Source organism: Asanoa ishikariensis (assembly GCF_900107455.1).
GTDB lineage: Bacteria > Actinomycetota > Actinomycetes > Mycobacteriales > Micromonosporaceae > Asanoa > Asanoa ishikariensis.
In genome coordinates, this window is the sequence record NZ_FNQB01000002.1 from 675,849 (window position 1) to 730,948 (window position 55,100).

Here is a 55,100-nt window from a genome sequence, read left to right on the forward strand (position 1 = left end):
GTTCGTGGTGCACATCCCGCTGGTCTGCTTCGGCATCGCGTTCCCGGCACTAGTGCTCTTCGTCGAATGGCGTTACCTGCGCACGGGCGACGAGCTCTACCGGACGCTGGCGCGTCGCTGGTCGAAGGTGCTGGTCGCGCTGTTCGCCGCCGGGGTGGTGACCGGCACGATCCTCAGCTTCGAGCTCGGCCTGCTCTGGCCGAACTTCACCGCGACCTTCGGCGAGGTGTTCGGCCTCGGCTTCGCGATCGAGGGCTTCTCCTTCTTCCTGGAAGCCATCTTCATCGGGATCTACGTGTACGGGTGGGATCGGCTCTCGCCCCGCGCGCACTTCCTGTCGGGCCTGCCGATCGCGGTCGCGGGCGTGGTCGGCTCGTTCATGGTGATCGCGGTGAACGGGTGGATGAACCATCCGGAGGGCTTCACCTTCGAGAACGGCCGGGTGACCTCGTCCAACGCCGCCCGGGCGCTGTTCGGCAACTCCTACTTCTGGCACGAGTTCATCCACATGTACGTCGCGGGCTTCATCGTCACCGGCTTCGTGATCGCCGCTGCCTACGCGGTCTACGCGCTGCGCGGCCGATGGGGCCGGTACGAGCGGACCGCCTTCGCCGTGCCGATGACCGCCGCCGCCGTCGCCTCGCCCGTGCAGTTGCTGGTCGGCGACTGGGCCGCCCGCGAGGTGGCGAAGAACCAGCCGGTCAAGCTGGCCGCGATGGAAGGGCTGGGCCAGACCACCAAGGGCGCGGCGCTGCATGTCGTCGGCTGGTACCAGAACGGCGAGGTGGTCTGGGGCCTGGGCATACCCAAGCTGCTCTCGCTGCTGGCCTTCCACGACATCAACTCCACCGTGCAGGGCCTGGACACCGTGCCGCTGGAGGACCAGCCGCCCGTCAACGTGGTCCGCTACGCGTTCCAGAGCATGGTCGGCGCCGGGACCATCATGGCGCTGGTCGCGGTGCTCTTCCTCTATCTGCGCTGGCGCAAGGGGACCCTGCCGGCCAGCCCGTGGTTCTACCGGGCGGTGGTGCTCTGCGGCCCGCTCTCGATCGTCGCGCTGCTGGCCGGCTGGATCACCACCGAGGTCGGCCGGCAACCCTGGGTCGTGTACGGCTTCATGCGCACCGAGCAGGCGGTCACCGGGGCCTCCGGCATCCCCGTCGGCTACGGCGCGCTGGCCGCCGTCTACCTCGGGCTGGTGATCGCGGTCGGCTGGGTCCTGGTGCGGTTGTCGCGGGTGCCGATGGCCGAGCCGCCCGACGACCGGATCGACACCGTGCACCCACTCAGCCACGTCGAGTGACGGCATGGCCCTCCAGACCATCCCCGCGGCCGTCGTCGTCATCGGCCTGATCCTCTACACGCTGCTGGCCGGTGCGGACTTCGGCGCCGGCGTCTGGCAACTCTCGGCGGGCGGCGGGGAACACGGGCGGCGGATCCGGGACCACGCGCACCACGCGAACGCGCCGGTGTGGGAGGCCAACCACGTCTGGCTGATCCTGGTGATCACGGTGCTCTGGACGGCGTACCCGTCGGTGTTCGGGGCGATCTTCTCCACGCTGGCGATCCCGATCTTCCTCGCGGCGCTCGGCATCATCGGGCGGGGGACGTCCTACGCCCTGCAGAACGCGGCCAACGCCCGCCAGCGCCGCTACATCGACCTGTCCTTCGCGGCCGCGTCGATCGTGACGCCGTACATGCTCGGCAGCGTGATCGGTGCGATCGCCAGCGGTCGGGTGCCGCCGGGCAACGCGCTCGGCGCGGAGGTGGGTAGCTGGACCAGCGCGACCTCGATCCTGGCCGGCCTGCTGGCGGTGGCCACCGGCGCGTTCCTGGCCGCGGTGTTCCTGGCCGCCGACGCGGAGCGGCTGCGCGAGCCCGACCTGGTCGAGTCGTTCCGTGGCCGGGCGCTGCTCGCGGGCGTGGTGGCCGGCGGGCTCGCGGTGGGCGGCCTGTTCGTCGTGCGGGCCGACGCGCCCCGGCTGTTCGACGGGCTGACCTCCGGTTGGGGACTGGTCCCGGTGGTGGTCAGCGGAGTGGCCGGGCTCGTGTCGATGGCCCTGGTCGTGCTGCGCCGGTTCACGCAGGCCCGGCTGAGCGCGGCGCTGGCGGTGGCCGCGGTCATCATCGGCTGGGCGGTGGCGCAGCGGCCCTACCTGCTGCCGACCACGGTCACCATCGAGGACGCGGCGGCCAACGACACCACGATGATCGCGCTGATCGTCTCGCTCGCGGTCGGTGCTGTGGTGCTCTTCCCGAGCCTCGTGCTGCTGTTCCGGCTCACCCTGGCCGGCCGCTTCGACCCGACCTCCCAGGGTCCGGCGCCGGTGCCGGGTGGACCGGTCACTCGGGAGCGGCGCAAGCACGCGGCACAGACCGGCATCGGATTCCTGATCACCGGGGTCGTGCTGCTGACGATCGCGGAGCCGGCCGTCGCGCACATCTTCGGCCTGATCTTCCTCGGCATCGCGATGTTCGCGGGCTTCCGGGCGGTCGGCCCGGTGGAGCTCGCGTCCCGCCCGGCGCCGGAGGTCGCGGGCCGGTCGTTGCGGGAGCTCCTGCGCCGTCCCCGCTAACACTTCGGATTTATCGGACTTGGGCGGTCTGTGCCTGGGGCGGAAGTCCGGCTCCTGCCAGCGAATTCCCAGCTCAAAGCCTTGTATTCTGCCCGTCATGGACATTGGCAAGGAGACGCACGAATACGAGTTCGCGCCCCTGCACAGCGACCCGTTCGCGCCCCCGGTCGAACCCGCCATCCCCGCCCCGGTCGAACCGGCGCCCGTCAAGGAGCCAGCAACCACGTGACGCGGTCGCCTTTCCAGGACCAGTTCAGCGCGGACCGACCGGCGACCCTCGTCGCGGGTGCGCTTCGCGGCTACCGCCAGTGGGAGGTCACTCTCGACATGCGGCTCAAGGCGGTGACCCAGAACCACATCTGGCACTCGCCGATGCGCGCGATCTGCCGCCACCCCGAGACCGACCACGCCGCACCGCATGCCGACTGTGCCTGCGGCATCTATGCCTGCCACCGCCCGGACGACGACCAGTTGGCGACCCGTTCGGTGCTGCACCCCGGCTGCGTCGTCACCGGCGTGGTCGAGGCCTGGGGCCGGGTCGAGGTCGGCGCGCGGGGCTTCCGTGCGCAGCACAGCCAGATCGTCGCGCTGGAGTACGCCATGCCGACCCAGGCCAACCTGGTCCGGGCGCTGGGTGAGTCGCGCTACATCTTCGACGAGCGCCGCCGCACCGCGCTTCCGGACGGCCGCGTGGTGAAGACGGTGGAGCTCGTGCTCTATCTCGGGCACCCGCGCAAGTGGCAGGACCGGCTGAGCGAGAGCTATCCGTCGGTCCGGGTGTTCGGCGACCGTGCCTCGATGATCTCGGCCTACCCCCCGGTCGACGTCTCCGGCCTGCTACCCCGCTAGAGCGGCGCGCCGCCGCTCCAGGAAACGGCGTTCGGCCGCGTTGTCCGTGCGGGCGATCGCCTCGTCGTACGCGGTGGCCGCCTCGGCGGTGCGACCCAACCGGCGGAGCAGGTCGGCGCGGACCGACTGGTAGAGGTGGTACCGGTCGAGGTCCAGCGCCGCCACGATGGCCAGCGCCGGCTCGGGACCGTCCACCTCCGCGACGGCGACCGCTCGGTGCAGTTCCGCGACCGGGCTCGGCGCGACCGCCAGCAGTTGGTCGTACAGCAGCACGATCTGCCGCCAGTCGGTGTCGCCGTCGTCGGTGTGCACCGCGTTGATCGCGGCCTGGATCTGGTACGGACCCGGCCGGCCCCGCGCCAGGCAGGACCGGACGATCGCCCGGCCCTCGTGGATCAGCGACGCGTCCCAGCGGCTCCGGTCCTGGTCGGCGAGCAGCACCAGGTCGCCGTCGGCCGTGGTCGGGCGGCCCGGCGGGCGTCGGTGAGCAGCATGAGCGCGAGCAGCCCGGCCACCTCGGGCTCGTCCGGCAGCAGGCCCGCCAGGAGCCGGCCGAGCCGGATCGCCTCGGCGGTCAGCGGCTCGCGGGTGAGATCCTCGCCGGACGTCGCGGTGTAGCCCTCGTTGAAGATGAGGTAGACCACCGCGAGCACCGCCCGCAGGCGCTCGGGCAGGTCGGCCGCGGCCGGCACGCGGTAGGGGATCCCGGCGTCACGGATCTTGCCCTTGGCCCGGACCAGGCGCTGCGCCATGGTCGGCTCCGGCACGAGGAACGCGCGGGCGATCTCGGTGGTGGTCAGCCCGCCCAGCAGCCGCAGCGTGAGCGCCACCCGGGCCGGCAGGGCCAGCGCCGGGTGGCAACAGGTGAAGATCAGCCGCAGCGTGTCGTCACCGACCGGGTCCGGCTCGGCCGGCTCGGGCGTCGCGAACAGCCGTGCGGCCTCGGCCTGGCGGGAGTCGCGGGTCGACTCCCGGCGGGCGTGGTCGATGGCGCGGTTGCGGGCCGCGGTGATGATCCAGCCGGCGGGGCTGGGCGGCAGGCCGGTCTCCGGCCAGCGCCGGACCGCGGTGGCGAAGGCGTCCTGGACCGCGTCCTCGGCGGCGTCGATGTCGCCAAGGACGCGCACTAGGACCGCTACGGCACGACCGTACTCAGTGCGGAAGACCTGTGCGATCTCGGCAGCGGACGTGGCGGTCACACCGAGAACGTTAGGCCAGATGCTCGTCCGGCTCGCCTTGGAAGGGGCGGACCTCGATCGGCAGCCGGGTGGCGCGGGCGAGCTTGCGGCCCCACGCGAGCGCCTCGTCGAGGTCGGCGGCGGCCAGCACGGTGAGCCCGCCGACGTGCTCCTTGCCCTCCACGTACGGCCCGTCGGTGATGACCACCTCGGCGCCGCCCGGCCGGAGCACGGTCGCGGTGCTCGGCGGGTGCAGCCCGCCCGCGAAGACCCACACGCCGGCCGCCCGCATCTCCTCGTTGACCACCGAGACGTCCTTGATGATCGGTGCGAGCTGCTCGGGCGGCAGTGGGCTGCCGTCGCCGGGCTGCTGGACCGTCAACAGGTAGTGCCTCATCAGGGTTGCCCTCCGTCTCGGGCCGGCGTGGCTGCCGGCTCGTCGACCCCTACACGAACGGGGGTCCGACGGATCGACACCGCGCGGTACAGCAACACGATGCCGATGATCTGGGCCAGGTGGTAGAGGGAGTCACCGTCCAGGTAGACGGCGCCGGTGAGGTTATCGGAGATCGCCTTGGTGCCGGCCGCGGCCGCGCTCGCCACGATCGCGACCAGGACTGGCAACGCCAGCGGGTTGCGGCGGCGGGCCGCCCAGGCCCACAGCCCGATGATGCAGGCGAAGGTGATCGACTCGCAGAGGATCAGGGCGCCGATGCCGGCCCCGGTGGTGACGACCAGGCCGAGGTACGCACCGAGTCCGGCCGCCCGGAGCACCCAGAACACCCGTCGGTGGCCCGGGCCCAACACCTCCTCCACCGTGGCGGCCAGCAGGTAGGAGATGCCGAGCACGACCAGGACGCTGATCACGGTCCAGCTCACCGTCGCCACCGCCGGCCACCGGACGAGGAAACCGTGATGGACGAAACCGGCCAGCGCGGACACAGCCAGACAGCCGAGGGCGAACTCCCAGTAACGGTGGTTCGGTGCCACCGCGCGGCGCAGCAGGGCGATTGCCAGCCCGCACACGACCAGACCGAGCAACAGGTCGGTCAGGGCTTGCGCGGGCTGCGCCAACATCACTCCACGCTACGCGTGCCCTACTGGCCGCTGCCCCGCCACCTGGACTTCACCTTCCCGTTGGCCGGCGTCGATAGCTTCCGCTCCATGTCGGCCATCCCGGAAGTCAGCGTCGTCATCCCCACCCGTTCGCGGCCGGCCCTGGTCACCCGCGCGGTGCGGAGCGTGCTGGCGCAGACCTTCGACAACATCGAGGTCATCGTGGTGGTCGACGGCCCCGACGACGAGACCGTCGCGACGCTGCAGGCCATCGACGACCCCCGCCTGCGGACCGTCGTGCTGCCCCGACGCGGCGGCGCGCCGAACGCCCGCAACGCCGGCGTCGGCGCGGCGCAGGCGCCCTGGACCGCGATGCTCGACGACGACGACGAGTGGCTGCCGGACAAGTTGGCCGTCCAACTCGACGAGGCCAAGGCCGCGAACGTCCCGCTGCCGATCGTCACCTGCCGGTTGATCAACCGCACGCCGCGGGCCGACATCGTGATGCCCCGCCGGCTGCCCGACCACGGCGAGCCGCGCAGCGAATACCTCACGGTCCGGCGCGGCCTGACCCACGGCGACGGCTTCGTGCAGACCTCGATGATCCTGGCCCCGACCGAGCTGTTCCGGAAGGTGCCGTTCACCGTCGGGCTGCCCCGGCTCCAGGAGCTGGACTGGACCCTGCGCGCGCTCGCGCAGGACGGTGTCGACCTGTTCGTCGCACCCGAGCCGCTGCTCGTCTGGCACACCGACGAGAACCGGCCGAGGCTGAGCCTGGTGTCGCCGTGGGAGAAGATGTTCGTCTGGTCCCGCGCCAACCGCTCGTTGTTCACCCCGCGGGCGTACGCGGCGGTCACGCTGAGCGTGATCAGCTCGATGGCCGTGGCCAGCGGCAGCTTCACGGTGTTCCGTGCGGTCCTGAGCGAAGCCCGCCGGCACGGCCGGCCCGGTGTGCTCGACTACGTGACGTTCCTGCAGATCTGGCTGCTGCCACCGGGGCTGCGGGCGAAGCTGCGCGACCTGGTGCTGCGCCGCCGGCCGGCGGCTAGCCCCGGCGGATCAGTCGCGCCCTGAGCTGGCGGCCGGTGAGCCGGCCGACCATCACCGTGGCCCGGGCCAGCGAGCGCACGCCGCCGACCTCGAGGGTGGACGGCATGGGCCGCTTGCGGCGGCCTGACGCCTCTTCTCCGTTCGCGGTGATGCCGACGGCGGCGGGCTCCTCCGCCCGGCTGCCGTGCACGGCGGTCACGGCGTCGCGCAAAGACTCGCCGGGCGCGCGCACCTGCTCCGCCCGCCGGACCGCGGCGGTCCGCCACAGCAGCGCCTCGCCGGCCTGGACGAGGCCGACCTGATGGTGGTCGGCCAGCTCGACGAGGTGGCGCAGGGTGTCCGCCGCGAGGAGGTGGGACGGCGGCAGTTCGAGCAGGTAGGGCGCCGGGAACGCGGCCACCGGCTCGGTGACCAGCCGGACCCGCGGCTCACCACGGTAGGTGGCGGCGATCAGCCGCAGGTCGAGGTGCGGGTCGGCGAGCGGCGCCACCCGGGCGTCGTCCACCTTGTCCCAGGAGCCGAGCAGGTTGACCCGCACGTCGAGGTCGGTGCCGTGGAGCACCGAGTCGGTCACCGCCCGGACCCGCTCCAACAGCTCGTCGCCGACCGGGATGACCACCTCGGCCAGGGGCACGGTCCACATCGTGCCGCCGGCCCGCCGGGTGTGCCGGGGGTAGGGGATCCGGTCGGCGAAGAACGCCTGGTTGTAGCGGGCCACCTGCGCCCGGGCCTTCATCACCTGGGTCCGGCCGAGGTGCCACGCGCGGGCCGCCGGCTCGGGCACGAACACGGCGCCGGCCTGCGCGAGCCGGTAGCCGAACTCGGTGTCCTCGCCGAGCCGCAGGTCGGTGTCGAACCCGCCGGCCGCCTCGTAGAGCTCCCGGCGCAGCGCGGCGGTGGCGCCGACGTGGATCCGGAACGCCAGATGGTCGGCGGTGCGGAGCTGGTCGGTCTGCGTGATGTAGCGCTCGACGTAGCTGTGTGGCTCGCCGGCCGCGCCACCGAACAGGCCGTCCGGCGTGCCCCGGCGCCAGGCGTCGTCGACGACGTCGGCGGCCGGCCACGGGCCGTGCGTCTCCGGGTCGACGAACCGCTTGTAGCCCAGCGTCACGGCGTACGGCAGGACGTGCTGCCAGCGGGCCTGCGCCGCGACGTGCTCCGGGTAGACCACCATGTCGGCGTCCAGCCAGTGCAGGATCTCGCCGGTGCTGTGCCGGACGCCCCACGCCAGCGCGTTGGCCCGGCCCCAGCCGCTCTCGACCCGCACCAGCGTGGTCCGCGCCGGCCGGATCGGCGGCAGCGTCAGCGCCGGCTCCGAACCGTCGTCGACGACGACCACCTCGAGCAGGTCCGCCGGGTAAGTCTGCCGGCTCAGGGAGGCCAGCGTGAGGTCGAGCGTCGCCTGGGCCCGGTAGGCCGGGATGATCACGCTGACCGACCGGGTCGGTTGCCAGCCGGCAAGCTCCGGCACCGCGACCGTCGACCAGTCGTTGCGGAGCACCCGCGGAATGGCGTCCATGACCAACCCTTCCGCGCCGCGAACATCTGGCCGGGAGGATAGTCCGCCCGCGTTACGCCCTGGTGGACGCGAGGTGGACCGTTTGGGCTCGGCCGCATCGGGTAGGCGCCAACGTGGGTCCCCCCTGTCCGTGTTCTGTCCGCGAACAAGGAGGAGTCGCGTGTTGTTGCTGCGAGATCTCGCCCACCAGGCGCCGCTGAGGTTGGCCACGGGTGCCTTCGTGCTCAACTCCGGTCTGTCCAAACGGGGTGCCGACTCGGACGCGGCGGCCGGCATGCACGGCTTCGCCACGACGGCGTACCCGTTCCTGGGCCGGATGGAGCCCCGCAAGTTCGCCAAGCTCCTGTCGACGGCGGAGATCACGGTGGGCGCGGTGCTGCTGTTCCCACTGGTGCCGGAGGGGCTGGCGGGCCTCACGTTGACCGGGTTCGCGGCCGGGCTGTTGGGTCTGTACCTCAAGACGCCCGGCATGCGCCTCGACGGCAGCCTGCGGCCCACCGAGGCGGGCACGGTGCTGGCCAAGGACACCTGGCTGCTCGGCATCGGCCTGTCCCTGCTGACCGACGACCTCGTCCGGACGTTCTACCGGGTGCGTGGCTGACGGCAGGCTGCGGGCTCGCCTGCGGGCCACCTGGATCGACCGCTGGGTGGTTCTGGAACTCGGTGTGGCCGCCGGGCTGGCCTGGTTCATCGCCGGGATGGTCCTGGGGCAGACCAACGCCTTTTTCGCGCCGGCGGCCGCCGTGCTGGTGGTCGGCGGCTCGATCGGCCGGCAGTTGCGGCAGACCGTCGAGCTGATCGCCGGCGTGACGGTCGGGCTCATCCTCGCCGACGGGCTGGTGCACCTGATCGGCCGCGGCCCGATCCAGCTCGCGGTGGTGGTGGTCCTGGCCGCCGGCCTGGCGCTGCTCGTCAGCGGCGGAAAGATGCTCCTGAACCAGGCGACGACGACCGCGGTTCTGATCGTCGCGCTGTATCCCTCGGCCAACGCCGGGATCTTCTACGAACGCTGGCTGGACGCCCTGATCGGCGCCGGGGTGGCGCTCGGGGTCCGGGCGGTGGTCGTGCCGTTCCTGCCGCTCGCGCTCCGCCGGGCGACCGGCGTCCTGCGCGCTTCGTTGGCCGATGCGTTCGACGGCGCGAACGCCGGGCTGCGTGCCGCCGACCAGCCGGTCACGCGGGACGCCGCGGCCCGCCTCGAGTCGGCCCAGACGGTGCTGCGGGACCTGGCCGAAGAGACCGGGCGGCTCGCGAAGGTGGTCTCGATAGCGGTCGCGCGGCACCGGACCAGGCAGATCCTGGCCGGGGTCGAGGCCAAGCTGCCACACCTCGGATCCGCGCTCACCCATGCCCATCTCGCCCTGCGGGCCGAAGCGGACGAGTTGCCGGCGAAGGTGCCGGACGACCTGGTCGACGCGGTCTCGGCCCTGGCCCACGCCAGCGACGAACTGGTGGAGTCGCTGTTGCGCCCGGCCGGGTCCGCGAAAGAGAGCCCCGGCCCGCCGCCCGAGCACCGTCTGGCGGGCGTGTCGCCACCGGTCGCCGAGCACGTCCGCTCCGCGGCCGGCGAGCTTGCCCGCGCCGCCGCCCCGTCCGGTGTTTGAGGAAACCGACCCGACCGGGTTCGGGGCTGGCTGTAATGGCTGTAGATGCGGACCCGGGTCCGTGTGCCTGCTGCGGTGAGGTGGTTGATGCGGGTTTCGGCAGTGGCCAGTGGGAGCCGAGTGGTCAGCGTCGGCGCCTACCGGCCCGCGCGGGTGGTGACCAACGCCGAGATCTGCGAACGGATCGACTCGACCGACGAGTGGATCCGGCGACGGTCCGGCATCGTCAGCCGCCGGTTCAGCGCCGAGACCGAGACCGTGACCAGCATGGCGGCGGCCGCCGGGCGCCAGGCGGTGCAGCGCGCGGGCCTCGAACCGGCCGACATCGACATGGTCCTGCTGGCCACCATGTCGCGGGTCCAGCAGACGCCGCCGGCCGCTCCGCAGGTGGCGCACGAGATCGGTGCGACCACCGCCGCGGCGCTCGACCTGGGCGTGGCCTGCGCCGGTTTCTGCCACGGCATCGCGATCGCCGACGGGCTGATCTGGGCCGGCAGTGCCCGCCACGTGCTGGTGATCGGCTCGGAGAAGATGACCGACATCATCGACCCCACCGACCGATCGCTGGCGTTCCTGTTCGCCGACGGCGCCGGCGCGGTGGTCGTCGGCCCGGCGTCCGAGCCCGGCGTCGGCCCGGTGGTCTGGGGCTCCGACGGCGCCCGGGCCGGCCTGATCGGGCACCCGGAGCCGTACACCAGCATGCTCGAGAAGCCCGACTTCTGGCCGACAATGGCGATGGCCGGGCCGGAGGTCTTCCGCTGGGCGGTGCAGGAGGTCACCGCGACCGCCCGCGCGGCGGTGTCCATGGCCGGGCTGGTGACGGCGGAGGTGGCCGCGTTCGTGCCGCACCAGGCCAACGCCCGGATCACCGACCGGATGGTCGCCGGGCTGGACCTGACGGAGTCGTGTGTGGTCGCCCGTGACATCGAGACGGCCGGCAACACCTCGGCCGCCTCGATCCCGTTGGCGCTGGACGCGTTGCTCGCCTCCGCCGACGCCCCGCGCGGCCCGGCCCTGTTGGTGGGCTTCGGCGCGGGGCTGTCCTACTCGGCCTTGGTGGTGGATCTGCCTTAGGCCGCTGCGCCGCGGTGCTCGAAGGCCGTCAGGCCGAAGTCCGCCGGGTGCACGTGGTCGAGGTCGAGCTCCGGGTAGAGCACGTGCTGGGCGAGCAACGCGTGCACGCGCTTGCCGGCCTCGCCGACCGCGTCGGGCGTGGTGCTGAACTTGGCCTTGCTGGCCGGCTTGCCACCCTCGCCGGACGCCGGCGTGGTGGCGCCCAACACCCGGGCGACGATGTCGGCGATCTCGTCCATCTCGGCGGCGCCCATGCCGAGCGTGGTCAGCGCCGGCGTGCCCAGCCGCAGCCCGCTGGTGTACCAGGCGCCGTTCGGGTCACCGGGCAGGCTGTTGCGGTTGAGCGTCATGCCGCAGTCGCGCAGCGCCTGCTCGGCCTGCCGGCCGGTGAGGCCGAAGCCCTCCTCGACGTCGACCAGCAGCAGGTGGTTGTCCGTGCCGCCGGTGAGCACCGGGACGCCGCGGCGCAGCAGGCCCTCGGCCAGGGCCTGGGAGTTGACGACGATCCGCTGCGCGTAGTCCGCGAACTCCGGCCGGGACGCCTCGCGCAGCGCGACCGCCTTCGCGGCCATCACGTGTGACAGCGGGCCGCCGAGGATCGCCGGGCAGCCCTTGTCCATGGCCTCCGCGTATTCACCCGTCGAGAGCACCATGCCGCCGCGCGGGCCGCGCAGGGTCTTGTGCGTGGTCGTGGTGACCACGTGCGCGTGCGCGACCGGGTCGAAGTCGCCCGTGAACACCTTGCCGGCGACCAGACCGGCGAAGTGCGCCATGTCGACCATCAGCGTCGCGCCGACCTCGTCGGCGATCGAGCGCAGCTCCGCGAAGTTGATTTTCCGGGAGTACGCGGAATAGCCGGCCAGCAGGATCAGCGGGCGCACCTCGCGCGCCTTGCGCCGCACCTCGGCCAGGTCGAGCAGCTTGGTCTCCGGGTCGACGGAGTACGAGTGCGCCTCGAACATCCGGCTGGAGATGTTGAACCGGTAGCCGTGCGTCAGGTGCCCGCCGGAGTAGTAGTCCATCGCGAGCAGCCGCTGGTTGTTGAGCTCCGTGCGAAGCTCGGCGAACTGCTCGGCCGTGATCTGCGGCAGCCGGGCCGGCGCGTCGGCGGTGCCGAACCGGGTGAGCACGTCGGCCTCGACCCGGGTGGCCAGGATGGCCAGGAACGCGACCAGGTTGGCGTCGGCACCCGAGTGCGGCTGCACGTACGCGTGCGCGGCGCCGAACAGGTCGGTGGCCAGCTTCGCCGCGGTCGCCTCGATGCTGTCCACGTTGTCGCAGCCGGCGTAGAACCGGTGGCCCGGGTAGCCCTCCGCGTACTTGTCGGTCAGCAGCGAGCCCTGGGCGGCCTGCACGGCCAGCGAGCTGAAGTTCTCGCTCGCGATGAGCTTGAGGTGCGACCGCTGGTCGAGCAGCTCCTGCACGGTCGACGCGGCGATGCCGGGGTCGACCGCCCGCACCGCGTCGAGCATCGCGTAGAACCCGATGGCGGACGGATCGAGCCGCCCGTGGCCAACCGCACCGAGATACCTGCCGACGATCGTCTCCATGGCCTCATTCTCAACCAACCGCCAGGTGCGGCGGTCAGCGGGTGTCCGAAACACGGGCACTTGATCGCCGTTACCCGCCGCCTTAAGTTGATCTTCGCCAACCACTTTCGCGTTACGGGGGAACCTTCATGCGGAGTTCCGCGCGCCTGTCATTCTTCATATCCGTGTTGACCGTGGCCGGGATCGCCGGCGCCGGGCCGGCGTCCGCCGAGGAGCGGCCGCGACCGTCCGTGGCCATGTGGGGCCTGGAGACATCGCCGCCGATTTCGGTCGACACGGCGCTCGCCGATCGGCAAGGCCGGGCCGGATCGTTGACCACCACCGGATTGAAATGGCTCTCTGACGCCCGATTGCTCGGCGCGCGGACGGCGAGTTTCAACGGGACGACCACCGTGTTGACCGCGGGCGGCGACGCGCTCGACACCGCTGGAGCGTACGGGGTGACTGCCTGGGTCCAGGCCGACGCCTGCGTCGGTGAGCGGACCGCGGTGTCCGCCGACGGCCAGCACACCAGCGCCTTCCGGCTCGTCTTCGACTGTGCCACCCGGCTCTGGAGCTTCGAGGTGGCCGACCGGGACGTCGCGGCGGCGTCGGGCGCTTCGGTCGCGGCGACCACGCCCGTCGCCGTCGGGCAGTGGACGCACGTCGCGGGCAGCTTCGACCCGGCCACCTCGAAACTGGTGCTGTACGTCGACGGGACGCTGACCGCCGACGCGACCGCACCGGCGGACTGGGTAGCCGCGCGCGGCGCCGGCTGGGACGCCGGCCGGATCGTGGTCGGCCGTGACCGGCAGTCCGATGTGGATGGTGACTGGTTCGACGGGCAGCTGGCCGACCTCCGACTGTACGACCGGCCGCTGCTCCAGGAGGATCTGACCGGCGGCTTCGGCGAGCCGGGCATCGTTGAGCCGGTGCAGGTCGCCTGGTTCGGCTTCGCCGAGGGCTACTGCTACGACCCAGAGGTCGTCGACTGCGGCGTCACCGAGATGACCGGGCAGTGGAATCGCCGGTTGCAGCTGACCACCGGCACCTCACAGACCGACGGCCCCAACGTCGGCGGCGCGCTTGTCCTGGACACCACACACTGGATCGAGGACCCGGAGGACCCGCATTACGGCATGACCACCCAGGAATACGGGCGGTCGCAGCTCAACACGAACCCGGCCGGTGAGCCGAACTGGGTGGACAGCCCGGTGCTGCGTACCGACGAGTCGTTCACGATCTCGACCTGGGTGCGGCTGGACGACGTCTCCGTGCCGCAGACGGTGCTGGCCCAGGATTCCGCGGTGGGCGGCTACAGCGGCTTCACGATCGGCTACACGCCGGGGCAGTGGCAGTTCGCGGTGCGCCGGGCCAAGACCATCGACACCGACCGGTCCGTCGCCTCGGCGCCGGCCACCGACCCGACCGGGTGGCATCACCTGGTCGCCGTGCTTGACCAGGGGAAGCGTCAGGTGAGGCTCTACGTCGACGGCGGACTCGCCGACGCGCAGCCGCTGCACGCGCGCTACAAGCCATGGCAGGCCAACGGGCCGTTCCTGGTCGGCCGCGGCACGACGCCCGCCGGGCCGGCCGGCTGGCTGCACGGCGCGGTCGCCGAGATCAAGGTCTACCAGGGCGTGTACACCGATGCGTGGGTGAACGGCCTTTAACGAGCGAAGGGGGCCCTTGTCGACAAGGGCCCCCTTCGGTTCAGGCTCAGCCCAGGAAGGCCTGGAACTCGGCGGCGCGGACGAAGTCGTCCTGGATGCTGCCGGCCGCGCAGTCGGTGGTGAACTGCGGGTCCTGGTCCTGCTCACCGGCGTAGTCGGGCGCGCCGGTGCACTGGTTGGTGACCACCTCGAAGCGCAGGTGAGTGGCCAGGGTGAGCGGGATCCGGAAGCTCTCGAAGATCAGCTCCGGGGCCCTCGGCCGGGGTGCGACCGACGGGAACGCGTCCTTCGGGCTGATGTAGACGGACCGGAAGTCGGCCGCGTCCGCACAGGTCACCGTGCCGCGAGCCGTGCAGGCCGAGACCTTGAACTGGCGCAGCGCGCTGAACCTGTTCTGGCCTCCCGCGTCCGGATCGCCGGCGATCGCCGGTCGGAGCATGGCGCTGACCTGCACCCGGCTGACCAACTGCGGGCCGCCGGCCAGGTCGACCGTGACCTGCTTGCCGGCGACCGGGCTGTTCAGCGACGCCCAGTTGGTGGCCTCGTCCTCGTCGACCAGCCTGGCCTGGTTGACGCCGTCGCCGGTGGCGGTGGCGCCGGCCGCGGCCGATGCGACGTTCGGAAGCATGATCACCGGCAGTGGCACGGTCTGCCCGGCCTTGACGGTGATCGGGCCGACCCGGGCCAGACCCCGGCCGGGCGCCTGCACGACGAACTCGTAGCTGCCCGGCACCAGGCGGACCTCGCTGCCCAGCGGTGTCGCGGCGTCGGTGTCGGCCACCGGCACCGCGCGGGCCTGGTAGCGGCCCACGAACAGCTTGGCGTTCTCCAGCGCGCCGGTGCCGCCGCCGAGGGCGATCGGCTTGAAGAGCACCCGGGCCTCGTTCGCCAGTGGCGACTCGAAGCTGGGCACCGGGTTGACGTCGGCCGGACCGGTGCTGGTGGCACTTTCGCCCAGGCCGCGCTTGGCGAAGGCGTTCCAGAGCAGGTCCTGGTTGGCCCCGCCGAAGCGGATCCGGTCGGCGGCCAGCATGGCATCGCGGGAGTCGACCATGCTGACCCCGCTGACGGCCATCAACAGGTACGAGTCGAAGACGAGCTGGATCCAGCGCCGGTTGCCGGGGCACGCCGTGACGGCCCGCGTGCCGTTGGCGCACGCCTTCTGGATCGTCGCGTTGCCGGACCCGTACCGCTTCATCATCGCGGCCCGGATGTCGAAGTTGGTCGCCGTCCACACCTCGCCCGAGGCGTGTACCTGCAGGCCGACGAAGTCGTAGTCGACCGAGCTGTAGTTGAGCGGGCTCTGGCTCATGTTGTAGTTGCGGATGCCGGCGATCGGGTCCGAGGTGACGTACTGGCCGATCGTGTAGCCACGGAGGCCCGCGGGCGCGTAGCCGTATTCGTACGCGTATTCCATCGCGAGTTGGTCGGACCAGCTCTCGCTCATGCCCTGCGGGCTGCTCACGCCCGCGTTCGGGCCGGCGATCATGCGGCCCGTGACGGCGTGGCCGTATTCGTGCGCGATCACGGACATGTCGTAGTCGCCGTCGACGCACGGTGCGTAGAAGGTGCCCGGGATCGCCTGCCACAGGTACATGTTGGTGATCGGGGCGGTGCCTTCCGGCGGCGTGATCTGGTTGGCGTTGTCGCGGGCGGCGAAGCCGGGGAACCCGCCGGCGATGCCACCGGCCTGGGCGTTGCCCTGCTCGACGTCGTTGCCCAGCCCGCCCTTGCCGAAGTTGTCGCCCTGCATGTTCCAGGTTTCCTCGGTGAAGCCAAGGTGGTAGGTCCAGTCGTGCATCCGGTTGTGCATCCCGAACAGGTTGGCCCGGGCGGCGTCGATGTCGTTGCGCTCCGGCGAGGTGAACACGGCCGGGTCGCAACCCCGCTCGTACCACTGGTTGGTCCAGGGGTAGTTGTAGTCGCGGTCGGCCCGCGGCGTCGCGGTCTCCGTGCCGACGGTGAACGGGTCGGCGCTGTTCCAGTTGTGCACCGCGATCGCGTTGTTGCCGCGGGTGGTGTTGGTGGACAGGCCGGTGGCCGGGTCGACGTCCCAGGGCAGCGGCGAGGCCGAGGTGCCGACCGTCTCGTCGCAGCCCTTGGCGCGGGCCCAGCACCAGTCGACGCGGGTGTCGGCGGAGCTGTAGTCGACCCGCGGCGCGTGCGGGAATACCTGCCACCGCGGGTTGTCGTCGGCCGAGTCGTGGTGGTCGACGAGGTCCTCGCGGACCAGCACCCCGCCGTCCCGAGCATCCACATAGGTGGAATAGCCGACCGGCTCGGCGCCGTTGGCCACGACCACCACCTGGTACGCCGCGCGGGCGCCCCGGTCGGCGGTGGGCACGGCAACCAGGTCGGTGCGCATGACCCGGGCACCGGATGCCGCGGCGTCGGCCAGCGCGATCCGTTCCGCGTCGGCGGCGGACAGCGTCGCCGGCGCCGGCGCCGCACCGTCGCGGGCCAGGGAGGAACTGACGTGCCAGACGGAGCCCGCCCGGACGCCGACGCTCAGGATGCCGTCGTGGCCGGCCGGCAGGTCGCCGAACCGTTGCCGCATGACGACCACGGCGCCCTCGCCCATCGGCCGCACGGTCAGCGGCTCGAGCGCGGCGGCGCCGGACTCGGACAGGCCCAGCAGGTCGCGGTTCGCGGCTACGTATTCGCGGACCGCTCGCACCGGGTCGGCGGACAGCCCCGTGGCCAGCGCCTTGTCGGTGGGGGAGAGCACCGCGGTGGTGCCGAGGTTGTTGAAGGTCGCCCGCGCCTGTGCGCGGCTGGCCCGGTCGCGCTGAGCGCTGGTCGGCGCGATCGCGCCGCGGCGGTTGTCCTTGTCGCGGGTGCCGACGTGGTCACCCTGCACCACCACGCCGCCGTCAACCGGTCCACGTTGCTGCGGTGCCTGACGCGCGGCACCGCCTGCCGCACCGGACGCGAGGACCAGCACCGCTGCGGTCAGCAGCACGGTGGATCCTCGCGAGCCAAGAAGTCGTCTTTGCACGGCCCCTCCTCTCCGGACGGCCGCGTTGCCGTCGGAGAGGAATTTACGTGTGTCACTGACTTCGGCACATCCCCTGTATGGATGTGAGTCGATTAGACCGCGACGGCTTTCGCGCGATGCCGGGCGTACGCCTTTCCGGGACTCGCCAGGACGGTGTCGTAGGTCCACGGGTACTCGGTGACGCGGTCGCCGAGTGCGGCGAAACAGGCAGCCGCCGCCTGGCGATCACCGGTCATCGAGAACGCGTACGCGAACAGGTTCATCGCCCAGACCGAGCCCGCCCGCGGCCGGTAGTCGGCGTGGAAGACCGAGCGGGCGGCCGCGGCGTGCAGTTCGTCGCGCACCTCCGACGTGGTCCAGTAGTCGCCGCGGTCGTCCATGGAACGTTCGACGTGCGCGTCCGGTACGAGTGCGCCGAGCAGGCTGCCGTCCGGAGCGGCCGCGAAGGAGGCGCGGGCGAAGCCGAACATCTCGTCGTCGCTGCCGAACCACTTCCGGCACAGGTACTGGAGCCGGTGCTGGTGCGCGAAGCAGTGGTGCGGGTGGCGGTCGACCACGGCCGCGAACCGCTCGGCGGCCTCGTCCGGCTCGACCTGGCGGCCGCGAGCGGAGAGGACCAGGAAGGCGCGCGCGGTGACCTCGCCGGCGTCGAGCGCGATCGCCTGGTCCAGGTCGTCCTCGGCCAGCCGCAGCCGGCGGAAGAACTCCTGGAACTGCTCCTTGGTGACGTACTTGGCCCGGGCCGCGGTGCGCGCCTGCCAGGCCCAGCCGATCGCGTACGCGCCGCGCACGGTCAGCGGCAACGGGTCGCCGGCCGCGTCGGCCACCCACGAGCCCAGGGCCGGCCACAGGTCCGGAAGCTCGCTGATCCGGCTCAGGTGGTGCGCCCGGTCGTCGGCGTCCGGCACGCCGTGCAGCACGGCCTCGGCGGCTGCCCAGTCGTTGCTGGTCAGCGCGTCGTGCAGGGCCCGCGTGGTCGGGTCGCCCTCGGCCGGGTCGAGCGGCGGGGCAGGTGTTCGGGTGAACGGCCACATGGCCGCCGATCGTAAAGGGTGGTGATCTTCGATCGGAAGGGTCTTGCCGAAGGAAGATCAACGTCGTACGTTCCCCTGCGCCCGGTCGCGCGGCGGCTGGCAGGAGGAAACAATGATCGCCGCCGTGCGCGCACTCGTCTCGGTCGTCATGCTGGCGGGCTTCTACGTCGTGGCGCTGGTCCAGGTCGACCAGCTCCGCGCGGTGATCGCGCACGAGCTCGGCCACTACTCCGGCCTGCACACGCAACTCGCCGGCGGCGCCTACCGGGGCCGGCTCACCATCGCCGAGACGATCGGCGGGCTCTCCACGTACAACCCACTGCGTTGGGTCTTCGGGGGTTATGCCCACCTCTATCGGCTGGTCGACAACGTCGTCTCGCGCCGGCAGGAGTTGGAGGCCGACCGCGCCTCCGCGCGGGTCGCCGGTCGGGCCGCCGCCATTTCCGCGCTGCGCGAGGTGCGCGGCCTGTCCGTCGAGCCGGGCTGGACCGCCCGCTTCGCGCCAGACGACCTGTTCGGCGGGTTCGGCGCGCTGCTCGACGCCCGGACCGACGCGCTCGCGACGCTGCGTGAGCGCGAGCCCGAGGTGAGCGGCTCGGCGTGGGACACCCACCCGCCGATCGGTGCGCGGGTGGCGGCGATGGCGGACGCACCCGAGATCGACCGCGCACCGGACACCCGCAAGGCCCGCGCTGTTGCCGGACCTGCGTGCCGGCCCGAAAGCGGCTCGCGGACCTGGGCATCGACCCGGCCGCGGCGGCGATCGTGGAGGAGCGGACGGCGCGCGGTGCCCAGTTCATCGCCGCGCTGGCCAACGTCAAGATTGACGGCGTGGGGCACGACCTGCTGCTGCTGAACAACGGCTTCGTCTTCGTGCCGGACCCGGGCGACGTCGACAAGGGCCGGGAGCGGCTGCGCACGCTGATCGGTTCCGCGCCGGCCGAGAAGCTGGCGGAACGGCACCTCTTCCTCCCGTACGAGGAGGTCGCGTCGACGAAGATCGAGAAGCGTGCGCCGATCCGGGCGACGCTCACCCTGCACGACGGGCGCCGGATCACGCTCCGCGAGAAGTGGGACGGCGAGGACCTGGAGCTCACGGACCTCAAGGGCTAGGCTTTTGCGGATAATCCGTTACGGACCGAAATGGGTATGCTGGACGGCATGACCGCCATGGCACCCCGGCGCGACAGCCCGGACCTGTCGTTCCTGCTCGACCACACCAGCCACGTGCTGCGTTCGCGGCTTGCCGCGGCGCTGGCCGAGATCGGCCTCACCGCGCGGATGCACTGTGTGCTGGTGCACGCCCTGGAGGAGGAGCGCACCCAGATTCAGCTCGCCGAGCTCGGTGACATGGACAAGACCACGATGGTGGTGACGGTGGACGCGCTGGAGGAGGCCGGGCTGGCCGAGCGCCGGCCGTCCAGCACCGACCGGCGGGCCCGGATCATCGCGGTCACGCCCGAGGGCGCCAAGGTGGCCCGGCGCAGCCAGCAGATCGTCGACGGAGTGCACGCCGACGCCCTGGGCGCCCTGCCGGCCACCGAGCGCAAGGCCTTCCTGCGCGCCCTGGAGCGCCTGGTCGGCGACCACCTCGCCACCCCCGTGGAGAACCCCCGTCCGGTCCGCCGGGCCCGGGAGCGCGCCAACTAGATCCTTCAGAGATTGTCTGCAACGAAACTATCCGCTACGGTCCTTCGCATGGACCGTACCCGTTGGACTGCCCTTGGCGTGCTCGCCACCGGCTCGTTGATGACCATCCTCGACGGCAGCATCGTCACCGTCGCGATGCCAGCCATCCAGGCCGACCTCGGCTTCTCGTCGGCCGAGCTGAGCTGGGTCGTCAACGCCTACCTGATCGCCTTCGGCAGCCTGCTCCTGCTCGCCGGCCGGCTCGGCGACCTGATCGGCCGCAAGCGGATGTTCCTGACCGGCACCGCGGTGTTCACCGCGGCATCGCTGCTGGCGGGTGCCGCCACCAGCCCGGCGCTGTTGATCGCCGCCCGCTTCCTCCAGGGAGTGGGCAGCGCGATGGCCATGGCGGTCAGCCTCGGCATCCTGGTCACGCTGTTCACCGTGCCGGCCGATCGGTCGCGCGCGATCGCGGTGTTCAGCTTCACCGGGGCGGCCGGCGCGGCGATCGGCCAGGTGGTCGGCGGCGTGCTCACCGACGCGCTGAGCTGGCACTGGATCTTCTTCATCAACCTGCCGATCGGCCTGGCCACCCTGTTCCTGGGCCGCCGCACGCTGCCGGGGGAGCGCGGGCTCGGGCTGGGCTCCGGGGCCGACCTCGCCGGCGCACTGCTGGTCACCGCCGGCCTGGTGACCGGCATCTACGCGGTCGTCGAGCTCGAGAAGTCGGGTCCGATCCGCACCGCCGGCCTGTTCGCGCTCGCCGTCGCCCTGCTGGCCGGCTTCGTGGTGCGCCAGACCACGGCCCGCGACCCGCTGGTGCCGGTGCGAGTGCTGCGCACGCCCGGCGTCGCCGTGGCCAACCTGGTGCAGGTGCTGACGCTCGCCGCCTGCTTCGCGTTCCAGGTGCTGGTGACGCTCTACCTACAGAACGTCCTCGGGTACGACGCGCTGCGCACCGGCCTGGCCATGCTGCCGGCGGCGGTGGCGATCGGCGCCGTCTCGCTGGGCCTCTCGGCCCGACTCAACGCGCGGTTCGGCGAGCGCCGGATGCTGCTGGTCGGCCTGGCGATGCTGTTCGGCGTGCTCGCGCTGCTCGTTCGGGTGCCGGTGCACGCCAACTACGCCGTCGACGTGCTGCCGGTGATGCTGCTCGTGGCCGGCTTCGGCCTGGTGCTCCCGGCCCTGGCGACGCTGGCCATGTCGGGTGCGCGGGCCGACGACGCGGGCCTGGTCTCCGGGTTGTTCAACACGACGCAGCAGATCGGGATGGCGCTGGGTGTCGCGGTGCTGGCCACCCTGGCAGCGGCCCGCACCGACACGCTGCGGGCCGCCGGCCAGGGTGCGGCCGAGGCGCTGACCGGCGGCTACCGGCTCGCCTTCGCGGTCGGCGCCGGGCTGGTCGTGGTCGCGTTCGTGACCGCGGCGCTACTGCTCCGGCCCGCGCCGGCTCAGATCGTCACGGAGTCGCCGACGGCGATCCGCTTGTAGGTGGTTTGGCCCTTCTCTTCCAGCCAGCCGTCGAAGTTCGCGTTGCCGACCGCCGAGAGGAGCTCGTCGTGGATCGGGAAGGCCCGGGCCGGCGCGACCGCGCGGGTGAAGTCCAGCGACTCACCGAGCTTGGCCCACGGCCCGCTGGTCGGCACCAGCAGGGTCTCCACCTGCTCGGTCGGCACGAAGTACGAGTCGCCCGGGTGGTAGACGCCATCGACGATGAAGCCCACGTTGGCGCAGCCGGGCAGGCCGTCGTAGATCTCCGCGTGCGCGCCGCCTACGGCGACGACCTCGAAGCCCGCCACGGTGAACCGGTCACCCACTGCGACCGGCTGGATCGCGGCCGCCACCCGCTCGTTCTCGGCCGCCGCCCGCAGCGAGGCGTGGCCGTGAATGCGCAGCTCCCGCGTTTCCAGCAGGGCCGCGATCTGCTCGACCGCGAAGTGGTCGGCGTGCTCGTGGGTGACCAGGATGTCGGTGATGCCCTCGTAGGCCGCCGGCTCGGTCCAGATGCCCGGATCGACCAGCAACCGCCGGTCGCCGTCCTCGAACCGGACACAGGCGTGCTTGTACTTGGTGAGCAACATGATCACACCCTACTTGCGGTGTGGCCGCACAATCTTGGCATGGTGTGGTGGGGTCGGGCCGCCTGTCCGGTGCGGCCGGTCGAAGCGGAGTGGGTCGACGCGTCGCTCGACTGGCTGCTGGCCGAGTTCGGCGACGAACGGTTGCGGGGCACGGTCGTGCTGCCCAACGACGAGTTCTTTCCCGGTGTCTACCGCGGCACCCGTGGCGACGTCGAGGCAGTGCTGCGCCGGCTCTGTGTCCACATGGGAATTCCCGGGACCGGGTCGACCTCGAGCACTACGAGAACGACGACGTCTCCGAGCTGTCGGACCATGTGCCGCTCACCTCGTCGTCGTCGGGCGCCGCCGGGCATCATCGGCTGCGCGCCGGCCGTTCGGTGATCGGGATCCGCGACGACCGGGCGGCGGCCCCGATGGCCCTGGTGGCGACCATCAGTCACGAGCTCGGCCACGTCCTGCTGATCGGCGACGGGCGGGTCTCCGCGCACCGCGAAGACCACGAGCCGCTCACCGACCTGCTCACCGTCTTCTTCGGCCTGGGCATCTTCGGTGCCAACGCGGCGTTCGAGTACAGCCGCGACGCCGGCTACGCGCGCACCGCGCGCCTGGGCTACCTGACCGAGCCGATGTTCGGCTACGCGCTGGCCCGTTACGCCTGGCTGCGCGGAGAGCGGAACCCGGGCTGGGCCGGGCACCTGGACACCAACCCCCGCACCTTCCTCAAGCGGGGTCTGCGTTTCCTCGAACGGGTGCGTCTGTAATCCACCTGACGGCGCCGGAGCGCGGCCGGCGCGAGACTGCCGGGGTGACCACCATCGCGACACCACGCCGGCGGTTGACCGCCATCCGGGCCGCCCGGCTGTTCGACGGGACCGGCGACGCCCTGACCCCGCACCCGGTGGTGACCGTCGACTCCGACTCCGGCCGGATCGTCTCGGTCGGCACGGCCGGCCCGGTCGAGGCGGAGGTGGTCGACCTCGGCGCCGCCACGCTGCTGCCCGGTCTGGTCGACGGGCACGTGCACCTGGCCTTCGACGCCTCTCCCGACCCGGTCGGTGCCCTGGCCGCCCGGGACAACCCGGCCGCGTACGCCGCGATGCTGGTGGCCGCCCGGCGCACCGCGGCCGGTGGCGTGACCACCGTGCGCGACCTGGGAGACCGGAACTACCTGGCGTTGCGGGTGCGCGACGCCGCCGGCGGCGACCGCACGCTGCCGACGATCGTCGCGTCCGGCCCGCCGATCACCACGCCCGGCGGACACTGCCACTATCTGGGCGCCCCGGCGTCCGGTGCCGACGGGATCCGCGCCGCCGTCCGCGCGCACGCCGACCGCGGCGTCGACGTCATCAAGATCATGGCGAGCGGCGGCAACCTGACCCAGGGCAGCCGGCCGGAGCTCTCCCAGTTCACGGCCGACGAGCTGCGGGTCGCGGTCGACGAGGCACACGCGTGCGGGCTCCCGATCACCGCGCACGTGCACGGCCTGCGGGCCGTCCGCGACGCGCTCGCCGCCGGCGTCGACGGTCTCGAGCACGTCACCCTGATGACCGCCGACGGTGTCGACGAGATGCCCGCCGACCTGGTCGCCGCGCTCGCCGCCGCCCCCGTCACGATCGGGCTCACGCTCGGCGTGATCCTCGCGCCGGGCGCGGAGATCATGCCCGCCATGGCCTCGCGCCTGCCGACGATCTCGGCCAACGTGCGCAAGCTGCACGCCGGTGGCGTCGACCTGATCGCCGGCACCGACGCCGGCATCGGGCCGATCAAGCCGCCGGACGTGCTGCGCTCGGCGATCGGCATGCTGTCCACCGCGGTCGGCATGACCCCGGCCGAGGCGCTGCGCGCCAACACGGCGCGCGCGGCCGTCGTGCTGGGCCTCGGCGACCGCAAGGGCCGGATCGCGCCCGGGTACGACGCCGACCTGCTCGCCGTGGACGGCGACCCGCTCACCGATCCGGCCGCCCTGGACGCGATCCAGGCCGTCTACGTGCGCGGCGCACGGCTCTGACGGCCGGGCACGACCAGGCCCGACTCGTACGCGAGGACGACCGCCTGGACCCGGTCGCGCAGGCCGAGCTTCGCCAGCAGGTTGCTGACGTGCGTCTTGACCGTGTGTTCTGTAACGAAGAGCTGCCCGGCGATCTCCGCGTTGGACAGGCCGCGGGCCAGCAGGTGCAGCGTGTCGGTCTCTCGGCCGGTGAGCAGGTCCAGCCGGGCTGGTGCGCTGGGCGGCTCGCGACCCCGCTCCACCATCTGGGCGATCAGCCGCCGGGTCACGGTCGGCGCCAGCAGCGCGTCGCCGGCCGCCACCGTGCGGACGGCCGCGACCAGATCGGCCCGCCTGGTGTTCTTGAGCAGGAAGCCGCTGGCGCCGGCGTGCAGGGCGGCGTACACGTACTCGTCGAGGTCGAAGGTGGTCAGCACGAGCACGCGGGCGTCGGTGCCGGCACAGATCCGGGTCGTCGCCTGGATGCCGTCCAGCTTCGGCATGCGGATGTCCATCAGCACGACGTCGGGCCGCAGGGCCTGCGCCGCCCGGACGGCCTGCTCGCCGTCGCCCGCCTCGCCCACGACCGTGATGTCGGGCTGCGCCTCGAGGATGACGGCGATGCCGTCGCGGATCAGCGCCTCGTCGTCGACGACCAGCACTCCCAGCGGGTCAGTCATCGATCGCCTCCAGCGGCAGCAGCGCGGTCACCCGGAACCCGGCGCCGTCGGTGCGCGGACCGGCGTGCAGGGTGCCGCCGATCGCCGTCATCCGCTCCCGCATGCCGATCAGCCCGTGGCAGGGTGTCGTGGGACCGGGCGAGCCGTCGTCGGACACGTCGATGCGCAGCCCTTCGCGGGACCAGTCGAGGCCGACCTCGACCTGTGTCGCCTTGGCGTGGCGGACCACATTGGTCAGTGACTCCTGGACGACGCGGTACGCGGCCGTGCCCAGCAACGGCGGCAGCGACCGCGCGGCACCGTGCTGGGCGACCGTGACCCGCAGCCCGGTCGCGCCGGCTCGCTCGACCAATGTGGACAGCTCGGCCAATTGCGGCTGTGGCGCCAGGTCGTCGGCGGGCCCGCGTACCGTGCCGAGGGTCTGCCGCAGTTGGGCCAGGGCCTCGCGAGCGGTGTCGCCGATGACGTCGAAGGCCCGCTCCGCCCGGGCCGGATCGGGCCGCACCAGCACGGGTCCGGCCTCGGCCTGCACGGCGATGAGGCTGAACGAGTGGGCCAGGATGTCGTGCATGTCGCGGGCGATCGCCTCGCGCTCCCGGGCCGCGACCGCGACCTGCTCCTCGGCATGCCGGCGGCCGCGTTCCTCGAGCAGCGCGATCCGGTCCCGGCGGGCGCGGGCGCTGGTGCCGAGGGCGTACGCGACCGCGAAGACGAGACCCACGAACGAGACACCGCGTACGGACCCGCCGGGCACCAGGATGGAGATCGTGACACCCGCCGCCGTGCCCACCACACCGACCACGCGACCGACCGGCCCACACAGCGCGGCGAACGTGTAGGTCGCGACAAGCTGCCCAACCGGCTGATCGTCGATGGCGTCGAGCATGCTGAGCCAGACGGTGCCGATGCCGCAGAACGTGGTGACCAGCAGCGGATGCCGCCGGCGCCAGACGAGCGGGAGACTGGCCAGCGCGCAGACCAGCAGGACCAGGGTGTCGTGGTCGAGTTCTAAGATCCACTTCACGATGACATTTCTCAAGAAGCTCCGGGTACTCGCCGGTGTGGGCGCGGTCGCCGTCTACGCCTGGGGGCTGTTGCACGTCGGCTACGCGGTGATGCGGGCCGAGGACGGTGGCACCGGGGCGTCGCCGATCGAGCCCTGCCGGGCGGCCGGGCCGGGGTTGGCGAGCCAGGTCGACGGGTACGCCGTCGGCTTCCTGCCGCTCCGCTTCGAATGCCGGCTCAGCGGCGGCGGCGCGTTCACCGCCCCGTCCGTTCCCGGTTATGTCAACCCGGCCGCGGCCGTGCTGGCGCTGACCGCTGCCGGGTCCGCGATCGTCGCGTACACGTTCGGTCGCGGGAAGTAAGGGATGTGTCCCCGCGCCTGAGTGACTACATTGGTCACTGTTGTCCGATGATGGGGAGGCGCGTCGATGTCGCAGGAATCGGCGGAGTCGGAGTGGGCGCCACCGGGGATCGACGTCACGATGCCGCACTCCGCCCGCATGTACGACTGGTGGATCGGCGGCAAGGACAACTTCGCGGCTGACCGGGCCATGGGCGCCGCGTTCGTCGAGGCCATTCCGAGCATTCGCACGATGGCCCGGGCCAACCGGGCGTTCATGCACCGGGTCGTGCGCTATCTCTCGGCCGAGGCCGGCGTCCACCAGTTCCTCGACATCGGCACCGGCATCCCGACCCGGCCCAACGTGCACGAGATCGCCGAGGCGAGCGGTGCCGAGACCCGGGTCGTCTATCTCGACAACGACCCGATCGTGCTGGCGCACGCCCGCGCGCTCCAGGTCAGCGGCGAGCACGGGCGCACCGCCTACATCGACGCCGACGTCCGCGAGCCCGAGAAGATCCTCGCCCACCCGGAGCTACGCGAGACCCTCGACCTCGATCGGCCGGTCGGGCTGTTGCTGATCGCGATCCTGATGCTGCTCAAGGACGAGGACGACCCGTACGGCGCCGTCGGCACGCTGCTCGAAGCCCTGCCGTCCGGCAGCTATGTCGCGATCAGCCACCCGGGCCAGGACTTCGACCCGGCGGCGATGGCCGCTGTGGTCGGCGCGGCCACCCAGGGCGGCGTCACCCTCGTGCCACGCGAGCACGACCAGGTCAGCCGGTTCTTCTCCGGCTGGGACCTGGTCGAGCCCGGCGTGGTGCCCGTGCTGTCCTGGCGGCCCGACGGCCCACCTCCCGAGGACCCGCGCGCCGCCTACTACTGGGCCGGCCTAGCCCGAAAGCCTTAATCCCGCGCGAGGTGGTCGCGGTGGTCGCGGGCGAACTCGGCCAGGCTGCGCGGCGGGCGACCGACGACGCTGGCGACGTGGTCGTTGGCGAAGTCGCCCCAGCCGGAGCCGTACGCGACGCGGTACTCGGCCAGCACCTCGGACATCCACCGGTCGATGCCGTACGCCAGAAAGCGGGCGAGGGCCTCTTCCGCGCTGTCCGACACGTACCGCACCGGACGGTCGAGCGTGCGCCCGAACTCCTCCGCCACCTCGTGCAGCGAGAGGCTCTCGGGGCCGGTCAGCGTGTAGATCTTGCCCGCGTGTGGCTCCGGACGTTGGAGGATCTCGGCCGCCACAGCCGCGATGTCGCGGATGTCGACGAAGCCGACCTTGCTCTCGCCGATGAGGCCGTTCAGCTCGCCGCCGCCGACCGAGCCGAAGAGGTTCTGCATGAAGTGGCTGGGGCGCAGGATGGTCCAGGGGATACCCGAGTTCTGCAGCTCGACGTCGGAGAGCGCGTGCAGCCGGCCGTTGCGGGTGGGCGCGTCGAAGGCGGCGCCGATCGCGGACATCCGGACGATGTGCTCGACACCGGCCTGCTTGGCGGCCCAGACCGCGTTCATGCTCTGGCTCGGCGCCATCGGGCCCATCGCGTTGAGCAGCCACACCGTGCGTATACCGGCGAAGGCCGGACCCAGCGTGTCGGGTTGGTCGAGGTCGCCGACGACGTACTCGACGCCGTCGAGGTCGGTTGCCTGGGACTTGTCACGCACGAGGGCCCGCAGGGGCGCCTTGCCGGCCAGCTCCCGGATTACCTCCCGGGACACGGCACCGTTCGCTCCGGTGATCAGAATGGTCATGGCGAAGACGATATAGTCCAAACCTGTGACCGTCCAACGATTGGACCAAAGTATGAACCGCAGCACACGCAAGGAGCGGGAACCCGACCTCGGGATCCTGGCCGTCCAACTGTCGGCCCGGGTCCAGCGGCAGATCTTCGCCCGCGCGGCGGAGCAGGGTTTCGCGGACGCCCGCCCCCGGCACGGCGCTGTGCTCGCCTACCTCGACGCCAACGGGACCCGGCCGGGTGAACTGGCGCGGTTGGCCGGGCGCAACAAGCAGACGATGGGCGCGATCGTGGACGAGCTCGAACGGCTGGGCTACGTCCGTCGCACCCCCGACCCGGCCGACCGCCGGGCGAAGCTGATCGTGCCGACGGAGCGTGGCCTGCGGTTCATGGAGGTCACCGACAACCTGGTGGGCGACATCGAGCGCGACCTGTCCGCGACGCTCGGAGCGGACACCTATCGCGCGTTCCGGGCCGCCCTGCACGACGGTGTCGCCAGCCTCCCCGCGGGCGGCCAGGACACCGACGCCTGACGGCGTGACTCAGGACTTACCCTTGCGGTCCCCGTACCTCCGGCGGAACTTCTCGATCTGGCCCGCGCTGTCCAGGACCCGCTGGCGGCCGGTCCAGAAGGGGTGGCTCGCGGAGGAGATCTCGACATCGATCACCGGGTACGTCTTCCCGTCGGTCCACTCGACCGTCTTGTCGCTCGTCTCGGTGGACCGGGTCAGGATCGCGAAGTCCGCGCCACGATCGCGGAAGACCACCTGCTGGTACTTCGGGTGAGTATTGGGCTTCATGTCGCTCCTTGGGCGATTTCGACCTCTCGACCGCCCCTCATCTACCCGCAACCGCCGGAATCCCACGTGCGATGGTGTGCCGATGACCGAACCCACCGTCCGGCTCGTGCCGTGGTCCGCCGCCGACCTGCCCCTGCTGCGCCGGATCAACACGCCGGAGATGCGCGCGCACGTCGGCGGCGCGGAGAGCGAGGAGCAGGTGCTGGTGCGCCACCAGCGCTACCTCGCCCTCGACAACGGCTGGATGTTCCGGGTGGAACTGCCCAGCGGCGAGCCGGCCGGCAGCGTCGCGTTCTGGAGCCGGGTCTGGCACGACGAGCCCGTATACGAGTCGGGCTGGGACGTCCTGCCGGAGTTCCAGGGCCAGGGCATCGCCAGCGCGGCCGTGCGGGCCGTCCTCGTGGCTGCCCGCGAGGACGGCCGGCACCGGTGGCTCCACGCCTTCCCGAGCGTGGCGAACGCGCCCTCGAACGCGGTCTGCCGCAAGACGGGCTTCACCCTCGTCGGCGAGACCGAGTTCGAGTACCCGCGCGGCCGCTTCATGCGCAGCAACGACTGGCGCTACGACCTCACCGCTTGACCACACTGGACAGTGCTCAGAGGTGCATTCCGCCGGAGACCTCGATGCGCTGGCCGCTGACCCAGCGGTTGTCGGCGCGCAGCAGGGCGGCGATCGCGCCGCCGGCGTCGTCCGCGACGGCGATGCGGCCGAGTGCGGTCAGCCCGGCGATGTGCTCCTGGACCTGCGGGTTGTCGCGCAGCAGGCCGCCGCTGAAGTCGGTGGCGACGGCGCCAGGTGCGACGGTGTTGACGCGGATGCCGCGGCGGCCGAGGTCCTGGGCGAGGTAGCGGGTGAGCACCTCGACCGCACCCTTGGCCGCGCTGTAGACGATGCGCTCCGGCACGTAGAACCGGGTCATCGCGGACGACACGTTGACGATGGCGCCGTTGTCGGCCAGCAGGCCGGAGAGCTTCTGGGTCAGGAAATAGACGCCCTTGAAGTAGACGTTCACGACCCGGTCGAAGTTCTCCTCGGTCACCTCGCCGAAGGACATCGGGATCTGCATGCCGGCGTTGTTGACCAGGTAGTCGAAGGTGTCCCGGTCCCACGTCCGCCGCAACACGTCGGTCACGGAGGCCACGAAGCCGTCGAACGACTCGACCGCGCCGGCGTCGAGCTCCAGAGCCACAGCGGTCGCACCGAGCTCAGCGATCTCCTGGACCACTTGGGCCGCCTCTTCGGGGTGCGACCGGTAGGTCAGGATGACGTCGACCCCCTCGCGGGCCAGGTGCAGGGCGGCGCTGCGCCCGATGCCCCGGTTGGCGCCGGTGATGAGTGCGATGTGCGATGAAGTAGTCATGGCTTCCACTCTCCGCGTGGCGGAGAGGGGAGCCAGTGTGGGCTCTTCCTGGGAGTGGCGGGACCAGTCATGGTTGACAGGCAAGTGCTCGCTTGCATAACGTGCGGGTCGTGGGTGACGTCTTCAAGGCCTTGGCCGATCCCACGCGTCGCACGATCCTCGACGAGCTGACCGACCGCGACGGCCAGACGCTCTTCGAGATCTGCGCGCGTCTGGCGACCAAGCACGGGCTCGGCTCGTCGCGGCAGGCCATCTCGCAGCACCTCGACACTCTCGAGGCCGCGGGTCTGGTCGAGACCCGCCGCGAGGGCCGCTACAAGTTCCACTACATCAACACCACGCCGCTCGAACCGATCGTGCAGCGGTGGCTGAGGAAGGGATCGAGATGAGGATTCACCTGGCCAGCGTGCTGGTCGACGACCAGCAGAAGGCGTTGCGGTTCTACACCGAGGTCCTCGGTTTCAAGGAGAAGACCAACGTGCCGCTCGGCGAGCACGCGTGGATCACCGTGGTGTCCCCGGAAGACCCGGACGGCACGGAGCTCGTCCTCGAACCCGACGAGCACCCGGCGGTCAAGCCGTTCAAGACCGCTCTGGTCGCGGACGGCATCCCGTTCACGTCCTTCGCGGTCACCGACGTCCAGGCGGAGTACGAGCGGCTGCGCGCGCTGGGGGTGCACTTCACCCAGGAGCCCACGGAGATGGGGCCGGTGATCACGGCGGTCCTGGACGACACCTGCGGCAACCTGATCCAGATCGCTCACCTGGCGGGCTGAGGCTCCACGGGAAAGGCCCCGCCCCGGGCGAACCCGGGACGGGGCCTTTCTCGTGTGTGGAAAACCGTCAGCGAGTGCTCTTGGCGACCCGGCCGGACACTGCCGGCAGGCTCGCCGCACGCGCGGTGTCCGACGGGAAGTACTCGAACAGGCCGCCCAGGTCGGCGACGACGTTGAGCGAACCGCCGTTGTTGTAGATGAAGAAATTGTTGTCCGGCAGGATCTCGACGTTCGTGCCGTTGGACACCGTCTCACCCTTGAGGGGGTTGAGGGTGCTCACGGTCGGACGCGGGCCGCCGTTGTTCGGGTAGACCGTCAGGTAGGTGTTCGCCGTCGGGTTCACCGCCGTGACGTTGAGCGAGAGGGCCTCGGTCTCGGGGGTGATCGACGACGGCGCGCTGACCAGACGGTTGCCCACGCCGACCGGGGCACCCGTGCGGGTGTCCAGGATCCGCTGCGGCGCCACCGGCTTGAACTTCAGCGAGACGAACGTGTCGTTGAAGTAGACGCCGATCACGTCGACGAGCCAGTGGGTGGTGGTGCTGGTGTAGACGCCGAACATCGGCAGGGAGGGATCCCCGCAGAAGTCGCACGGCGAGGTCGGCACGACGCCGCTGTTGGGCCAGATGCCGCCCTTGGCGTAGTTGACCGCCGAGACGCCGGCCGGCGGGTCGCCGGCACCGTTCCAGGTGGTCAGGTAGCCGCTGCTGGCCGGGTTGACCGCGGTGACGTTGACGGCGACCGCGGTGATTGCCGCGTCCACCGTCGGGTCGTCGAACGTGATCGCGTACTGGATCCAGCTCTGCGACGGAACCGGCGGGAGCGAGGCTCCGGTCTGCGGGTCCTTGCGGGTGTCGTCGACCCGGAACGCGTTCACCGGGAAGTAGGTGCTGCCCGGGGTCGCGTTCTCGTCACCGCTGTAGTAGCCGGCGACGTCGGCGATGACGTGCGCGCCGAGGCTGCTCTGGAAGATCTTGACGACACCGCTGGCGCCGACGGCGACGGTGACCGAGTTGGCCCGCGTCACCCCCTTGGCGAAGCTGATGGAGGCAGCGGTCGGCCGTGCGGTGCCGTCGGGGTAAGCGGTCAGGTAACCGTTGCCCTGGGCGCCGGTGACCGTCAGATTGAGCACGACGGCCGAGACGTTGGCCCCCGGGACCCCGGCGCGGCCGTTGACCTGGAGGTTGACGGTGCCGCCCGCGGGGACGATGCCCTGAGGAGCGCCGTTGCCGCTGCGGGTGTCGAGGATGCGGCTCGGAGCGAGCGGCGTGAAGGTGCCGACCGCCCCGACCGGCGCCGCGGAAGCGGCCGACGCCATGACGAAGACGGAACCGGTGACAGCGAGAGCAGCCGCTGCCGTGCCGGCGAGGACTGTGCGCAATACGCGCATTGATCACCCCGTGTGACTGGAGATAGAGATGGGTTTGGGAGGACATCGATACCAGACCACTCCGCGGGCGGTGGCGCAAGGCCGCGGGCCAAGGTTTGGACCGAACTGTTGTGATCATCGGCCAAACGGATAGCCGTGGCAACGGTTTTGTCGACGAAATCGGTGTCCGTCGTGATGTTGACCACTGTGGACACGCCCGGTTGGTTCTCGCCAAGGCCTTCGTCGGCATTGCCCGTTTCGGTTGACCACGAGGCGATCCGGGATGACGATCGAGGTGCCCGCTCAAATCCGCTCGACGTGGCGGCTACCCGGCGCGGATATCCCAGTTACCGACGGTGCTGCGGGTGGGGGAGGTGGCGACGTGAAGGTCGTCGCGGCACAGCTCGACGCACTGCACGCGGCCGCCGAAGATCTGGCCGGTGAGTTGGGGTTGCGCCCGTTGCTGGAGCGAATCCTGCGCCGCTGCACGGATTTGCTCGACTGCGACGCCGGATCTGTTTCGAGCGTCGACGAATCGGCCGGCACCTATCGCAAAGAGGCCGACATCGGCGTCAAATGCCAGTCCGGCCGCGTGTTTTCGTTGTCGGAGGGGATGACCGGCGAGGTGGTCCGCCGCCGCGGGCCGGTCTGGTTCGACCGGTACGAAGACGTGGCGGGCGGCCACATCAGCGACACCGACCGGGCGAGCCTGCGCGGCGTGATCGGAGTGCCGATCGAGTGGCGGGGCCGGATCATCGGCGCCTGCGTGGTGTTCAGCCGCGACGAGCACCGGGTCTTCACCGAGGCCGACGCCGATCTGCTGCGGCTGTTCGCCCGGCACGCAGCCGTGGCACTGGTCAACGCCAACTCGCACGAGGCCGCCGAGGAACGGGCCCGCCTTCAGGCCGCCGGCGCGGAACGCGAACGACTCCTCGTCGAGGTGCAGGGCCTGCTGGCCAAGGGACTTGTCGATCTGACTGCGGAGCTCGACCAGGCCGAGCGGTACGCGCCGGCCACGGTGACCGGACATCTGCGTCGCGCCCGCGCCGAAGCGGAGAACACGATGACCGCGGTGCGCCTGTCGCTCGGCGCCGCCGGCCACTCGCAGTTGGAGGACCGGACCCTCGAGGACGCGCTGCGGGCGGAGCTCGGTTGGGCCCGACGGGCGCGGGATGCCGACGTGCGCCTGGTGGTCGCCGGAGCGCCGGTGCCGCTGGACCGGGCGTTGGCCGAACATGTGTTGAGCGTGGCGCAGGAAGCCGTGTCCAACATCGTGCGGCACTCGGGCGCGTCGACGATCCGGCTCGGGCTGGTCTACAACTCGGCCGCGCTGGCGCTGCTCGTGCAGGACGACGGGCACGGTTTCGTGCTCGACTCGGACGACCAGCGCGCCGGGGTCGGCCTGCGCCGGATGGTCGAGCTCACCGGCAGTGTCGGCGGTTCGGCCACGATCGAGTCGGTGCCCGGCTGGGGCACGAGTGTGCGGGCCACTTTCCCTTACCAGCGCACTGCCGGCGGTGACGACCAGGAGCGCATCGACGTGCTCGTCGTGGCGGCCCGTCCGCTGCTGCGGGCCGGGATATCGCGCCTGTTGGCCTGGTCCGGCCCGAGCCTGGCCGTGATCGGTGAGGCCGCGACCGAAGCCGACGCGCTCTCGGCGATCGACTCCGCGCGCCCGGCTGTGGTCGTGGTGGGTCCGGACCTCGACGGCCAGGACGAGCTGATCAGAAAGGTGGTGGCCGGGGGTGTCTCCGTCGTCGCGATGTGCGCGGCGGGCGACCATCACGCGGTCGCCGAGGCGCTGCTCGCCGGCACGCACTGCTGTGTCGAGACCACCGCGGACGGGCCGACGCTGGCCCGGGCGGTCGTGGCCGCCTCCCGCGGCGAGTCCCTGGTGTCGGACAGCGGTGTCTGGGCCGGGCGGCTGTCCAGCGAGCCCAACCCGGCCGGTCTGACCGCCCGGGAGTTGGAGGTGTACGCCCTGGTCAGTCAGGGTCTCTCCGACAAGATGATCGCCACCCGGCTGGGCATCGCGGTGAAGACCGTGGGAAAGCACGTAGGCGCCGTGCTCCGCAAGACCCGTTCGCGAGGCCGCGCCGAGTTGATCGCCCGCGGGCTGCCTCAACGGTAGGGACGTTACCCATGCCGTGCGGGTACTTTCCCTGATGCTGCCCGCACCGTGGCGCTTCTAGCGTTCGCCGTATGGGTGTGGTGCCGCTCAAGGAGATCGTCGACCGGGCGATGCGCGACCGCTACGGCGTTGCCGCGATCAACATCGTCAACGACCTGACGCTGGAAAGCGTACTCGCGGCCGCGGTGGAGCGGCGTTCACCGATCATCGTCCAGACCTCGGTGAAGACGGTGAAGTCCATCGGATCCGATGTGCTGATGGCGATGTGGCGCGCGATGACGGCCGGCATCGAGGTGCCGTGCTGCCTCCACCTAGACCATTGCCCCGAGCGGGCAGTGATCACCGAGTGCCTCGACAAGGGCTGGAACTCGGTGCTGTTCGACGCCTCGACCATGCCGGTCGAGGAGAACCTGCGCCAGACGATCGAGGTGGTCGCCGAGGCCCGGGCGCACGGCGCCCACGTCGAGGGCGAGATCGAGGCGATCAAAGGCGTCGAGGACGACGTCGGCAGCGACGAGGTCTCCAAGCGGCAGTCGTTGGAGGTCTCGGTGCACTTCGTCGAGACGTCCGGTGTCGACGTGTTCGCGCCGTCGATCGGCAACGCACACGGCGTCTACTCGGCCACGCCGCACCTTGACGACCAGCGCGTCACCGACCTCGTCGCGGCGACCGGCGTGCCGATCGCGCTGCACGGCGGCACCGGCCTGAGCGACGAGCAGTTCACCGACCTGATCGCCCGTGGCTGCGCGAAGGTCAACGTGTCCACCGCGCTGAAGGTGACCTACATGCAGTCGAACCTGGCGTTCCTGCGCGAGACCGAAGAGCGCGGGAAGTGGGACCCGCCGTCGCTGTTCCGCCACGTCGGTGCGGACGTCACCGCGATGGCCGCCGGTTACGTCGACCGCTTCGGGAGCGCGGGGATGGCATGGTGACCGCGCTGGTCTTCGACTGCGACGGCGTCCTGGCCGACACCGAACGGTTCGGGCACCTGCCCGCGTTCAACCAGGCGTTCGCCGAGTTCGGCCTGCCCGTGCGGTGGGACGAGGAGGAGTACGGCCGCAGGCTCGCGATCGGTGGCGGCAAGGAGCGCATGAAGAGCCTGCTGACGCCGGAGTTCGTCGCCGAGGCCGGCCTGCCCACCGACGCGGCCGGGCAGGCCGAAGCGGTCGCCGCCTGGCACCGCCGCAAGACCGAGCTCTACACCGCCATGGTCGAGGCGGGGAAACTGCCGGCCCGCCCCGGGATCGCCCGGATCGTCGAGGAGGCGTACGCCGCGGGCTGGCCGCTCGCCGTGGCGTCCACATCGGCCGAACCGTCCGTGCGTGCCGTGCTGGAGCACGCCGTCGGACCGGACCGGGCGCGCGACTTCACGGTGCTGGCCGGTGATGTGGTGCCGCACAAGAAGCCGGCACCCGATATCTACCTGCTCACCCTCGAACGGCTCGGGTTGGCGCCGCACGAGGCCGTCGTCGTGGAGGACTCACACAACGGGCTGGAAGCCGCGAAGGCGGCCGGGATCGCCTGCGTGGTCACGGTCAACGGCTACACCGCCGACGAGGACTTCACCGGTGCCGCGTTCGTGGTCGACTCGCTGGGTGAGCCGGGCGCCGAACCGGTCACGGTGCTGGCCAACCACAGCCCGGCGCGGCCGGGCGCGTACGTCACGCTGGCCGACCTCGCGGCCGTCTTCGGCGAAAGGGACGCTCGATGACCGACTACCCGCTCGGCCAGGTGGAGTTCGTGGTGCGGACGATCGCGGATACCGCCGTCGCGAACGAGAAGTACTTCGGCGAGCTCGACGCGGTCGTCGGTGACGGTGATTTCGGCTATTCGCTGGCCCGCGGCTTCGAGCTCGTCATCCGCGACTGGGACAGCTTCGACCGCACCGACGTCGCCACCTTCCTGCGTAAGGTCGCACTCGTCATCACCAGCCGGATCGGCGGCACCTCGGGACCGTTGTGGGGCACCGCCTTCCTGCGCGCGGCCACCGCCGTGCCGGGAAAGTCCGCAGTGGATGGTCCCACCGCGGTCCTGATGCTCCGCGCGGCGAGCGAGGGCATCGCGACCCGCGGCAACGCCAGCCTCGGCGACAAGACCCTGCTCGACTCGCTCGTGCCGGCCACCGACGAGATCGAGCGCCAGATCGGCCTCGGCAGTGATGGACCGACCACGGTGCGGGCCGCCGCGACCGTCGCCCGGGCGACCGCGGAGGAGACCGCGAAGCTACAGGCCCGGCGCGGCCGGCAGAGCTACACGGGCGAGCGCAGCATCGGCAGCGTCGACCCCGGAGCGGTCGCCGTCGCCGTCATCTTCGAAGCCCTTGCCGACGCCTGGGCCGTTTGATCTAAGGGGGAGCCGCCATGAAGAAGTTCGTCAACGATCCCAACCAGTTCGTGCCCGAGATGCTCAAGGGTGTCGCCCTGGCGAACCCGGACACGCTGCGCTACGTGCCCGAATACAACCTGATCATGCGGGTCGACGCCCCGAACGACGACCGCGTCTCCCTCGTCCAGGGCTCCGGCTCCGGCCACGAACCCGCCCACGCGATGATCGTCGGCAAGGGCATGCTCGACGCCGCCTGCCCCGGTGACGTGTTCTCCGCGCCGCCGATGGACTACGTGCTGGAGACCAGCAAGATGCTGGCCTCGCCGAAGGGCGTGCTGCACATCATCAACAACTACACCGGCGACCGGATGGCCTTCGACATGGGCAAGGAGCTGGCCGAGGCGGAGGGCGTCCAGATCAAGACGCTGCTGGTCGACGACGACGTCGCCGTGGCGGACTCCACGTACACGATCGGTCGGCGTGGTGTCGCCGGCAACTTCTTCGTCATCAAGGTCGTCGGCGCGGCCGCCGAGCAGGGCGCCGACATCGACGAGCTGGTGCGGCTCGGGGAGAAGGTCAACTCGGTCACCCGGACCATGGGCATGGCGCTCACGTCGTGCACCCCGCCGGCCAAGGGCTCGCCGCTGTTCGACCTGGGCGACGACGAGATGGAGATGGGCGTCGGGATCCACGGGGAGCCGGGCCGCCGCCGCGAGAAGCTCGCCGACGCCAACACCATCGTCGACGAGCTGTTGGAGGCCGTGGTCACCGACCTGCCGTACAAGAAGGGTGACGACGTCGCTTTGATGATCAACGGCCTTGGCGGTACGCCCATCGGTGAGCTCTACATCCTGTACGGCCGTGCCTTCGAGCAGCTCGAGGCCCGTGGCATCCATGTCCGCCGCAACTACGTCGGCGAGTACTGCACCTCGCTCGACATGGCCGGCGCGTCGCTGACCCTCGTCAAGCTCGACGACGAGATCGTCAACGGGCTGTCCGCGCCGGCCGACATCGCGATCCGCACGTTCTAGACGGTGGCCTCGGCTCCGACGAGGTTGCCCCGCATGAGCCAGGTCGGCCCCTGCACGTAGGTGCTCGCTTCGGCGAAGAACGCACCGAAGTAGGGGCCGCCGGCGTGGGTGCTAGTTAGCAGCGTGGTTCAGTGAATGAACCGGGACGGGTAAGCTTTCGGCATGGCTTTGCCCAGCACCTACGCGGACCGCAACTGCTCGCTGGCACGCGCCCTGGAGGTCGTCGGCGAGCGGTGGACGCTGCTGATCGTCCGGGACGCGTTCTACGGCGTGCGTCGCTTCGGCGACTTCGCCACCCAGCTCGGCATACCCCGTGCCAGCCTCACCACCAGGCTGAAGGCGCTGGTCGAGGAGGGCGTGTTCGAACGGGACGTCGACGGATACACGTTGACCCCCAAGGGCATCGCTCTCTGGCCGACGGTACGCGCGTTGATGGCCTGGGGAGACGTCCACTACTCGCCGGCCGGGGTGAAGCGCGCCCTGCGCCACGACGCGGACGGCGGCCTGCTCGACGCGCAGGGACGCTGCGAGCAGTGCGGGTCGCTGGTCGAGGTGCCGGAGACGCGGATCGAGCCAGGTCCCGGATTCCAGCCGACGGTGACCGATCCCGATCTCGTGTCGCAGGCGATGAACCAGCCACGCCGCCTGCTCGACCCCATCAAGCTCTAGCAGTCGCGACGCGTACGTGTCGATGATCATGAAAATGCGTTTGTTCTTCTTCTGCTAACCAACTCGTCGCTCGCCCTGGATCTACTCCCTCGGGAACTGTCACGAGGGGGACCTGATGGTGAAGAAGTCGGTGGCGGGGGTCGTCGTCCTGCTGGCGGCGCTGGGCTTGGTGTCGCCGCCGGTGTTGGCGGCACAGAACGACCCCGCCCACCCGAGATATCTGGGGAAGACGTTCTACACCGGTGAGTTCCACGCGCACACGTCGGTCAGCGACGGCGTCGAACTGCCGCAGGACGCGTTCGACTACGTGCGCGGCCAGACCGACGCGGACTTCGTCACCCTGTCCGAGCACGACGTGATGTGGGACCTGCGCACCGGCGAGGACTTCCTCGACGACTGGCGTGACGCCGACTCGACCGAATGGCGCAAGGTGCACGAGCAGGCCTACGCCTTCAACAAGAGCCAGCAGGACCTGGTGGCCGTCCCGGCGATCGAGAACACCTGGTACGACGGCACCGGGCACATCAACGTCTTCAACACGGACTGGCATGCCACCGCCCGGGCGACGGAGAAGGGCAGCGTCGACGGCTTCGCCAACTCCTTCGGCACCGGCGACCTGAAGTACGACATGCCGACCTTCTTCGCCCGGCTGAAGCTCGACCCGGACGCGATCGCGCAGTTCAACCACCCGAGCACCACCTCGAAGGGCAACTTCTTCGGTTTCCAGGGCCTCGACCCGCAGGTGGACGACCGGATCGACCTCATCGAGGTGAAGACGGCCGCCCAGTTCGCCCAGTTCCAGCAGGCGCTGGACGTCGGTTGGCACCTCGGCCCGGTCTGGAACGGCGACGAGCACACCGCCAACTGGGTCAAGAGCAACGCCGCGATCACCGGTGTCTGGGCGAAGAACCACTCCCTGGACGGCCTCTACGCCGCGATGCGCGACCGCAGCGTCTTCAGCACGCTGGACGTCAACTCGATCCTCGGCTTCAGCGCGGACGACCACCTGATGGGCTCGATCCTGCCCGCCGGCAAGAAGTCGACCGACTTCGACGTCTGGCTGACCGACCCGGACGCGAGCGACTCGTTCACGTCGGTGAAGCTCTACACGAACCACGGCCAGGTGGCACACACCTTCCCGGGCGTCAGCGGCAACAACGTGCACCTGACCCTGGACCGGCCGGTGGCCGACGGCGACTACTACTACGTCCGCGCCGACCAGGCCGACGGTGACTTCGTCGTCTCGGCCCCGATCTGGTTCGGCAAGAAGACGCGCGACGCGAACTACGCACCGGTCATCACCGTCAAGGACCGGGTTCCGGACCACGCGGCGTACGGCCAGACGATCAAGCTGCCCGCGGTGAGCGCGACCGACGACTCCGGCGCGACCCCGACGGTCTCCTACGAGGTGTACGACAGCGCCGGCCTGGTCCCCGTGACGAACGGCGCCTTCCGCGTCCGCAGCTACCAGGACCACTTCGTGGTGGTCAAGGCGACCGACGCGACCGGCAGCACCAACGCGGAACTGCTGCGCATCACGGTCGACCAGGACAAGCTCGACCCCGCCGGGGTGTTCGCCTACTTCGGCAGCACGGCGACCGTGTCCGAGCGCCCCGGCGGCGCCGGCATCGCGGTGACCACCGACCGGACCATCAAGAAGGTGTACGCGCAGGTGCTGCCCGCGGGATCGCGGGACTGGTCGAAGGCGCAGGTGCGCACCTCGACGAACGACCGGCCGTACGAGGTCAACACGATCGGCAACGCCGAGCCGGAGTACCAGCACTCGATCACCGGGCAGGCGTTGCGCAGCCACGAGTTCGACGTCAAGGACCTGCGCGGCGGCTCGCGCTACCAGTACCGCTTCGGCGTCGCGGTCCGCGGCCGCGCGCCCAACCCCTCGGACGCCTCGGCCTGGACCGCCGTCGAGGGCGAGTTCGTGGCCGGCGGGGCGGGAAACGAGCCCGTGTACGTCGTGGGTGACCTTCAGGCGACGACGCACGACGCGGCCGACCTCGGGCTGCTGCGCAACGTGGTCGACCGGTTGAAGACGGAGAAGCCCGGTGGTGGCACCGTTCTCCAGCTCGGTGACCTGGTCGACAACGGCGGTCGCGGCCAGTACTGGGACGAGGTCGCGGACCACGTCTTCGACGGGCTGGACCTGCAGTACGCGCCGGTCGCGGGCAACCACGAGACCTACGGCGACCTGGACTACAACGCGTACTCCGAAGAGCGCACCGCGATCTTCTCCAACATGTTCGACACCCCGAAGAACGGCGTCATCGGCGAGAGCAACTACTCGTTCGACCGGGGCGACATCCATTTCTCGGTGCTGAACTCCAACGTCGACATGGACAAGCAGCTCGCGTGGCTGCGGGACGACGTCCGGGCGTCCGCCAGGAAGTGGAACGTCGTCACGGGCCACTTCTCGTACTACGGCGGTGAGCACGGCAACGACGCTCCGTTGGCGGCCGACCGTCCAAAGGTGACGAAGGCGCTCCACGACCTCGGAGTCGACCTGTACATCGGCGCGCACGACCACGTCTACAAGCGATCGACCATCTTCGAGGGTCGGCTGGCGCAGAACCCGGACGAGGAGGCGCGCGGCACCACGTTCGTCACGATGGGCTCGGCCGGTCCGAAGTTCTACGACAACACCGCGCACTGGTGGGACGACGTCGTCTTCGACGAGAACACCCAGGTCGGCGGCGTCCTGCGGGCCGACGGCGACGGGCTCACCATGAGCACCTACACGATCGACGGCCGGGTGGTCGACTCGTACACGGTGCGTAAGCCGACCGGCGACTTCGAGCTCGCCACCAACGACATCGAGAACCGCGAGCTGCGCGGCGTCGGGTTCCGCAGCTACGCGGGCAGTCGGGACACGCTGACGGTGGCCGCGGCGACGTACGACAACAGCCAGCAGCGGATGATCGAGCTGCGCACCGCCGACGTGCAGCTCGACCACCGGGGCACCGAGCAGTTCGTCACCTTCGACCGCCCGCTCCCGGTGGGGCCGGGCGACACGGTCAAGGTGTTCGTCTGGGACAGCCTGGCCGGCGGCAGGTCGCTGATCCCGGCGGTCACGGTGCGCGAGGGCATCGCCGGCAACGGCACCGCCGCGGACCCTTACCTGATCAAAACGGCGGCCGACCTGCCGAAGATCGCCAACGATCCGGCGGGCGTCTACCAACTCACCGCGGACCTCGACCTGACCGGCACCGCCATGTCGCAGATCGGTCGGCTGGTGAGCTTCACCGGCGTCTTCGACGGCGCGGGTCACACCATCCGCGGCTACACCGCGCCCGCCGACGAGGGCGTCGGCCTGTTCGCCGACAACCACGGGACGATCCGCGACCTCGCGGTCGACGCCGCCATCAACGCCGCGAAGATCACGGCGGGCATCGTGGCCGACGTCAACCACGGCACGATCGAGCGGGTACGCACGTCCGGCTCGATCACCGCGACCGAGCGGGTCGGCGGCATCGTCGGCGACCATTACGGCACGGTGCGCGACAGCTACTCGACCGCCGCGGTCCGCGCGACCAACGTCTACTCGGGTGGCCTGGTCGGCATCGCCTTCGGTGGTTCCACCACGGAGAACGCGTACGCCGGCGGCGCCGTCATCGCCGACGGTCGCAACGCCGGCGGTGTGGTGAGCTACGGCTACGACGAGACCGTCGTGCAGCACGTCGTGGCGATCAACGCGGCCGTCACCGCATCGAGCTTCGCCCACGGCATCGTCGGCCGAGTGCTGGACGGGAACGTCGCCACCCTCGCCGACAACTACACCAGCGCGGTCGTCCCGGTGAGCGTCCAGTCGCTGTCGGCGCCGCCGGCAGCCGACAACTGGAAGGGCGCGCTCGTTCCGGCCGCCGAGGTCCGCACGAAGGCCTTCTACGAGAAGCGCGGCTGGGACTTCGGCGCCGTCTGGGACTGGAGTGAGACCGGACTGCGTCCGGTGCTGCGCGCGGTGTTGGAGGACGTCGCACCGATCGCGACGCCGTCGCTGCCGCGTGACTCGGCTGGCTCTTACATTGTGGACAGTGCTGCCGATCTGGCCCAGGTGGGCGAGTTCCCGGAGTACGACTACGTGCTGGCCGCCGACCTGGACCTGAAGGGGACTTCGTTCAGCTCTCTGGGCGGCCTTCGGGCCTTCACGGGTGCGTTTGACGGTGCGGGTCACACCATCAGCGGCCTCACGTCGACCACGGGCGGTCTCTTCAACAACCTGAGCGGCTCGGTGCACGATCTCGGCATCGTCGGCGCGACGGTCACGAAGTCCACCGCGAACAACGGAATCGTCGCCAACACCAACTCCGGGACGATCGAGCGGGTGTACGTGACGGGCACGATCAGCGGTGCCGGGTACGTCGGCGGCATCGCCGGCACTTCGGCGGGCACGATCCGGGACAGCTACTCGCGCGCCGACGTGACCGTTACGAGCGGGCGTTACTCCGGCGGCATCGTCGGCGTGCCGGCCGCGGGTAGCGTCACCGAACGCACCTATGCCACCGGCACGATCGCGACCAACGCCAACGAGAGCTCCGGCGGCATCACCGGGTACTCGTACACGGGCACCGTGATCCGGAACAACTTCGCACTCAACCCGTCGGTCACCGCGAGCAACTTCGGGCAGCGGGTCGTGGCGCGGACCTACGCGGGGCACTCGCCCACGTTGGAGAACAACTACGCGGTGGAGACGCTGACGGCCGGGAAGCAGAACGACACGACGGTCGGTGCCGCGACGCTCAACGGTTCGACCGTCACTGTGGCCGACGCGCGTTCGCAGTCGACCTGGGAGACCGGGCTCGGCTGGGACTTCACGGCTGTGTGGCAGTGGGACGGGACCCGGCCTCTGCTGCGGTCGGTGCCCGAGAAGACCGTGACTCCGCCGACCGCGCCGGCACTGGACCGGGACACCGACGGTCACTATTTGGTTCGTACGTCCGCCGACCTGGCGGAGGTCGCTTCCTGGCCGGCCTCGACGTTCCGGCTCGCCGGGGACATCTCGCTGACCGGTTTTGCCGGCGCCGGGATCGGTGGCGCAACGGGGTTCACCGGTGAGCTCGACGGCGCCGGCCATGTGCTGACGGGCTTCACGTCGACGACCGGTGGCCTCTTCGCCACGATCGCTGCCACCGGAAGCGTCCACGACCTCGGCCTGGTCGACGCCGCGGTGACCAAGTCGACCAACATCGCGGGCATCCTGGTGGACACCCACCGGGGCACGATCGAGCGGGTCTTCACCTCCGGTGCGGTCACCAGCCCGTCGTACGCCGGTGGCATCGCGGGCACGTCGTTCGGGACGATCCGGGACGCGTACTCGACGGCGACGGCGACGACCACGACCAGCAACTACGCCGGCGGCATCATCGGCGTGGCGGACAGCCCGAGCCGCACGGAGCGGGTCTATGCCACGGGTGCCGTCAAGGCGGGCGGCACCACCGCCGGTGGCCTCACCGGCTACGCCCGGGACAGCGGGACCGTGGTGAAGGACAGCTTCGCCCTCAACCCGACGGTGACCGCGGGGTCACTCTCACAGCGGGTCGTCGCCCGGTTCGCCAATGGACAGACGGCTGCGCTGGCGAACAACTTCGCGGTCGAGACTCTCGTGGCCGGAGTGCAGAGCAACACAGCCACCGGACCGACGACGCTCAACGGTGAGACGCGGACGGTGGCCGAGGCGCAGACGCAGTCGACCTGGGAGAGCGGGCTGGGCTGGGACTTCGGCACGGTCTGGAAGTGGGACGAGGCCGCCGCGCGCCCGGTGCTGCGGGGTGTGTCATCGCCGGTGGTCGCGCCGGCTGGTCTGGTTGTGCCGGCTGGCCTCGTTTTCGAAGCCAGGCCCGATATGGGGATCACGTCGGTCGGTCACGAGGCGGTACTCGGGGCGGACGGCGTGGCGACGGTGACCGCGCACCTGGGTGCGGCCGCGGCGGGGGCGCGGCTCAGCGTGCTGCTGCTCGACGGCAAGCGGATCGCCTACCTCAACGAGGCGAAGCTTGACTCCGCCGGCGACGCCACGTTGCACATCGCGGTGCCGACGTTGGACAAGTTCACGATCGCGCTCGGCACGTCCGCGGGAACTCCGCGGTACGTGGCACCGCTCGATCCTTCCGGTGGTCCGACGAAAATCAAGATCACGGTGGACGGACGCGGTGTCGCGTTCGCCGACAAGCACCAGACCGCGGGCAGCATCCTGCGTGCGGCCGGGGTCGACCCGGCAAAGTACGATCTTGCCGAAGCACGGGGTCGCGGGAAGCAGCACGTCTTCCCCGACAACCACCCCATCACCGTTAAGGAAGGCGACGCGTACGCGACGGTGCGAACCTCGCGTTAGACGACGGCGCCGACAGGCGTCGCCGAGGCCCGTTTCGCGGCCTCGGCGGCGCCTGTTTTTGTGGTTGCCAAAAGGTACCTTGCTGCGGCAAGGTAGTGGGTATGCAGACCGACCCGAAGCTCGTCGCACTGCGGCGCGGCCTGCTCGAACCACTCGTCCTGGCCGCCGTCGAGTCCCAGCAGCGATATGCGGCGGAGATCCTCGCGGGGTTGCAGGAGGTGGGTTTCCCGGCGCAGGAGGGCGCGCTCTATCCGCTGCTGAGCAAACTCCGGCGAGACGGCCTGGTCGAGCACGAGTGGCGCGAGTCCCTGTCCGGCCCGCCACGGAAGTACTTCTCCCTGACGGATGCGGGCAGAGCTCAGTTGGAGGAGTTCCGCTCGTACTGGAACCAACTGTCGTACATGATCGACACGATTGGACAATGAGCCATGGATGAGCCGATCTCCATCCGCCTGACCGGGCACGCCGCGGCCTTCCCCGCCACCCGCGAAGCCCGCGACGCACTGCGGCAGTATGTCGACGACGCCCGCACCAGACTGCGCTTCGACCCGGACGCGGACGAGATCGTCCGAGACCTCGAGACGGCGATCGGCGACCGCCTGAGCACACACGAGGTGCTGACCGGCAACCAGATGACGGCGATCCTGGCCGACCTGGGCCCGGTAGGCGCAGCGAACCCGTCGCCACCCCGAGGCCGCTTCTGGTGCCGGATCGAAGAGAAACAATGGTTCGGCGGCATCTGCGGTGGCTTGGCCGCCTACGGCAACTTCAGCCTCGACTGGACCAGGACGATCGCATTGGCACTGCTCGCCTTCAGCGGCGGCCTGCTCGTGATCCCGTACCTGATCCTGCTCTTCGTGCTCCCCGTCGTCCCGACGTTCGCCGAGTACGAGCGCCAACGCGACAGCCCGCGATAGGCGGCAGGGTCGTCGGCCGGATGAGGCCATTGGCCGCAGTAGGCCACGGTCTGGAGCGGCGCGTCACCTCGGGACTCACCTACCGTGGGCCTGTCGCGCCAAGGAGGCCAGATGATCATCGATTGGAACGGGTCGCGCTCATCCGGCCGCCTGGCCGCGTTGCTGGTGGCGTTCGTGCTGGCCCTGGCCGGCGCCGCCGCCGTGACCTCGCCCGCGAGGGCCGCCGGCTGCGTGGACGCTACGCGGGTCTTCGCCGTCGACGGCGGCACCGGACGCCTCGTGGAGCTCAACTCGTGCCGCAGCACGCCCGCGCTCGGGCCGGGTGTCGAGGTCGACTCCGCTGACTGGCGGGCGTACCGGCTGGTGACCGGAGTCTTCGACGGCAACGCGGCGGTGCTGTACGCGGTGACCGCGGACGGCCGGCTGCAGTGGCGCCGCCAACCGTCGCCCGGCGCTGCGTTCGGTGCTCCGACATCGGTCGGGTCGTCGATCGACTGGTCCCAGTTCAGCTCGGTGTTCGCGCCCGCCGTCGGTTATCTGCACACCGTGGGCCCGTACGGTCCGGTTAGGACGTTCCGCCACGACGGCTGGGCCACCGGCGCCGGCCCGGTGAGCGAGATCGACCCCCTGTTGGGCAACTTCGCCGGCCCCTCGATGTCCGCGGCGGCGTGGGGCGCGTACGCGGAAGGCAACGAGAGCGGCCATCACTTCCGGATCTGGCGGGTCCCGGGCTATCCCAACTCCAAGGAGTACGCCGACGCGTGGTACGTGAGCGGGCGGCTGCCGTCGGGGGTCACCAGTGTCGCCGGTGCGGAGCCGGAACTGTACGCGGTGGATGGCGCCGGCCGCGTCGTGCGGCTCAAGCAGCCGCCGCCGTGGTCGCCGGGACCCAAGCGCAACTGGGACTGCGCACGGCAGAACAAACAGACGTGGTCTGTCGTCACGACCTCACCGAATGCCGGGTACGCCTCGGTTGTCGTGCCGCTGAGCCACTCGTTCACGCCGCCGGCCGGTCTGAACACACCGCACTTCGGCGAGGACTGTGACCCGATCGACGACCCATGGGAGTGGCAATGATCCGGTCAGTCCGCGGCTCCTTCGCGCACCGCGGCCACCGCGAGCGCGACCCGGTTGGTGACGCCGAAGCGAGTGAGCAGGGCGCCGACGTGCCGGCGCACGGTCCGCTCGCTGACGCCTAGGTGTCGGGCGATCGCCGCGTCGGTCATGCCGGTCAACACCAGACGCAGCACGCTGCCCTGCTCCGAGGAGAGATCGGCGGGACCACCCTCGACCGGCACGGCGCGCGACCAGAGCAGCTCGAAGTAGCCGCGTAGGGCCGCGACGACGACCGGCGCCTGGATCAGGATCGCGCCTTCCATGCCGGTCCGTCCCAGCGGCAGGAGCGCCGCCCGTTCGTCCACCAGCACCATCTTCATCGGCATGCTGGGATACACCCGGCAAAGCCAGCCGGCCGCGATCGACGCGTTCAACATCTGCCTGGCGCCGTCGATCTCCATTGCCGCACGGCTGTAGATGTTGCGGAACCGCACTCCGCGCGCCACCAGGTCGGCCGGCAGGGCGCGCACCGAGCGAGGGTCGGGCGCCCGGGTGAAGTGCTCGGTCTCCAGGCTCAGCACGTCCTGCTGTGCCGACAGGCTCAGCTCCACCGAGAGGGCGCCGATCTCCTGCCGGTCGGTAATGACCCGAACCAGGTCAGTGGGTTCCTCCGCCAGACGGGACGTGGACGCGTACAACTGCTGCAAGGAGGTCATCTCGTCGCGCAGCTTCAACAGGCCCTGGTATTGATCGAGGATCTGCCGCTGGCGGACCAGGATGGCGTTGTCGATGGCCCGGATCGGCTCGACCGCGACCAGCACGGCCACACCGACGTGGCGTTCGCGAGCGAAGGCCTTGTCGATGAGCTCCCGGGATTCCGGCAAGCCGGTGAGCTCGGGGTTGTCCGTCAACGACAACCCACCGGTCGCGATGAGCTTTTCGTAGAGCAGCGCGGCTGGCTCGGACAGCACGCCTCGTAGTCCCGTTCGTGTCACACCATGCCCCCTTCCCGCCCCAGGGCCGTCCGGCGCCGGTGGCAAGAGCGTAGCCGCGCTGATCAATGCCTTGGCGCCGATGCCGCGTCGCACCGACCACACGGACGGCCGGCCCACCCGGGACGGCCGCAACCGGCCAATGGCCTTATGCGGCAACGTTTTCGAGGGCTCGCGCGCCTCGGTGGCACCTATCGTTGAGGTGCCGGCAAGGGCATTTCGGCACGTGAGTCGACGGCGCCGGATAGACGGGGGTGTCCTTGCCGGCACGGCCGCGAAAGACCCGCTCAGGCGCGGGCGCCGCCGTCCACGCGCAGGACCGTGCCCGTGACCCAGGACGCGCGGTCGCTCAGGAGCCAGGCGGCGGCTTCGGCGATCTCGTCCGGCCGCGCGGCGCGGCCGAGGGGCGTCAGTGCCGTGAGGCGCTCGACCAGGCCCGGCGTGTGGGCCGCCCAGGTGTCGATCATCTTCGTCGGTGTGTTGCCGGGTGCGATCGCGTTGACCCGGATGCCCTCCGGCCCGTACGTGATGGCCGCCGACTCGGTCAGGCTGTTGACCGCGCGCTTCATCGCCCCGTACGCGGGAAGCTGTGGGTTGCCCATCAGGCTGCCGATGGACGAGTTGTTGACGATGGCGCCCGTCCCGGCGGTCGCCCGGATCGCGTTCACCTCGGCGACCATGGCCAGCCAGACGCCCTTGAGGTTCACGGCATAGAGATGGTCGAACTGCGCCTCCGTCAGCTCGTCCATCGGGCCGGGCGGGACGAACGTCGCGCCGTTGTTGAAGGCGACGTCGAGCCGGCCGTACAGGTCCACAGCGCGCGCCACCGCGGCCCGCACGCTGCCGCTGTCGCCCAGGTCACACACCACGTGATCCGCGGTGCCGCCGGTCGCGCGGATGTCGGCGGTCACCGCCCGCAGTTCCGTCTCGGTGCGGGCGGCGAGCACCACCCGCGCGCCCTCCCGCGCGAACAGTCGCGCGGCGGCAGCACCGATGCCACGGCCGGCACCGGTGACGAAAGCGACCTTGCCCGCCAGGAGGCCCAGAGTTGTCGTGTCGGTCATGGTTCGAGCGTCCGGTGCTGCGGCGGTGCCATCCAGGCAGCAGCGGTACCTGGCTGACGGACCCGCGGATGGGCAGACTGGGAACGGTGAACAGACCGGAACTGGCGGCCTTCCTGCGCAGCCGCCGCGAGCGGATCACCCCCGCCGAGGTGGACCCGCGGCGCCGCACCCCCGGGTTGCGCCGCGAGGAGGTCGCGGGGCTCGCGTTCATCTCGATCGAGTACTACACGCGCCTGGAGCAGGCCCGCGGCCCGCGCCCGTCGCGTGAGGTGCTGACCGGCCTCGCCCGGGCGCTGCGCCTGACGGACGCCGAGCGCGTCCACCTCCACCACCTCGCCGGCGCGCCGCCCGGCCCACCGCCCGGGCCCGCGCGCGACGTGCGGCCGAGCATCCTCGACCTGCTCCGCCGCCTGCCGGGCGCCGCCGCGTTCGTGACGTCCGCGACGTACGAGGTGCTCGCCTGGAACGACCTCGCCGCCGCGCTCATGGAGGACTTCTCCGCCGTCCCACGCCGCGAACGCAACCTGCTGCGCCGCACCTTCCTCGAGCCGGATCTTGACGGGCGCCGGTTGTACGGAGTCTCCGACCCCGACACCTTCGGCCGCACCGCGACGCACCATCTGCGCGCCGCCGCCGCTCGCTACCCGGACGACCCCGAGCTGAACGCGCTCGTGACGGACCTGCTGGCCGGAAGCGCCGAGTTCGCCCGGCTGTGGCACTCCCACGACGTCTCGGCCCAGCACACGCTGCGCAAGACCTTCGCGCACCCGCGGGTCGGCCCGGTCACGGTCAACTGCGACGTGCTCGACATCGCCAACCAGGACCAGCGGATGGTCATCTACACAGCCGATCCCGGCTCGCCCTCCGAGGAAGCCCTGCGGTTGCTGGCGGTGATCGGCACACAGCGGATGGACGCGGTCCATCAGAAGAGCAGCAGCCGGTAGTCGAACGCGACCGTGAAGAATCCCGCTGCCGCCAGCGTGAGCAGCGTGTAGGAGATCCGGGCTGTGCGACCCCACCAGCGTCCCCGCCAGGCCAGGACCGTCGCCGGCACCATGGGCACGGCGAACACCAGGGAGAGCGTCGCCAGGACCGGCAGGGCCAGCAGGCTCGGCGAGCCCAGGGGCAGGGCCGCCATGACGACGTTCGGGTCGGCCATCACCAGGGCGAACCCGGCGAGAAACGCGGTGGTCAAGGCGGCGCTGAGCCAGGCGGTGCAGCCGGCCAGCCGGGCCGGGCGCGAGGTCCTGACCCGGCGGCGGCGTCGGAGCACGGCCGCGATGGGCAGACCGAGAGCGGCGAGCAGGAAGGCGAGCGCGCCGGCCGCGAACAACGGCAGGTTGACGTTCGGGGTGTCGTACCAGGGAAGCTTTTCGTAGACCTCGGAGGGGATCGCGGAGGAGACCAGGATCCCGGGCTCGGGGAAGGAGATCCGGGCCTGACCGTCGCGTTCCTGGAAGAGCCCGGGGCCGACCTGAACCCAGTGTTGGGTGGACCGGTCGGGATCCGGGGACAGCCCGGTGCTCGTGAGCGTGCCGTCCTGGTTGGCCTGGACGGTCGGCACGGAGAACAGCGACGACGCCTTCATCAGGCTCGTCTGGCTGGTCCGGGCGGAGCGATACGAACCCGCGTACGCGGAGACGTCGGTGGAGAGCCCGGTGGGCGACGGCGCTGAGGCGGCCGGGACGCTCTGGTCGACGATCGTGTTGACGATCTTCTGGACGTCCCAGGCGGCGGCTCCGGCGGTGCCGTCTCCGTTGACGACGACGTAGATGCCGATCTTCTGGTCAGGCAGGAGTGCCATGGCGCTGTGGTAGCCGGGGACGTCGCCGTCCTTGTAGAGGAGCCGCGATCCGTTGCGGGGGCGCCCTTCCAGGACGTAGCCCATGCCGGGCATCCGGTCGTCGGCCGTGACGTGGCGCTGCTGCAGCTTCCGGGCGATCGGGTCGCCGTCGAGCTGGTAGGTCAGGTATCTGGCCATGTCGGCCGGCGTGACGGCGGGACCCGTGCCGGACGGCGTCCACGGTGCGTACTGGCCCGTACGAGGTGCGGCGTACCTCCGCGCTGATCCCGGCCGCCGCGGGACGACGCGTTGTTGGCGGTCGTCGTCCGCGAAGCCGTCACCAGCGTGCTGCGGCACAGCACCGCCACCTGTTGCCTCATCGAGATCACACCGGACGGCCTTGTCATCGCCAACGACGGCGCCCACTCCGCCCGTGGACGCGGCACCGGCACGGCGAATCTGACGGCTCGCGTGACCGCTGCGGGCGGCACCCTCAGCGTCGGCGGTGCCGTGGGTGAATACCGCTTGAGCGTCCTATATCCAGCCGTTCTCGCCCGCGATGCGGACGGCGTCGAGCCGGTTGCGTGCGTCTAGCTTCGTGACGATCGCTCCCAGGTAGTCGCGCACCGTCCCCTTGCTGAGAAAGAACTCCTCCGCGATCTCGGCCAGTTCCGCCCCTTCGCCGGCCCGACGCAACACCTGCGCCTCCCGCTGGCTCAGCGGATTGGCCCGACCCGCGATCGCCGCGGCCGCCAGGTTGGGGTCAACGACGGTCTCGCCGGCGGCCCACCCTGCGGATCGCCTCGGCCAACCGCTCCGGCGGCGCGTCCTTGACCATGAACCCACGCGCGCCGATCGCCAGCGCCTTGCGCAGCGACTCCGGGTTGCCCGTCGACGTCAGCATCAGCAGCCCGCATTCCGGCGCCCGCTCCCGCAACTCCCGCGCCGCGTCGAGCCCGTCCAGCCGACCCGGCATCTGGATGTCCAGCACGACCACGTCGGGGCGTAGCTCCACCCCCAACGCCACGGCCGCCTCACCCGTGTCCACCGTGCCGGCGACCCGCATGTCGACTTCCAACTCGATCAGCGCGGCCAACGCACGGCTGCGGTCAAGCTGTCAGCGGAGCGTGACGTGATCAACAACGAATCCCATAAAGAACGGAACTCGAAGTATCTGGTACGGTTCTCATATTATCCGAGCTACGTGGCGGAGTCGTTCCATGAGAACCGTATTTCTGACAGTCGCTCTGCTGACGGTGGCCGCGAACGCCTTCTCGGGCTTCGCCGCCATCACCCGCTTCCCGCCGATCATGCGTACGCTGCGCCCGGCACTGGCCAGAGCCGGTGTTCCGGAGTCCTGGCTCGTCTTTCCCATCGGCATCCCGAAGTTGGCCGGCGCTGCCGGCGTGCTGCTGGGGGTGCTCGGCGTGCCGCTGGTGGGCGCCGCGGCCGCGATCGGGCTCGTGCTGTATTTCGTCTGCGCCGTCTACACCCACGTGCGAGTCAGCGACTACAGCGTGCAGTTCTATCTGGCCAACGTCTTTCTCGCCCTCGCCGTTGCGACCCTGGCGCTCGACCTGGCGACGTCGTGAACCGGGTCGTCGGCATCGCTCGCTTCGTGTGCGCGCTGTTCACCGGGACGTTCGCCGGTTTCCTCGTCGGCGTCCTGGTCCTGGAACTGGCGTTGCGCGGTTACGACGAGCACGTCTACACCCAGGTGCGGCACGTCGAGCTGGTCCGGCTCGACGACCTCGCGTCGGCCACGCTCGTTCCGGCACTCCTCACGGCCGCGCTCCTCGTCGCTCTCACTGCCCGCGGGCGGGGCCGGGGCTTCTGGCTCACCACGGCCGCACTCGCCCTGCTGGCAACGGTCTTCGTCATCTCGCTGCTGGTCAACCTGCCCATCAACGGCGACCAGGTCGGATGGAGCGTGCAGGCCCCGCCGAGGGACTGGGCCGGCATCCGGGACGAATGGCAGATCGCCCACGCCGCACGAACGGCCGCGGCCGTCGTCGCGTTCGGCTGCCTCCTTGCCGCCGCGATGACCAGACCGCCGGCGCGCGGCCGCTGACTTATCCCGCCGTCAGGTCGTCGGTCGCTGATTTCCCGGCTTCGGTGGTGCGACGCACGAAGTCCGCGATCGTCTCGAGCTCGTCCACTGTGTAGCCGGTCAGCAGCTTGTCCATCGACGTGTTCATGCCCGAGTAGAGGCGGAACATCTCCGGGTTGCGTTCACGCAATGCACGCAGGACCACGGCCCGCCGGTCGACCGAGTCGCGGTCGCGCGCGATCCAGCCGCCCTTCTCCAGCCGGTCCAGGATCCCGGTCATGGTGGCCGCGTGCAGGCCGGTCCGCCGGACCAACGCGGTGGGGCTGAGTGGTCCGTGCCGCTGAATGACGTCGAGACAGTCGAGGTCGCTGTCGCGCAGGTCGACGTGCGAGCTGAGCTGGTGATTGAACAGCGAAAGCTGCACGCTCAGTTCGCGCAGCGACTCCTTGATCGCGGTGCTGGTCCGGCGTCGCTGCCGCTTGGTCTCCGCGTCCTCAGCCGCTGGCGCCATCTGACCGTTCCTCCCGAGACATCTAGTACAGGAATCATATTATATACGTCACAGCCTTCAACTGACCGCGGCGCTCGGGCCATATCCAGCACCGACCATATGAAGTTCGTATGATACCTTCCTCGTATGTCATCACCCGTTTCAGGCGAGGGAGCAGTTGTGGAAGATGTGGCGCTACAACGACCTGCGCCCTCGACAGAGTCCGCTGTCGAGGGCACTGGGCGCGTTCGGTCAACGCCGTGGCCATCCGCGGTGGGGATCGGGCTTGGTCTGGCGGCACTGATCGGCGTGTTGGTCACGGCGTTCGCTTGGCCGCCGGCCAAGTCGGCGCCCAAGGACGTCCCGGTCGCCGTCGTCGGGTCCGCGCAGGCGATCGTTCAGGCGGAAGAACAGGTTGATGCCGCATTGCCCGACGCGTTGAAGCTGAGGCCGACAACCGACGTGGAAACGGCTCGCGATCTCATTCGCGCCCGGGAGGTCTACGGCGCGATCGTGTTCGAGGCATCGGCTCCGCCGCGGGTGTTGATCGCGTCGGCCGCTAGTCCCGTCGTCGCGCAGCTCCTGCAAGGCATCGCCGGCCGCATGGCCCAGCCTGACGGCGCTGCCAACGGCCAGGTCGAAGACGTCGTGCCGCTGTCCGTCGACGACCCGCGCGGCGCTACGTTCACGTCCTCGGCGCTGCCGATGGTGCTCGGGGGCATGCTCGTCGGCATCCTGATGTCGTTCCTGATATCCGGCCTCTGGCGTCGGGTCGCCGGTGCCGCGGTCGCCGCTGTGGCAGCCGGGTGGGTGGTGGTCGGGGTGACCCAGGTCTGGCTCGGTGCGCTGGAGGGCAGCGAATGGGTGAACGCCGGCGCGGTAACCCTGGCCATAGCCGCCATCTCGATGACCCTGATCGGACTGGTGGCCACGTTCGGACCGGCGGGGATCGGCATCGGCGCGATCATCGTCTTCCTGGTCGGCAACTCGATCTCCGGGGTCGCCTCGGCGCCGGAGCTGTTGCCAACTGGGTTCGGAGCGCTGGGGCAGATGCTTCCAGCCGGCGCCGCCGGGACGCTACTGCGCTCGACCTCCTACTTCGACTCCGCCGGCGCCGCCGGCCCAATCGTGGTCCTGGCCTCGTGGGGAGCAGCAGGACTGCTTCTCACCGCGCTTGGCCGACGTCTGCGGCCGGCGAGCCATCGAGCGCTCGCCGGATAGTCCCCGCACCCAGCTCAAGAAATGAAGCCCCGACGCCATGGCCGTCGGGGCTTCGTCTCAGTTGTGGTCCGGACCCAGGCAACCTTGCGGGTGGCCGGACCGTGGTAGAGGCGTGACGGACTACACCAAGCCACTGTCGGCGGCGGACGCGTCGTACGTGGCATTCGTCGAGGCGGCCTGGCAACGCCATATCCGGCTGGCCGTGCTGCTGACCGGCGACCGGTTGCGGGCCGAGGAACTGCTCCAGGACAGCCTGGTCAAGATGTACGAGCGGTGGCGCAAGCTGTCCCGGCTCGACGACCTGCATGCCTACCTCCGCCGTTCCCTGGTCAACAACCACACCTCGGTCTGGCGACGGCGTCGCCGGGAGAGCCTCGTCGCGGAGATACCCGACCGGGCCATGCCAAGTGACGGCACCGACGAGGACGCCGACGCACTTCGTCGCGCGCTGTTGTCCCTGCCTCCGAAGCAGCGGGCGGTGGTGGTGCTGCGCCACTACGAAGACCTGTCCGAACGCGCGGTGGCCCAGGCACTGGGCTGCTCGGTCGGCACGGTCAAAAGTCAGCACTCACGGGCGTTGGAAAAGCTCCGGCGGATCGTGGAACAGCCCTCCTACACAGGAAACAGGTGAACTGACATGCACAACCTCGATGAGCGGCTCGCCCACGGGTTGCACCGCATCGTCGACGGGGAGGCCGACTCCATCCCGCCGACCGGAAAGTTGTTGGAGCGCGGCCGGCGCGGCCGCCGCCGCCGCGTGTCCGCCCTGGCGGGTTCGACGCTCGCGGTTGTGGCGCTGGGCGCGCTGGGCATCGCGGCGGTCGCGCAACCGACCCGCGACGTCCCGGCCGGTGCGTCATCAGCCCAGGCGCCGTCGCCGGAGCTCAAGCTCGCCTCGGCGTTCGCCACGAGCAAGGACCTGAGCTACCGGCTACGGCTGACGACCGCCAGCCGGGCTGGTGCGGGCCCCACCTACGAGGGCGCGTTCGACCCGAGGACCGACACCGGGTACCTGGCGTTGGCCCAGAACGCCTCCGTGCGGACCGAACTACTGATCAACGGCACGCGCTACACCATCGTGGATCGGCCGAAGGGCGAAAAGTACGGCTACCGTCAGCAATACGG

The 55,100-nt window shown here is 70.6% G+C and carries 57 protein-coding genes and 2 pseudogenes (2 of these 59 cut by a window edge); 38 read left to right on the forward strand and 21 right to left on the reverse strand.

Annotated features, from left to right (window positions below; translation table 11 throughout):
• From BLV39_RS17475 to BLV39_RS17485, 4 genes are all read left to right on the forward strand, one after another.
• Positions 1-1,303: the 3' portion of a cytochrome ubiquinol oxidase subunit I gene (locus BLV39_RS17475; protein WP_090793280.1), read on the forward strand. 59 nt of this gene lie to the left of the window's left edge; 1,303 of the gene's 1,362 nt are visible here — the last part of the coding sequence; its start codon lies off the left edge, out of view; its stop codon occupies positions 1,301-1,303.
• Between the two features lie 4 nt (positions 1,304-1,307).
• On the forward strand, positions 1,308-2,576 hold the full coding sequence (locus BLV39_RS17480) for a cytochrome d ubiquinol oxidase subunit II (protein WP_090793283.1): 1,269 nt from the start codon (positions 1,308-1,310) through the stop codon (positions 2,574-2,576).
• Positions 2,577-2,673: 97 nt separating this feature from the next.
• Positions 2,674-2,805 carry a hypothetical protein gene (locus BLV39_RS44810; RefSeq protein ID WP_275414253.1) on the forward strand — a complete coding sequence of 44 codons (132 nt, stop codon included), beginning with the start codon at positions 2,674-2,676 and terminating at the stop codon, positions 2,803-2,805.
• Positions 2,802-3,425, forward strand: coding sequence for a hypothetical protein (locus BLV39_RS17485; RefSeq protein WP_090793286.1), 624 nt, complete (start codon positions 2,802-2,804; stop codon positions 3,423-3,425). Before BLV39_RS44810 ends, BLV39_RS17485 begins: the two co-directional genes overlap by 4 nt.
• Here the strand turns inward: BLV39_RS17485 and BLV39_RS17490 are convergent.
• From BLV39_RS17490 to BLV39_RS17500, 3 genes and pseudogenes are all read right to left on the reverse strand, one after another.
• Positions 3,414-4,624 (reverse strand): annotated as a pseudogene (locus BLV39_RS17490) (RNA polymerase sigma factor). The gene BLV39_RS17485 and the pseudogene BLV39_RS17490 sit on opposite strands and share 12 nt — an antisense overlap.
• A 10-nt stretch (positions 4,625-4,634) precedes the next feature.
• Positions 4,635-5,000 (reverse strand): YciI family protein, encoded by a 366-nt coding sequence (locus BLV39_RS17495; RefSeq protein WP_090793290.1) that lies wholly within the window; start codon positions 4,998-5,000, stop codon positions 4,635-4,637.
• Positions 5,000-5,680: a DUF6962 family protein gene (locus tag BLV39_RS17500; RefSeq protein ID WP_090793292.1), complete on the reverse strand. Its 681-nt coding sequence runs from the start codon at positions 5,678-5,680 to the stop codon at positions 5,000-5,002. Before BLV39_RS17500 ends, BLV39_RS17495 begins: the two co-directional genes overlap by 1 nt.
• A gap of 15 nt (positions 5,681-5,695) precedes the next feature.
• On the opposite strand from BLV39_RS17500, the gene BLV39_RS17505 reads away from it, so the two are divergent.
• Positions 5,696-6,733, forward strand: a complete 1,038-nt coding sequence (locus tag BLV39_RS17505; RefSeq protein ID WP_239083583.1) for a glycosyltransferase family 2 protein — start codon at positions 5,696-5,698, stop codon at positions 6,731-6,733.
• Here BLV39_RS17505 and BLV39_RS17510 read toward each other — a convergent pair.
• Positions 6,705-8,228, reverse strand: coding sequence for a glycosyltransferase family 2 protein (locus BLV39_RS17510; protein WP_090793295.1), 1,524 nt, complete (start codon positions 8,226-8,228; stop codon positions 6,705-6,707). The two genes, BLV39_RS17505 and BLV39_RS17510, sit on opposite strands and share 29 nt — an antisense overlap.
• Before the next feature lie 160 nt (positions 8,229-8,388).
• Here BLV39_RS17510 and BLV39_RS17515 point away from each other — a divergent pair, with 160 nt between their 5' ends.
• The 3 genes from BLV39_RS17515 (at position 8,389) to BLV39_RS17525 (ending at position 10,906) form a co-directional block, all read left to right on the forward strand.
• A complete protein-coding gene (locus tag BLV39_RS17515) occupies positions 8,389-8,829 on the forward strand; it encodes a hypothetical protein (protein WP_176984957.1) in 441 nt (146 codons plus the stop codon).
• Positions 8,822-9,832, forward strand: a complete 1,011-nt coding sequence (locus BLV39_RS17520) for an FUSC family protein (protein WP_090793298.1) — start codon at positions 8,822-8,824, stop codon at positions 9,830-9,832. Before BLV39_RS17515 ends, BLV39_RS17520 begins: the two co-directional genes overlap by 8 nt.
• 87 nt (positions 9,833-9,919) lie before the next feature.
• Positions 9,920-10,906 carry a beta-ketoacyl-ACP synthase 3 gene (locus BLV39_RS17525; RefSeq protein WP_090793301.1) on the forward strand — a complete coding sequence of 329 codons (987 nt, stop codon included), beginning with the start codon at positions 9,920-9,922 and terminating at the stop codon, positions 10,904-10,906.
• A 59-nt stretch (positions 10,907-10,965) separates the two neighbouring features.
• Here BLV39_RS17525 and BLV39_RS17530 read toward each other — a convergent pair.
• Both BLV39_RS17530 and BLV39_RS44205 read right to left on the reverse strand, forming a co-directional pair.
• A pseudogene (locus tag BLV39_RS17530) lies at positions 10,966-12,456 on the reverse strand (glycine hydroxymethyltransferase); the annotation flags it as partial.
• A 112-nt stretch (positions 12,457-12,568) separates the two neighbouring features.
• Positions 12,569-12,880: a hypothetical protein gene (locus BLV39_RS44205; protein ID WP_239083582.1), complete on the reverse strand. Its 312-nt coding sequence runs from the start codon at positions 12,878-12,880 to the stop codon at positions 12,569-12,571.
• Positions 12,881-12,896: 16 nt separating this feature from the next.
• Between BLV39_RS44205 and BLV39_RS17535 the strand changes: the two genes are divergently transcribed.
• Positions 12,897-14,108, forward strand: coding sequence for a LamG domain-containing protein (locus BLV39_RS17535; protein WP_239083581.1), 1,212 nt, complete (start codon positions 12,897-12,899; stop codon positions 14,106-14,108).
• A gap of 46 nt (positions 14,109-14,154) precedes the next feature.
• Here the strand turns inward: BLV39_RS17535 and BLV39_RS17540 are convergent, their stop codons facing one another.
• Together BLV39_RS17540 and BLV39_RS17545 are read right to left on the reverse strand one after the other, a co-directional pair.
• Positions 14,155-17,070: a M36 family metallopeptidase gene (locus BLV39_RS17540; protein ID WP_239083580.1), complete on the reverse strand. Its 2,916-nt coding sequence runs from the start codon at positions 17,068-17,070 to the stop codon at positions 14,155-14,157.
• A 128-nt stretch (positions 17,071-17,198) separates the two neighbouring features.
• Positions 17,199-18,140 (reverse strand): hypothetical protein, encoded by a 942-nt coding sequence (locus tag BLV39_RS17545; RefSeq protein WP_090793312.1) that lies wholly within the window; start codon positions 18,138-18,140, stop codon positions 17,199-17,201.
• 112 nt (positions 18,141-18,252) lie between these two features.
• Here BLV39_RS17545 and BLV39_RS17550 point away from each other — a divergent pair, with 112 nt between their 5' ends.
• From BLV39_RS17550 to BLV39_RS17565, 4 genes are read left to right on the forward strand one after another with little or no spacing between them, the layout of a single operon-like run.
• Positions 18,253-18,996, forward strand: coding sequence for a M48 family metallopeptidase (locus tag BLV39_RS17550; RefSeq protein WP_090793314.1), 744 nt, complete (start codon positions 18,253-18,255; stop codon positions 18,994-18,996).
• Positions 18,972-19,253, forward strand: a complete 282-nt coding sequence (locus BLV39_RS17555; protein WP_090793318.1) for a hypothetical protein — start codon at positions 18,972-18,974, stop codon at positions 19,251-19,253. The genes BLV39_RS17550 and BLV39_RS17555 overlap by 25 nt, the downstream gene beginning before the upstream one ends.
• A gap of 48 nt (positions 19,254-19,301) precedes the next feature.
• Positions 19,302-19,790, forward strand: a complete 489-nt coding sequence (locus BLV39_RS17560) for a MarR family winged helix-turn-helix transcriptional regulator (RefSeq protein ID WP_090797470.1) — start codon at positions 19,302-19,304, stop codon at positions 19,788-19,790.
• A gap of 48 nt (positions 19,791-19,838) precedes the next feature.
• The gene (locus tag BLV39_RS17565; RefSeq protein ID WP_090793320.1) at positions 19,839-21,260 is read left to right on the forward strand and encodes an MFS transporter; all 1,422 of its coding nucleotides are present in this window, start codon (positions 19,839-19,841) and stop codon (positions 21,258-21,260) included.
• Here the strand turns inward: BLV39_RS17565 and BLV39_RS17570 are convergent.
• The gene (locus BLV39_RS17570; RefSeq protein ID WP_090793323.1) at positions 21,221-21,850 is read right to left on the reverse strand and encodes an MBL fold metallo-hydrolase; all 630 of its coding nucleotides are present in this window, start codon (positions 21,848-21,850) and stop codon (positions 21,221-21,223) included. The genes BLV39_RS17565 and BLV39_RS17570 overlap by 40 nt on opposite strands.
• Before the next feature lie 39 nt (positions 21,851-21,889).
• Between BLV39_RS17570 and BLV39_RS43620 the strand changes: the two genes are divergently transcribed.
• Genes BLV39_RS43620 through BLV39_RS43630 form a run of 3 tightly spaced genes read left to right on the forward strand, consistent with a single transcriptional unit; the run spans position 21,890 to position 23,858 of the window.
• Positions 21,890-22,231 carry a hypothetical protein gene (locus BLV39_RS43620; RefSeq protein ID WP_204082754.1) on the forward strand — a complete coding sequence of 114 codons (342 nt, stop codon included), beginning with the start codon at positions 21,890-21,892 and terminating at the stop codon, positions 22,229-22,231.
• Positions 22,165-22,611: a hypothetical protein gene (locus BLV39_RS43625; protein WP_204082753.1), complete on the forward strand. Its 447-nt coding sequence runs from the start codon at positions 22,165-22,167 to the stop codon at positions 22,609-22,611. The genes BLV39_RS43620 and BLV39_RS43625 overlap by 67 nt, the downstream gene beginning before the upstream one ends.
• A 44-nt stretch (positions 22,612-22,655) precedes the next feature.
• Positions 22,656-23,858, forward strand: coding sequence for an amidohydrolase family protein (locus tag BLV39_RS43630; RefSeq protein WP_239083579.1), 1,203 nt, complete (start codon positions 22,656-22,658; stop codon positions 23,856-23,858).
• On the opposite strand, the gene BLV39_RS17580 is transcribed toward BLV39_RS43630, so the two are convergent.
• Both BLV39_RS17580 and BLV39_RS17585 read right to left on the reverse strand, forming a co-directional pair.
• Positions 23,834-24,517 (reverse strand): response regulator, encoded by a 684-nt coding sequence (locus BLV39_RS17580; protein ID WP_090793328.1) that lies wholly within the window; start codon positions 24,515-24,517, stop codon positions 23,834-23,836. The genes BLV39_RS43630 and BLV39_RS17580 overlap by 25 nt on opposite strands.
• Positions 24,510-25,541 (reverse strand): sensor histidine kinase, encoded by a 1,032-nt coding sequence (locus tag BLV39_RS17585; protein WP_090793332.1) that lies wholly within the window; start codon positions 25,539-25,541, stop codon positions 24,510-24,512. The genes BLV39_RS17580 and BLV39_RS17585 overlap by 8 nt, the downstream gene beginning before the upstream one ends.
• A gap of 1 nt (position 25,542) precedes the next feature.
• Between BLV39_RS17585 and BLV39_RS17590 the strand changes: the two genes are divergently transcribed.
• On the forward strand, positions 25,543-25,884 hold the full coding sequence (locus tag BLV39_RS17590) for a hypothetical protein (RefSeq protein ID WP_090793335.1): 342 nt from the start codon (positions 25,543-25,545) through the stop codon (positions 25,882-25,884).
• A 66-nt stretch (positions 25,885-25,950) separates the two neighbouring features.
• Entirely contained in the window at positions 25,951-26,772 is an 822-nt protein-coding gene (locus BLV39_RS17595) for an SAM-dependent methyltransferase (protein ID WP_090793339.1), read from the forward strand.
• Here BLV39_RS17595 and BLV39_RS17600 read toward each other — a convergent pair.
• The gene (locus tag BLV39_RS17600; protein ID WP_090793341.1) at positions 26,769-27,614 is read right to left on the reverse strand and encodes an SDR family oxidoreductase; all 846 of its coding nucleotides are present in this window, start codon (positions 27,612-27,614) and stop codon (positions 26,769-26,771) included. The genes BLV39_RS17595 and BLV39_RS17600 overlap by 4 nt on opposite strands.
• A gap of 52 nt (positions 27,615-27,666) precedes the next feature.
• On the opposite strand from BLV39_RS17600, the gene BLV39_RS44815 reads away from it, so the two are divergent.
• The gene (locus BLV39_RS44815) at positions 27,667-28,134 is read left to right on the forward strand and encodes a MarR family winged helix-turn-helix transcriptional regulator (protein ID WP_090793344.1); all 468 of its coding nucleotides are present in this window, start codon (positions 27,667-27,669) and stop codon (positions 28,132-28,134) included.
• A gap of 9 nt (positions 28,135-28,143) precedes the next feature.
• Here the strand turns inward: BLV39_RS44815 and BLV39_RS17610 are convergent, their stop codons facing one another.
• Positions 28,144-28,401, reverse strand: a complete 258-nt coding sequence (locus BLV39_RS17610; protein WP_090793346.1) for a type B 50S ribosomal protein L31 — start codon at positions 28,399-28,401, stop codon at positions 28,144-28,146.
• 82 nt (positions 28,402-28,483) lie between these two features.
• Between BLV39_RS17610 and BLV39_RS17615 the strand changes: the two genes are divergently transcribed.
• Positions 28,484-28,981, forward strand: a complete 498-nt coding sequence (locus BLV39_RS17615; RefSeq protein WP_090793349.1) for a GNAT family N-acetyltransferase — start codon at positions 28,484-28,486, stop codon at positions 28,979-28,981.
• A gap of 16 nt (positions 28,982-28,997) precedes the next feature.
• Here the strand turns inward: BLV39_RS17615 and BLV39_RS17620 are convergent, their stop codons facing one another.
• A complete protein-coding gene (locus BLV39_RS17620; RefSeq protein ID WP_090793352.1) occupies positions 28,998-29,762 on the reverse strand; it encodes an SDR family NAD(P)-dependent oxidoreductase in 765 nt (254 codons plus the stop codon).
• Between the two features lie 110 nt (positions 29,763-29,872).
• On the opposite strand from BLV39_RS17620, the gene BLV39_RS17625 reads away from it, so the two are divergent.
• Positions 29,873-30,151, forward strand: a complete 279-nt coding sequence (locus tag BLV39_RS17625) for an ArsR/SmtB family transcription factor (protein ID WP_090793355.1) — start codon at positions 29,873-29,875, stop codon at positions 30,149-30,151.
• Positions 30,148-30,537, forward strand: coding sequence for a VOC family protein (locus BLV39_RS17630; protein ID WP_090793358.1), 390 nt, complete (start codon positions 30,148-30,150; stop codon positions 30,535-30,537). The genes BLV39_RS17625 and BLV39_RS17630 overlap by 4 nt, the downstream gene beginning before the upstream one ends.
• A 67-nt stretch (positions 30,538-30,604) precedes the next feature.
• Here BLV39_RS17630 and BLV39_RS17635 read toward each other — a convergent pair whose 3' ends face one another.
• Positions 30,605-31,855 (reverse strand): hypothetical protein, encoded by a 1,251-nt coding sequence (locus BLV39_RS17635; protein WP_143049794.1) that lies wholly within the window; start codon positions 31,853-31,855, stop codon positions 30,605-30,607.
• A gap of 433 nt (positions 31,856-32,288) precedes the next feature.
• Here BLV39_RS17635 and BLV39_RS17640 point away from each other — a divergent pair, with 433 nt between their 5' ends.
• From BLV39_RS17640 to BLV39_RS17685, 10 genes are all read left to right on the forward strand, one after another.
• Positions 32,289-34,037, forward strand: a complete 1,749-nt coding sequence (locus BLV39_RS17640) for a GAF domain-containing protein (RefSeq protein ID WP_176984959.1) — start codon at positions 32,289-32,291, stop codon at positions 34,035-34,037.
• 71 nt (positions 34,038-34,108) lie between these two features.
• The gene (locus tag BLV39_RS17645; protein WP_090793367.1) at positions 34,109-34,969 is read left to right on the forward strand and encodes a class II fructose-bisphosphate aldolase; all 861 of its coding nucleotides are present in this window, start codon (positions 34,109-34,111) and stop codon (positions 34,967-34,969) included.
• Positions 34,963-35,748: an HAD-IA family hydrolase gene (locus BLV39_RS17650; protein WP_218137082.1), complete on the forward strand. Its 786-nt coding sequence runs from the start codon at positions 34,963-34,965 to the stop codon at positions 35,746-35,748. Before BLV39_RS17645 ends, BLV39_RS17650 begins: the two co-directional genes overlap by 7 nt.
• Entirely contained in the window at positions 35,745-36,380 is a 636-nt protein-coding gene (gene dhaL / locus BLV39_RS17655) for a dihydroxyacetone kinase subunit DhaL (RefSeq protein ID WP_090793370.1), read from the forward strand. The genes BLV39_RS17650 and dhaL overlap by 4 nt, the downstream gene beginning before the upstream one ends.
• Positions 36,381-36,397: 17 nt before the next feature.
• Positions 36,398-37,393 carry a dihydroxyacetone kinase subunit DhaK gene (gene dhaK / locus BLV39_RS17660; protein ID WP_090793373.1) on the forward strand — a complete coding sequence of 332 codons (996 nt, stop codon included), beginning with the start codon at positions 36,398-36,400 and terminating at the stop codon, positions 37,391-37,393.
• A 162-nt stretch (positions 37,394-37,555) separates the two neighbouring features.
• The gene (locus BLV39_RS17665; protein ID WP_090793377.1) at positions 37,556-38,062 is read left to right on the forward strand and encodes a winged helix-turn-helix transcriptional regulator; all 507 of its coding nucleotides are present in this window, start codon (positions 37,556-37,558) and stop codon (positions 38,060-38,062) included.
• A gap of 115 nt (positions 38,063-38,177) precedes the next feature.
• On the forward strand, positions 38,178-44,402 hold the full coding sequence (locus BLV39_RS17670) for a metallophosphoesterase (protein ID WP_090793380.1): 6,225 nt from the start codon (positions 38,178-38,180) through the stop codon (positions 44,400-44,402).
• 101 nt (positions 44,403-44,503) lie between these two features.
• Positions 44,504-44,827 carry a PadR family transcriptional regulator gene (locus tag BLV39_RS17675; protein WP_090793384.1) on the forward strand — a complete coding sequence of 108 codons (324 nt, stop codon included), beginning with the start codon at positions 44,504-44,506 and terminating at the stop codon, positions 44,825-44,827.
• A gap of 3 nt (positions 44,828-44,830) precedes the next feature.
• Entirely contained in the window at positions 44,831-45,319 is a 489-nt protein-coding gene (locus tag BLV39_RS17680) for a PspC domain-containing protein (RefSeq protein ID WP_090793387.1), read from the forward strand.
• 111 nt (positions 45,320-45,430) lie between these two features.
• A complete protein-coding gene (locus BLV39_RS17685; protein ID WP_090793390.1) occupies positions 45,431-46,396 on the forward strand; it encodes a hypothetical protein in 966 nt (321 codons plus the stop codon).
• Between the two features lie 5 nt (positions 46,397-46,401).
• On the opposite strand, the gene BLV39_RS17690 is transcribed toward BLV39_RS17685, so the two are convergent.
• Positions 46,402-47,370: a helix-turn-helix transcriptional regulator gene (locus tag BLV39_RS17690; RefSeq protein WP_143049795.1), complete on the reverse strand. Its 969-nt coding sequence runs from the start codon at positions 47,368-47,370 to the stop codon at positions 46,402-46,404.
• Between the two features lie 284 nt (positions 47,371-47,654).
• Positions 47,655-48,431, reverse strand: coding sequence for an SDR family NAD(P)-dependent oxidoreductase (locus BLV39_RS17695; protein WP_090793396.1), 777 nt, complete (start codon positions 48,429-48,431; stop codon positions 47,655-47,657).
• A gap of 86 nt (positions 48,432-48,517) precedes the next feature.
• Between BLV39_RS17695 and BLV39_RS17700 the strand changes: the two genes are divergently transcribed.
• Positions 48,518-49,375: a helix-turn-helix transcriptional regulator gene (locus BLV39_RS17700; RefSeq protein ID WP_090797474.1), complete on the forward strand. Its 858-nt coding sequence runs from the start codon at positions 48,518-48,520 to the stop codon at positions 49,373-49,375.
• On the opposite strand, the gene BLV39_RS17705 is transcribed toward BLV39_RS17700, so the two are convergent.
• The 3 genes from BLV39_RS17705 to BLV39_RS44225 form a co-directional block, all read right to left on the reverse strand.
• Positions 49,354-50,571 carry a serine hydrolase gene (locus BLV39_RS17705; protein ID WP_176984960.1) on the reverse strand — a complete coding sequence of 406 codons (1,218 nt, stop codon included), beginning with the start codon at positions 50,569-50,571 and terminating at the stop codon, positions 49,354-49,356. The genes BLV39_RS17700 and BLV39_RS17705 overlap by 22 nt on opposite strands.
• Positions 50,572-50,748: 177 nt before the next feature.
• Positions 50,749-50,913: a response regulator transcription factor gene (locus BLV39_RS44220; protein WP_239083578.1), complete on the reverse strand. Its 165-nt coding sequence runs from the start codon at positions 50,911-50,913 to the stop codon at positions 50,749-50,751.
• A gap of 64 nt (positions 50,914-50,977) precedes the next feature.
• Complete coding sequence (locus BLV39_RS44225) at positions 50,978-51,310, reverse strand: response regulator (protein ID WP_239083577.1); 333 nt, start codon at positions 51,308-51,310, stop codon at positions 50,978-50,980.
• A 124-nt stretch (positions 51,311-51,434) separates the two neighbouring features.
• On the opposite strand from BLV39_RS44225, the gene BLV39_RS17720 reads away from it, so the two are divergent.
• Positions 51,435-51,806: a DoxX family protein gene (locus BLV39_RS17720; RefSeq protein WP_090793404.1), complete on the forward strand. Its 372-nt coding sequence runs from the start codon at positions 51,435-51,437 to the stop codon at positions 51,804-51,806.
• A complete protein-coding gene (locus BLV39_RS17725) occupies positions 51,803-52,285 on the forward strand; it encodes an anthrone oxygenase family protein (protein WP_090793408.1) in 483 nt (160 codons plus the stop codon). Before BLV39_RS17720 ends, BLV39_RS17725 begins: the two co-directional genes overlap by 4 nt.
• A gap of 1 nt (position 52,286) precedes the next feature.
• On the opposite strand, the gene BLV39_RS17730 is transcribed toward BLV39_RS17725, so the two are convergent.
• Positions 52,287-52,775, reverse strand: coding sequence for a MarR family winged helix-turn-helix transcriptional regulator (locus tag BLV39_RS17730; protein WP_090793411.1), 489 nt, complete (start codon positions 52,773-52,775; stop codon positions 52,287-52,289).
• Between the two features lie 252 nt (positions 52,776-53,027).
• Between BLV39_RS17730 and BLV39_RS17735 the strand changes: the two genes are divergently transcribed.
• The 3 genes from BLV39_RS17735 to BLV39_RS17745 all read left to right on the forward strand — a co-directional run.
• A complete protein-coding gene (locus BLV39_RS17735; protein ID WP_090793414.1) occupies positions 53,028-53,975 on the forward strand; it encodes a hypothetical protein in 948 nt (315 codons plus the stop codon).
• A 112-nt stretch (positions 53,976-54,087) separates the two neighbouring features.
• A complete protein-coding gene (locus tag BLV39_RS17740; protein WP_239083576.1) occupies positions 54,088-54,606 on the forward strand; it encodes a SigE family RNA polymerase sigma factor in 519 nt (172 codons plus the stop codon).
• A 6-nt stretch (positions 54,607-54,612) separates the two neighbouring features.
• Positions 54,613-55,100 carry the 5' portion of a hypothetical protein gene (locus tag BLV39_RS17745; protein ID WP_090793421.1) on the forward strand. 400 nt of this gene lie beyond the right edge of the window, so 488 of the gene's 888 nt are visible here — the first part of the coding sequence; the start codon lies at positions 54,613-54,615; its stop codon lies off the right edge, out of view.

What these genes read in the sequence shown, in the direction of transcription:
- BLV39_RS17480 (WP_090793283.1), top strand. Translation starts at nt 1,308, where the DNA reads ATGGCCCTCCAGACCATCCCCGCGGCCGTCGTCGTCATCGGCCTGATC.
- BLV39_RS44810 (WP_275414253.1), top strand. Translation starts at nt 2,674, where the DNA reads ATGGACATTGGCAAGGAGACGCACGAATACGAGTTCGCGCCCCTGCAC.
- BLV39_RS17495 (WP_090793290.1), bottom strand. Translation starts at nt 5,000, where the DNA reads ATGAGGCACTACCTGTTGACGGTCCAGCAGCCCGGCGACGGCAGCCCA.
- BLV39_RS17500 (WP_090793292.1), bottom strand. Translation starts at nt 5,680, where the DNA reads ATGTTGGCGCAGCCCGCGCAAGCCCTGACCGACCTGTTGCTCGGTCTG.
- BLV39_RS17510 (WP_090793295.1), bottom strand. Translation starts at nt 8,228, where the DNA reads ATGGACGCCATTCCGCGGGTGCTCCGCAACGACTGGTCGACGGTCGCG.
- BLV39_RS17525 (WP_090793301.1), top strand. Translation starts at nt 9,920, where the DNA reads ATGCGGGTTTCGGCAGTGGCCAGTGGGAGCCGAGTGGTCAGCGTCGGC.
- BLV39_RS17545 (WP_090793312.1), bottom strand. Translation starts at nt 18,140, where the DNA reads ATGTGGCCGTTCACCCGAACACCTGCCCCGCCGCTCGACCCGGCCGAG.
- BLV39_RS17550 (WP_090793314.1), top strand. Translation starts at nt 18,253, where the DNA reads ATGATCGCCGCCGTGCGCGCACTCGTCTCGGTCGTCATGCTGGCGGGC.
- BLV39_RS17560 (WP_090797470.1), top strand. Translation starts at nt 19,302, where the DNA reads ATGACCGCCATGGCACCCCGGCGCGACAGCCCGGACCTGTCGTTCCTG.
- BLV39_RS17565 (WP_090793320.1), top strand. Translation starts at nt 19,839, where the DNA reads ATGGACCGTACCCGTTGGACTGCCCTTGGCGTGCTCGCCACCGGCTCG.
- BLV39_RS17570 (WP_090793323.1), bottom strand. Translation starts at nt 21,850, where the DNA reads ATGTTGCTCACCAAGTACAAGCACGCCTGTGTCCGGTTCGAGGACGGC.
- BLV39_RS43620 (WP_204082754.1), top strand. Translation starts at nt 21,890, where the DNA reads ATGGTGTGGTGGGGTCGGGCCGCCTGTCCGGTGCGGCCGGTCGAAGCG.
- BLV39_RS17580 (WP_090793328.1), bottom strand. Translation starts at nt 24,517, where the DNA reads ATGACTGACCCGCTGGGAGTGCTGGTCGTCGACGACGAGGCGCTGATC.
- BLV39_RS17590 (WP_090793335.1), top strand. Translation starts at nt 25,543, where the DNA reads ATGACATTTCTCAAGAAGCTCCGGGTACTCGCCGGTGTGGGCGCGGTC.
- BLV39_RS17595 (WP_090793339.1), top strand. Translation starts at nt 25,951, where the DNA reads ATGTCGCAGGAATCGGCGGAGTCGGAGTGGGCGCCACCGGGGATCGAC.
- BLV39_RS17600 (WP_090793341.1), bottom strand. Translation starts at nt 27,614, where the DNA reads ATGACCATTCTGATCACCGGAGCGAACGGTGCCGTGTCCCGGGAGGTA.
- BLV39_RS44815 (WP_090793344.1), top strand. Translation starts at nt 27,667, where the DNA reads ATGAACCGCAGCACACGCAAGGAGCGGGAACCCGACCTCGGGATCCTG.
- BLV39_RS17610 (WP_090793346.1), bottom strand. Translation starts at nt 28,401, where the DNA reads ATGAAGCCCAATACTCACCCGAAGTACCAGCAGGTGGTCTTCCGCGAT.
- BLV39_RS17615 (WP_090793349.1), top strand. Translation starts at nt 28,484, where the DNA reads ATGACCGAACCCACCGTCCGGCTCGTGCCGTGGTCCGCCGCCGACCTG.
- BLV39_RS17620 (WP_090793352.1), bottom strand. Translation starts at nt 29,762, where the DNA reads ATGACTACTTCATCGCACATCGCACTCATCACCGGCGCCAACCGGGGC.
- BLV39_RS17630 (WP_090793358.1), top strand. Translation starts at nt 30,148, where the DNA reads ATGAGGATTCACCTGGCCAGCGTGCTGGTCGACGACCAGCAGAAGGCG.
- BLV39_RS17635 (WP_143049794.1), bottom strand. Translation starts at nt 31,855, where the DNA reads ATGGCGTCGGCCGCTTCCGCGGCGCCGGTCGGGGCGGTCGGCACCTTC.
- BLV39_RS17645 (WP_090793367.1), top strand. Translation starts at nt 34,109, where the DNA reads ATGGGTGTGGTGCCGCTCAAGGAGATCGTCGACCGGGCGATGCGCGAC.
- BLV39_RS17650 (WP_218137082.1), top strand. Translation starts at nt 34,963, where the DNA reads ATGGTGACCGCGCTGGTCTTCGACTGCGACGGCGTCCTGGCCGACACC.
- dhaL (WP_090793370.1), top strand. Translation starts at nt 35,745, where the DNA reads ATGACCGACTACCCGCTCGGCCAGGTGGAGTTCGTGGTGCGGACGATC.
- dhaK (WP_090793373.1), top strand. Translation starts at nt 36,398, where the DNA reads ATGAAGAAGTTCGTCAACGATCCCAACCAGTTCGTGCCCGAGATGCTC.
- BLV39_RS17665 (WP_090793377.1), top strand. Translation starts at nt 37,556, where the DNA reads ATGGCTTTGCCCAGCACCTACGCGGACCGCAACTGCTCGCTGGCACGC.
- BLV39_RS17670 (WP_090793380.1), top strand. Translation starts at nt 38,178, where the DNA reads ATGGTGAAGAAGTCGGTGGCGGGGGTCGTCGTCCTGCTGGCGGCGCTG.
- BLV39_RS17675 (WP_090793384.1), top strand. Translation starts at nt 44,504, where the DNA reads ATGCAGACCGACCCGAAGCTCGTCGCACTGCGGCGCGGCCTGCTCGAA.
- BLV39_RS17680 (WP_090793387.1), top strand. Translation starts at nt 44,831, where the DNA reads ATGGATGAGCCGATCTCCATCCGCCTGACCGGGCACGCCGCGGCCTTC.
- BLV39_RS17685 (WP_090793390.1), top strand. Translation starts at nt 45,431, where the DNA reads ATGATCATCGATTGGAACGGGTCGCGCTCATCCGGCCGCCTGGCCGCG.
- BLV39_RS17695 (WP_090793396.1), bottom strand. Translation starts at nt 48,431, where the DNA reads ATGACCGACACGACAACTCTGGGCCTCCTGGCGGGCAAGGTCGCTTTC.
- BLV39_RS17720 (WP_090793404.1), top strand. Translation starts at nt 51,435, where the DNA reads ATGAGAACCGTATTTCTGACAGTCGCTCTGCTGACGGTGGCCGCGAAC.
- BLV39_RS17730 (WP_090793411.1), bottom strand. Translation starts at nt 52,775, where the DNA reads ATGGCGCCAGCGGCTGAGGACGCGGAGACCAAGCGGCAGCGACGCCGG.